The 57,671-nt window shown below is 46.5% G+C and carries 44 protein-coding genes, 1 other RNA gene and 1 other annotated feature (2 of these 46 only partly in view); of the genes, 29 read left to right on the forward strand and 16 right to left on the reverse strand.

Features of this window, described 5'->3' with window-relative positions; all coding sequences use genetic code 11:
- The 16 genes from rsmI to lpxC form a co-directional block, all read left to right on the forward strand.
- Positions 1-240, forward strand: the 3' portion of a protein-coding gene (gene rsmI / locus KHO06_RS02180) for a 16S rRNA (cytidine(1402)-2'-O)-methyltransferase (RefSeq protein ID WP_077201105.1). The gene continues 624 nt to the left of window position 1, outside the view; 240 of the gene's 864 nt are visible here — the last part of the coding sequence; the start codon falls outside the window, past its left edge; the stop codon is at positions 238-240.
- 521 nt (positions 241-761) lie between these two features.
- Positions 762-1,190, forward strand: an RNA gene (rnpB, locus tag KHO06_RS02185) — RNase P RNA component class A.
- Between the two features lie 176 nt (positions 1,191-1,366).
- A complete protein-coding gene (rsmH, locus tag KHO06_RS02190) occupies positions 1,367-2,317 on the forward strand; it encodes a 16S rRNA (cytosine(1402)-N(4))-methyltransferase RsmH (RefSeq protein ID WP_005528721.1) in 951 nt (316 codons plus the stop codon).
- A 5-nt stretch (positions 2,318-2,322) separates the two neighbouring features.
- Positions 2,323-2,640 carry a cell division protein FtsL gene (gene ftsL / locus KHO06_RS02195; RefSeq protein WP_005428577.1) on the forward strand — a complete coding sequence of 106 codons (318 nt, stop codon included), beginning with the start codon at positions 2,323-2,325 and terminating at the stop codon, positions 2,638-2,640.
- Positions 2,637-4,442 (forward strand): penicillin-binding transpeptidase domain-containing protein, encoded by a 1,806-nt coding sequence (locus tag KHO06_RS02200; RefSeq protein WP_141179837.1) that lies wholly within the window; start codon positions 2,637-2,639, stop codon positions 4,440-4,442. Before ftsL ends, KHO06_RS02200 begins: the two co-directional genes overlap by 4 nt.
- A gap of 60 nt (positions 4,443-4,502) precedes the next feature.
- Entirely contained in the window at positions 4,503-5,984 is a 1,482-nt protein-coding gene (gene murE / locus KHO06_RS02205; RefSeq protein WP_212582037.1) for a UDP-N-acetylmuramoyl-L-alanyl-D-glutamate--2,6-diaminopimelate ligase, read from the forward strand.
- Positions 5,981-7,345 (forward strand): UDP-N-acetylmuramoyl-tripeptide--D-alanyl-D-alanine ligase, encoded by a 1,365-nt coding sequence (gene murF / locus KHO06_RS02210; RefSeq protein ID WP_212582038.1) that lies wholly within the window; start codon positions 5,981-5,983, stop codon positions 7,343-7,345. Before murE ends, murF begins: the two co-directional genes overlap by 4 nt.
- A complete protein-coding gene (mraY, locus tag KHO06_RS02215; protein ID WP_005428568.1) occupies positions 7,345-8,427 on the forward strand; it encodes a phospho-N-acetylmuramoyl-pentapeptide-transferase in 1,083 nt (360 codons plus the stop codon). The genes murF and mraY overlap by 1 nt, the downstream gene beginning before the upstream one ends.
- A gap of 39 nt (positions 8,428-8,466) precedes the next feature.
- Positions 8,467-9,780, forward strand: coding sequence for a UDP-N-acetylmuramoyl-L-alanine--D-glutamate ligase (murD, locus tag KHO06_RS02220; protein WP_212582039.1), 1,314 nt, complete (start codon positions 8,467-8,469; stop codon positions 9,778-9,780).
- A gap of 18 nt (positions 9,781-9,798) precedes the next feature.
- Positions 9,799-10,995, forward strand: coding sequence for a cell division protein FtsW (gene ftsW / locus KHO06_RS02225; RefSeq protein WP_038888955.1), 1,197 nt, complete (start codon positions 9,799-9,801; stop codon positions 10,993-10,995).
- Positions 10,982-12,049 carry an undecaprenyldiphospho-muramoylpentapeptide beta-N-acetylglucosaminyltransferase gene (murG, locus tag KHO06_RS02230; RefSeq protein WP_047480586.1) on the forward strand — a complete coding sequence of 356 codons (1,068 nt, stop codon included), beginning with the start codon at positions 10,982-10,984 and terminating at the stop codon, positions 12,047-12,049. The genes ftsW and murG overlap by 14 nt, the downstream gene beginning before the upstream one ends.
- A gap of 23 nt (positions 12,050-12,072) precedes the next feature.
- Positions 12,073-13,530 (forward strand): UDP-N-acetylmuramate--L-alanine ligase, encoded by a 1,458-nt coding sequence (gene murC, locus KHO06_RS02235; protein ID WP_012126988.1) that lies wholly within the window; start codon positions 12,073-12,075, stop codon positions 13,528-13,530.
- A gap of 191 nt (positions 13,531-13,721) precedes the next feature.
- Positions 13,722-14,507 carry a cell division protein FtsQ/DivIB gene (locus KHO06_RS02240; protein WP_005528702.1) on the forward strand — a complete coding sequence of 262 codons (786 nt, stop codon included), beginning with the start codon at positions 13,722-13,724 and terminating at the stop codon, positions 14,505-14,507.
- On the forward strand, positions 14,500-15,762 hold the full coding sequence (ftsA, locus tag KHO06_RS02245) for a cell division protein FtsA (protein ID WP_005528700.1): 1,263 nt from the start codon (positions 14,500-14,502) through the stop codon (positions 15,760-15,762). Before KHO06_RS02240 ends, ftsA begins: the two co-directional genes overlap by 8 nt.
- Before the next feature lie 30 nt (positions 15,763-15,792).
- Positions 15,793-17,040, forward strand: coding sequence for a cell division protein FtsZ (gene ftsZ, locus KHO06_RS02250; RefSeq protein ID WP_005528698.1), 1,248 nt, complete (start codon positions 15,793-15,795; stop codon positions 17,038-17,040).
- Positions 17,041-17,141: 101 nt separating this feature from the next.
- The gene (gene lpxC / locus KHO06_RS02255; RefSeq protein ID WP_005436150.1) at positions 17,142-18,059 is read left to right on the forward strand and encodes a UDP-3-O-acyl-N-acetylglucosamine deacetylase; all 918 of its coding nucleotides are present in this window, start codon (positions 17,142-17,144) and stop codon (positions 18,057-18,059) included.
- Positions 18,060-18,128: 69 nt separating this feature from the next.
- Here the strand turns inward: lpxC and KHO06_RS02260 are convergent, their stop codons facing one another.
- Positions 18,129-18,587: a DciA family protein gene (locus KHO06_RS02260; RefSeq protein WP_212582040.1), complete on the reverse strand. Its 459-nt coding sequence runs from the start codon at positions 18,585-18,587 to the stop codon at positions 18,129-18,131.
- A gap of 420 nt (positions 18,588-19,007) precedes the next feature.
- Between KHO06_RS02260 and secA the strand changes: the two genes are divergently transcribed.
- The 5 genes from secA to carB all read left to right on the forward strand — a co-directional run bounded on the left by secA (position 19,008) and on the right by carB (position 28,002).
- Entirely contained in the window at positions 19,008-21,737 is a 2,730-nt protein-coding gene (gene secA, locus KHO06_RS02265) for a preprotein translocase subunit SecA (RefSeq protein ID WP_010646536.1), read from the forward strand.
- A 73-nt stretch (positions 21,738-21,810) separates the two neighbouring features.
- Entirely contained in the window at positions 21,811-22,209 is a 399-nt protein-coding gene (gene mutT / locus KHO06_RS02270; RefSeq protein WP_212582041.1) for an 8-oxo-dGTP diphosphatase MutT, read from the forward strand.
- Between the two features lie 113 nt (positions 22,210-22,322).
- Positions 22,323-23,132 (forward strand): 4-hydroxy-tetrahydrodipicolinate reductase, encoded by an 810-nt coding sequence (gene dapB / locus KHO06_RS02275; RefSeq protein ID WP_212582042.1) that lies wholly within the window; start codon positions 22,323-22,325, stop codon positions 23,130-23,132.
- Between the two features lie 480 nt (positions 23,133-23,612).
- Positions 23,613-24,752 (forward strand): glutamine-hydrolyzing carbamoyl-phosphate synthase small subunit, encoded by a 1,140-nt coding sequence (gene carA / locus KHO06_RS02280; protein ID WP_010445883.1) that lies wholly within the window; start codon positions 23,613-23,615, stop codon positions 24,750-24,752.
- Between the two features lie 16 nt (positions 24,753-24,768).
- Entirely contained in the window at positions 24,769-28,002 is a 3,234-nt protein-coding gene (gene carB / locus KHO06_RS02285; protein ID WP_005436162.1) for a carbamoyl-phosphate synthase large subunit, read from the forward strand.
- Between the two features lie 81 nt (positions 28,003-28,083).
- Here the strand turns inward: carB and KHO06_RS02290 are convergent, their stop codons facing one another.
- From KHO06_RS02290 to KHO06_RS02300, 3 genes are all read right to left on the reverse strand, one after another.
- Complete coding sequence (locus KHO06_RS02290) at positions 28,084-28,476, reverse strand: hypothetical protein (protein ID WP_212582043.1); 393 nt, start codon at positions 28,474-28,476, stop codon at positions 28,084-28,086.
- A 122-nt stretch (positions 28,477-28,598) separates the two neighbouring features.
- Entirely contained in the window at positions 28,599-29,027 is a 429-nt protein-coding gene (locus KHO06_RS02295; RefSeq protein WP_158652654.1) for a hypothetical protein, read from the reverse strand.
- The gene (locus KHO06_RS02300) at positions 29,024-29,902 is read right to left on the reverse strand and encodes a hypothetical protein (RefSeq protein ID WP_103410247.1); all 879 of its coding nucleotides are present in this window, start codon (positions 29,900-29,902) and stop codon (positions 29,024-29,026) included. The genes KHO06_RS02295 and KHO06_RS02300 overlap by 4 nt, the downstream gene beginning before the upstream one ends.
- 270 nt (positions 29,903-30,172) lie before the next feature.
- On the opposite strand from KHO06_RS02300, the gene KHO06_RS02305 reads away from it, so the two are divergent.
- Positions 30,173-30,952: a TSUP family transporter gene (locus KHO06_RS02305; RefSeq protein ID WP_009707726.1), complete on the forward strand. Its 780-nt coding sequence runs from the start codon at positions 30,173-30,175 to the stop codon at positions 30,950-30,952.
- Here KHO06_RS02305 and KHO06_RS02310 read toward each other — a convergent pair.
- The 10 genes from KHO06_RS02310 to gltB (KHO06_RS02355) form a co-directional block, all read right to left on the reverse strand.
- Positions 30,888-31,748, reverse strand: a complete 861-nt coding sequence (locus KHO06_RS02310; RefSeq protein ID WP_038888963.1) for a LysR family transcriptional regulator — start codon at positions 31,746-31,748, stop codon at positions 30,888-30,890. The two genes, KHO06_RS02305 and KHO06_RS02310, sit on opposite strands and share 65 nt — an antisense overlap.
- Before the next feature lie 130 nt (positions 31,749-31,878).
- Positions 31,879-32,499, reverse strand: coding sequence for a TRIC cation channel family protein (locus tag KHO06_RS02315; RefSeq protein WP_005425397.1), 621 nt, complete (start codon positions 32,497-32,499; stop codon positions 31,879-31,881).
- A gap of 77 nt (positions 32,500-32,576) precedes the next feature.
- Entirely contained in the window at positions 32,577-33,401 is an 825-nt protein-coding gene (gene btuF, locus KHO06_RS02320) for a vitamin B12 ABC transporter substrate-binding protein BtuF (protein ID WP_212582438.1), read from the reverse strand.
- Entirely contained in the window at positions 33,401-34,354 is a 954-nt protein-coding gene (locus tag KHO06_RS02325; protein WP_212582044.1) for a cobalamin biosynthesis family protein, read from the reverse strand. The genes btuF and KHO06_RS02325 overlap by 1 nt, the downstream gene beginning before the upstream one ends.
- Before the next feature lie 14 nt (positions 34,355-34,368).
- Positions 34,369-35,064, reverse strand: coding sequence for a 5'-methylthioadenosine/S-adenosylhomocysteine nucleosidase (gene mtnN, locus KHO06_RS02330; RefSeq protein WP_005436177.1), 696 nt, complete (start codon positions 35,062-35,064; stop codon positions 34,369-34,371).
- A 65-nt stretch (positions 35,065-35,129) separates the two neighbouring features.
- A complete protein-coding gene (locus tag KHO06_RS02335) occupies positions 35,130-35,558 on the reverse strand; it encodes a DUF1499 domain-containing protein (protein WP_038878196.1) in 429 nt (142 codons plus the stop codon).
- A 91-nt stretch (positions 35,559-35,649) separates the two neighbouring features.
- Positions 35,650-37,062 carry an FAD-dependent oxidoreductase gene (locus KHO06_RS02340; protein WP_182053318.1) on the reverse strand — a complete coding sequence of 471 codons (1,413 nt, stop codon included), beginning with the start codon at positions 37,060-37,062 and terminating at the stop codon, positions 35,650-35,652.
- A gap of 20 nt (positions 37,063-37,082) precedes the next feature.
- Positions 37,083-41,546, reverse strand: coding sequence for a glutamate synthase large subunit (gene gltB / locus KHO06_RS02345; RefSeq protein WP_212582045.1), 4,464 nt, complete (start codon positions 41,544-41,546; stop codon positions 37,083-37,085).
- Between the two features lie 452 nt (positions 41,547-41,998).
- Positions 41,999-43,468: a glutamate synthase subunit beta gene (locus tag KHO06_RS02350; protein ID WP_005425389.1), complete on the reverse strand. Its 1,470-nt coding sequence runs from the start codon at positions 43,466-43,468 to the stop codon at positions 41,999-42,001.
- A complete protein-coding gene (gene gltB, locus KHO06_RS02355; RefSeq protein ID WP_212582046.1) occupies positions 43,468-48,018 on the reverse strand; it encodes a glutamate synthase large subunit in 4,551 nt (1,516 codons plus the stop codon). The genes KHO06_RS02350 and gltB (KHO06_RS02355) overlap by 1 nt, the downstream gene beginning before the upstream one ends.
- A 554-nt stretch (positions 48,019-48,572) precedes the next feature.
- Between gltB (KHO06_RS02355) and KHO06_RS02360 the strand changes: the two genes are divergently transcribed.
- The 4 genes from KHO06_RS02360 to KHO06_RS02375 all read left to right on the forward strand — a co-directional run bounded on the left by KHO06_RS02360 (position 48,573) and on the right by KHO06_RS02375 (position 54,348).
- A complete protein-coding gene (locus KHO06_RS02360; RefSeq protein ID WP_212582047.1) occupies positions 48,573-49,517 on the forward strand; it encodes a TIGR01212 family radical SAM protein in 945 nt (314 codons plus the stop codon).
- 50 nt (positions 49,518-49,567) lie between these two features.
- The gene (locus tag KHO06_RS02365) at positions 49,568-51,313 is read left to right on the forward strand and encodes a diguanylate cyclase (RefSeq protein ID WP_212582048.1); all 1,746 of its coding nucleotides are present in this window, start codon (positions 49,568-49,570) and stop codon (positions 51,311-51,313) included.
- A gap of 223 nt (positions 51,314-51,536) precedes the next feature.
- Positions 51,537-53,897 carry an aerobic respiration two-component sensor histidine kinase ArcB gene (arcB, locus tag KHO06_RS02370; protein WP_012127010.1) on the forward strand — a complete coding sequence of 787 codons (2,361 nt, stop codon included), beginning with the start codon at positions 51,537-51,539 and terminating at the stop codon, positions 53,895-53,897.
- Position 53,898: 1 nt separating this feature from the next.
- A complete protein-coding gene (locus KHO06_RS02375; RefSeq protein WP_038888973.1) occupies positions 53,899-54,348 on the forward strand; it encodes a hypothetical protein in 450 nt (149 codons plus the stop codon).
- Positions 54,349-54,452: 104 nt separating this feature from the next.
- Here KHO06_RS02375 and arcA read toward each other — a convergent pair whose 3' ends face one another.
- Positions 54,453-55,169, reverse strand: a complete 717-nt coding sequence (gene arcA / locus KHO06_RS02380) for a two-component system response regulator ArcA (RefSeq protein WP_005436194.1) — start codon at positions 55,167-55,169, stop codon at positions 54,453-54,455.
- A 359-nt stretch (positions 55,170-55,528) separates the two neighbouring features.
- Between arcA and KHO06_RS02385 the strand changes: the two genes are divergently transcribed.
- Positions 55,529-55,936, forward strand: a complete 408-nt coding sequence (locus KHO06_RS02385; protein WP_010646558.1) for a DUF3293 domain-containing protein — start codon at positions 55,529-55,531, stop codon at positions 55,934-55,936.
- A 54-nt stretch (positions 55,937-55,990) separates the two neighbouring features.
- Positions 55,991-56,473, forward strand: coding sequence for a putative 4-hydroxy-4-methyl-2-oxoglutarate aldolase (locus KHO06_RS02390; RefSeq protein ID WP_005426466.1), 483 nt, complete (start codon positions 55,991-55,993; stop codon positions 56,471-56,473).
- Here KHO06_RS02390 and KHO06_RS02395 read toward each other — a convergent pair.
- Positions 56,470-56,940 (reverse strand): hypothetical protein, encoded by a 471-nt coding sequence (locus KHO06_RS02395; RefSeq protein WP_005426464.1) that lies wholly within the window; start codon positions 56,938-56,940, stop codon positions 56,470-56,472. The two genes, KHO06_RS02390 and KHO06_RS02395, sit on opposite strands and share 4 nt — an antisense overlap.
- A 442-nt stretch (positions 56,941-57,382) precedes the next feature.
- Positions 57,383-57,499 (forward strand) — a sequence feature (Thr leader region).
- A 53-nt stretch (positions 57,500-57,552) separates the two neighbouring features.
- Between KHO06_RS02395 and thrA the strand changes: the two genes are divergently transcribed.
- Positions 57,553-57,671 carry the 5' end (the start) of a bifunctional aspartate kinase/homoserine dehydrogenase I gene (thrA, locus tag KHO06_RS02400; RefSeq protein WP_038888975.1) on the forward strand. The gene runs 2,341 nt beyond the window's last position, so 119 of the gene's 2,460 nt are visible here — the first part of the coding sequence; its start codon is at positions 57,553-57,555; the stop codon falls past the right edge of the window.

Genomic DNA, 57,671 nt, shown 5'->3' on the forward strand with positions numbered 1-57,671 from the left:
CCACTAGGTGAACTGATTGAGTGGGTAAAAAGCGATGATAACCAACAGCGCGGTGAGATGGTTCTGCTTATCCACGGCCACCGTGACTCTACAGAAGACAGCCTGCCAGACGAAGCAACCCGTACGCTGGGTATTTTGACTAAAGAGCTTCCATTGAAGAAAGCCGCAGCACTTGCTGCAGAAATCTACAGCCTAAAGAAAAACGCACTGTATAAGTGGGGCTTGGAGAATCTGGGCTAAGCATAAAGAACGCTAACGCTTTGGGAACGCTTCGCTTCGAGATGCGAGAATCGAGAATCGAGAAGTGCGCTGTGGCCGTTTCGTGCAAGAGCCGTTAGTTTTCAGAGATATTTAGATAAGATTGAGAAGGGAGTCGTTAACGCGGCTCCCTTTTGTTTGATGAGCTCTCGCGCTTTTAGAATGCTTCGCTTCGAGAGGTGCGCGTTGGTAGTTTCCTGTGTGAGGGCAGTTAGCTTTTAGGTTTACATAGATAAGGCTAAGAAAGTGCGTTGCTAATACAGGCGTCCGTTCGTTTTTCAACTTTACTTGCAAAACTATCCCTCGGAGCATCATGTTCCCGATTCCCGATTCCCGATTCCCGATTCCCGATTCCCGATTCCCGATTCCCGATTCCCGATTCCCGATTCCTGAAGCGTAGCGTTCCTATCCATCGCTGCCTTTTTGACCACTTAACCAACCGTTTTCAGCATTTCTGTGATCTCACTAGACTCTGGGGGGATAACTCTATACAATCCGCCCTCGGAGCTGACTGGGTAGTCGCTGCTTTGTTGATGTCCTTCGGGAGACTGACGTCGAAGTCCCTTTGGGAGACTGACGTTGACGTCCTTCGGGAGACTGACAAAGGGGAGGAAAGTCCGGGCTTCATAGAGCAAGGTGCCAGGTAACGCCTGGGGGGCGCAAGCCTACGACAAGTGCAGCAGAGAGAAGACCGCCGATGGCCCTAGGGCACAGGTAAGGGTGAAAGGGTGCGGTAAGAGCGCACCGGACGACTAGTAATAGTTCGTAGCAGGGTAAACTCCACCTGAAGCAAGACCAAATAGGCCTCCACATTGCGTTGCTCGCGTAAGGAGGCGGGTAGGTTGCTCGAGCCAGTGAGTGATTGCTGGCCTAGACGAATGGCTACCGCCGCGCAAGCGGAACAGAACCCGGCTTATGTGTCGGCTCCACCTATTCGAGACCCATCTCTACTTCGGTAGTGATGGGTTTTTTGCATTTAATTGACGCAAACTATGTCATTACCAATAAACTTGGCGCTGAATCACGTCTAACTTTAGACTTGAGGTGGCGATGATGTGGGAAATCAGTACACTAAAGAATCGCTTCAAGATCATTCAACGAGACAGCTATGACCGAAACATTTCAACATATCTCCGTGTTATTAAATGAATCCATTGATGGCTTGGCTATCAAACCCGATGGTATCTATATCGATGGAACATTTGGCCGTGGCGGTCACAGCCGAACTATCTTGTCGAAACTGGGTGAAAATGGCCGACTGTATAGCATCGACCGAGACCCACAAGCCATCGCAGAAGCCGCGAAAATCGATGACCCGCGCTTCACTATCATTCATGGTCCGTTCTCAGGTATGGCGAAATACGCAGAAGAGTATGGCCTAGTTGGTAAAGTTGACGGTGTATTGCTAGACCTAGGTGTGTCGTCTCCGCAACTTGATGATGCTGAACGCGGCTTTAGTTTTATGAAAGACGGCCCATTAGACATGCGTATGGACCCAACATCAGGCATTCCTGTGTCTCAATGGCTGATGGAAGCCGACCTTGATGACATTACTTGGGTTATTCGTGAGTTTGGTGAAGACAAACACGCCCGTCGCATTGCCAAAGCGATCGTAGCTTACCGCGAAGATGAAGAAAACGAGCCAATGGTTCGTACTGGTCAGTTAGCAAAATTGATCTCCGATGCGGCACCAAAGAGCTTTAAAGAGAAAAAACACCCAGCGACTCGCGCTTTTCAGGCTTTTCGCATTTACATCAACAGTGAATTAGAAGAAATTGATACGGCACTAAAAGGTGCGGCAAGTATTTTGGCTCCTGAAGGCCGTTTGTCTGTGATCAGTTTCCACTCATTGGAAGATCGCATGGTGAAACGTTTTATCCGTAAAGAGAGCAAAGGCCCAGAAGTGCCACACGGTATTCCGATGACGGAAGAGCAAATCCGTGCGCTTGGCAGTGCGAACATGAAGCCGATTGGTAAAGCGAATAAGCCAACGAAACAAGAAATTGACATGAACCCGCGCTCTCGAAGCTCAGTGCTAAGAATTGCAGAAAAGCTTTAATTATTATGACGAAAACCACTCCTAACCTTGCTAAGTTGATTGCGACGGACTTAATTACCGTTGGTCGCTGGTCGTTGTTGCTGATGATTTTGATTTTCGCAACGGCAATGGGAGTGGTATTTGCCACCCATCATGCGCGTCAGGCGATCACTGAAAAAGATCATACATTGGTTGAGCGAGAGCGATTGGATAGCGAATGGCGCAACCTAATGTTGGAAGAAACAGCCCTCGCGGAACACAGTCGTGTTCAAGACTTGGCAAAGAAGGATCTTGAAATGAAACGACCAGATGGCGATAAAGAAGTGGTTATCACGCTAAAATGATTGGAAAGAAAGCCAAATCTAAACAAGGAAATACGCGCAAGTCTGCTGCGAAAGAAAAGAAAGTAGCTACTACAAAGCCGCAACCTACCAAAGAAACGAAACAAGCAGAAGTGGTTGAAGAGCCAGAATCGTTTTTGATTCGTTGGCGTTTTCAGTTACTGCTGTTTTTTGTCTTCTGTGCCTTCGCTCTTCTCGTTGGGCGAGTGGCCTATATTCAAGTTATAGAGCCTGACAACTTGATCAAACAAGGTGACCTTCGCTCTGTCCGTGTTAAAGCCATTCCTTCGGCGCGCGGTATCATCTCCGATCGCAATGGCGAACCGCTTGCGGTGAGTGTTCCTGTTGAAGCCGTGTGGGCTGATCCTAAAACTATCTTCAAAGAAGGCGCTCTGCAGCAAACGAAGAGTTGGTATGCACTTGCAGACGTACTTGGCTTAGATCGCCAAGGCCTGATCAACAAAATTAAGAAAAACGAAAAGCGCCGCTTTATCTATCTACAACGCCAAGTTAGCCCGGCAATGGCGAACTACATTCGTGAGCTCAAACTACCTGGTGTCGGTTTGAAGTCGGAATCTCGCCGCTACTACCCTGCTGGTGAGGTTAGTGCTCACTTAGTTGGTGTAACTGGCATTGATGGCCACGGCCTAGAAGGCGTGGAACGAAGCTATGACGAGTGGTTAACTGGTGCTGCTGGCAAGAAAACCATCCGTAAAGACCGTTATGGTCGCGTGGTAGAGAACATTGCCCTTGAAGAGAAGCAAGAAGGTAAACCGCTACAGCTGACGATCGACCAACGCATTCAAGCCGTCGCTTATCGAGCGATCAAGCAGGCCGTAGCGGATCACCGTGCAACATCTGGATCGGTTGTTATTCTGGACGTTAAAACGGGTGCGGTTCTGGCGATGGTCAACGCGCCTTCTTACAACCCAAACAACCGCAGTGATTGGCAAAGTTACAAAATGCGTAACCGCGTGATTACTGACTCACTAGAGCCAGGCTCAACCATTAAGCCATTCGTTGTTTTGGCCGCCTTAGAAAATGGGGTGGCAGACAAAGATACGATCGTTGATACGGGCAACGGTATTCTTCAACTCGGTGGTAGCCGCGTTCGTGATGCGCCAAAAGTCGGCAAAGCGAGCCTAACTACCATTCTTAAGAAATCGAGTAACATCGGTGTGACCAAACTGGCGATGCAAATGCCGGTTGAAGCTTTACTTGGCTTGTACAGTTCTGTTGGTCTTGGCGAGCTGTCAGGTTTGAACTTGGTTGGTGAAGTGGTGGGTATTTTCCCGAGCCGCTCACGTTGGTCTCCAATTGAGCGTGCGACTATCTCGTTTGGTTATGGTTTGTCAGTTACGCCAATCCAACTAGCGCATGCCTATGCGACGCTAGGTAACTTGGGCAAGTATGAGCCGATCCATATTATCGAAAGTAACGATAATGACATGGCACGCCAAGTTGTGAGCAAAGAGAACGCTCGTCTCGTCTTAGATATGCTTGAAACGGTAACGCAAAAAGGTGGTTCTGCTCGTCGTGCTGCGGTTCCTGGTTACCGAGTCGGTGCCAAAACAGGTACCGCACGAAAGGCAAGTGCAGGTGGCTATAGTGATGAGTACATCAACTATACGGCAGGTGTTGCGCCAGTAAGTGACCCACGTTTAGCGCTTGTGGTTGTGGTTAATGAACCACAAGGTGACGACTACTACGGTGGTTCGGTAGCCTCGCCAGTTTTCTCTGAAATCATGAAAGGCGCACTGCAAATTCTGAACGTTGCCCCTGACGAAAATAAATTCCAACAGTAGGCTTATTAGCGTACTGAGAAACAAAATGAAGAAAGCTGAGCTAATGCTCGGAGAATAAATATGACTAAAGCCATCAGTATGGACACGCTGCTTTCCACTTGGGTCGATTGCCCGAGTTTGTCGTCCATTCTTGTTTCTGAATTAGAGCTCGACAGTCGACGAGTTCAATCTGGAACAACCTTTGTAGCTATCATTGGCCATGTTGTGGATGGACGTAAATTTATCCCAACCGCGATTGAGCAAGGTGCGAATGCGGTGATTGCTCAAGCTTGTGAGCAAAAAGCGCATGGCACGATTGAGATTGTTGATGATGTTCCAGTGATTTACCTTGATGCGCTGGATAAGTGCCTATCTGAAATTGCAGGTCACTTGTATACCTACCCAACGATGGATTTGATTGGTGTCACTGGCACCAACGGCAAAACCACCATCACTCAACTGATTGCTCAATGGATTGATTTGGTTGGTTCAAAAGCAGCGGTCATGGGTACCACAGGGAATGGCTTTCTAGATAATCTACAAGAAGCTGCGAATACCACAGGCAACGCCGTTGAAATCCAAAAAACACTGTCTTCGCTCGCTGAGCAAAAAGCGCAATACACAGCGCTTGAAGTGTCTTCTCATGGTTTGATTCAAGGTCGCGTTAAAGCGCTGTCTTTTGCTGCTGGCGTGTTTACTAACCTGAGTCGTGATCATCTCGATTACCATGGTACGATGGAAGAATACGCCAACGCTAAGTTAACCCTGTTTACTGAACATCAATGTGGTCACGCTGTTATCAATGTCGATGATGTTGTGGGTGCTGCGTGGGCGAAGCAATTGAACAACGCGCTTGCCGTGTCACTCAAACCAACAACAGAATTTTCTCAAAGCGTGTATGCAAGCCACATCGCTTATGCTGAATCTGGCATCACGATTGAGTTTGATGGCAAGTTTGGTGAAGGCACGTTGCATGCACCACTTATCGGTGAGTTCAATGCCGCGAACCTGATGTTGGCATTCACAACGTTACTTAGTCTAGGTTTCAGCAAGCAAGATTTGCTGGCAACAGCAGGCCAATTACAGCCCGTTCTTGGTCGTATGGAACTGTTCCAAGCAAACGATAATGCCAAAGTAGTGGTGGATTATGCTCACACGCCTGACGCGCTAGAAAAAGCGCTGCAAGCATTGCGTGTACATTGCCACGGTGAGCTTTGGGCTATTTTCGGCTGTGGTGGTGATCGTGATGCTGGTAAGCGCCCAATGATGGCGGAAATCGCTGAACGTTTGGGTGACAAAGTGGTACTTACCGATGACAACCCTCGTAGCGAAGACCCAGCGTTGATCATGAAAGACATGTTGGCTGGTTTAACCAAACCAGCTGAGGCGATTGTGCAACATGACCGCTTCAAAGCGCTGTCTTACGCACTTGAGCATGCTTCTTCGCAAGACATTATACTTCTGGCCGGTAAAGGTCATGAGGACTACCAAATTCTAAATTCTGGAACCATCCATTACTCTGACCGCGAGTCAGCCATGGCACTATTGGGGCTTTCATCATGATCACAGTAACGCTTTCTCAAATTGCCGACATTACTGGCGGTGAACTGGTTGGTAACGATCTTTCTATTGAATCTGCTTCGACTGACACTCGATCTATCGAACAAGGCGCTCTATTTGTTGCTTTGGTTGGAGAGCGTTTTGATGCTCACGACTTCTGCCAACAAGCAGTAGAGTCGGGCGCAGGCGCACTATTGGTACAAAAACGCGTTAATGTGAATGTGCCTCAAGTCGTTGTCGGCGATAGTAAGGTAGCATTGGGGCAAGTGGCAGCTTGGGTTCACCAAACATGCCAAACGCCGACGGTCGCCATTACAGGTAGCTGTGGTAAAACCACGGTAAAAGAGATGGTTGCCAGTATTTTGCAGTTGAAAGGTAAAGTGCTGTTTACTGCGGGCAACTTCAACAACGACATTGGTGTGCCATTGACCTTGCTGCGTTCGCAACAAGACGATGACTACGCGGTGATCGAGTTGGGTGCGAACCACATTGGTGAAATTGAGTACACCACGCAATTAGTTAAGCCAGACATTGCTATGGTAAACAACGTGGCGGCAGCGCACCTTGAAGGTTTCGGGTCTATCGATGGCGTGAAACAAGCTAAAGGTGAAATCTATCAAGGGCTAGCAGCTGGCGGTATTGCGATCGTAAACCTAGATAGCAATGGCGGAGCGAAGTGGGATGAAGTATTAGCAGATAAGAATGTGATTACTTTTTCACAAAGTAACGCGGATGCTGACTTTTACGCTTCCAACATCGTGATGAGCGCCGCAGGTGAAGCAAGCTTTGACTTACATATCGCTGCAACTTCACAAGAAATTGAACTGTCTCTGGGTATTATTGGTCAACACAACGTGGCGAATGCAATTGCTGCTTCTATCATTGCCTTGAAAATGGGGGCGACATTAGAAGAGATTCGTTTAGGCCTTAAGCACTTAAACAAGGTAAAAGGTCGTGTTGAAGTGGAAGAGTTGAGCGATAAAATCAAGCTTATTGATGACAGCTACAACGCTAGCGTTCCTGCCATGAAGGCGGCGGTCGATTTACTGGCGGCATTCCAAGGCCAACGTTGGTTGATTTTAGGTAATATGGCGGAGTTGGGTGAGGAAAGTCTTGCACTTCACCGTCAAGTCGGGGAACATGCTGCCCCACAAAAATTTGAACATGTTCTCACGTATGGTGCGGATGCAAAGGTCATTAGCGAGCTTTGCGATGGCATCCATTTCGAGACACATCAAGAGATGATTGACTACATCAAGCAGCATCTAGACCAAGCGGTTCCTGAACACCACACGATATTGGTGAAAGGCGCGAACGGTGCACGTATGTTTGAAGTCGCTGCTGCTTTGAAGGAGTATTATTAATGATTATTTGGCTTGCCGAGCTGCTACAGCCATACCTATCTTTTTTCCGATTGTTTGAATACCTATCTTTTCGAGCAATCCTCAGCGTTCTAACCGCTCTAGGTCTGTCTCTTTGGATGGGACCGATTATGATCAAGCGTCTACAGATGCTACAAATTGGTCAGGTTGTTCGTAACGAAGGTCCAGAATCCCACTTTAGCAAGCGTGGTACCCCAACAATGGGCGGTATCATGATTTTGGCTGCTATCTCTATCACTATCCTGTTATGGACTGACTTGTCGAACCCGTACGTTTGGGCGGTACTGACCGTTCTTCTTGGTTATGGTGCGATCGGTTTTGTCGATGACTATCGTAAGGTCGTGCGCAAGAACACTGACGGTCTGATTGCTCGTTGGAAGTACTTCTGGCAATCATTAATTGCGTTTGTAGTGGCTTTTGCTCTGTACGCTTACGGCAAGGATACTGCAGCAACTCAGCTTGTGGTGCCATTTTTCAAAGACATCATGCCGCAACTTGGTTTGATGTACATTATCCTGACTTACTTTGTAATCGTGGGTACCAGTAACGCGGTAAACCTAACCGATGGTCTAGATGGTTTAGCTATCATGCCAACGGTTCTCGTTGCGGCTGGTTTTGCGGTGATTGCATGGGCGACGGGTAACGTTAACTTCTCTGAATACCTCCACATTCCTTACTTACCGCACGCTTCTGAATTGGTTGTGGTATGTACGGCAATTGTTGGTGCAGGTCTTGGTTTCTTGTGGTTTAACACTTACCCAGCACAAGTGTTCATGGGCGATGTGGGCTCACTAGCACTTGGTGGTGCGCTTGGCACAATCGCAGTATTGGTTCGTCAAGAGTTGGTACTGGTGATCATGGGTGGTGTGTTTGTAATGGAAACGCTATCGGTAATTCTTCAGGTAGGTTCTTACAAACTGCGCGGCCAGCGTATTTTCCGCATGGCACCGATTCACCACCACTACGAATTAAAAGGTTGGCCGGAGCCTCGCGTAATCGTGCGCTTCTGGATTATTTCTATGGTTCTTGTTCTTATTGGTCTAGCGACACTGAAAGTGCGTTAATCGCACCTTCCAAGAACAAGACAAATTGCGTGATCAAATATGGAACGTTGGCAAAACATACATAAGGTCGTCGTTGTAGGGCTCGGTATTACCGGGCTCTCTGTCGTTAAACACCTAACAAAAATACAGCCGCAACTGACGGTTAAAGTCATCGATACACGTGCGACTCCTCCGGGAGCTGAGCGCTTACCAGAGCAAGTTGAACTGCACAGTGGTGGTTGGAATACTGAGTGGCTTGCAGAGGCCGACTTAGTGGTGACTAACCCGGGTATTGCCTTAGCGACACCAGAGATACAAGCGGTTCTTGCGAAAGGAACGCCAGTTGTTGGTGATATCGAACTCTTCGCGTGGGCAGTCGATAAGCCAGTTATTGCGATTACCGGTTCTAATGGTAAAAGCACAGTTACTGACTTAGCGGGTGTAATGGCGAAGGCTGCAGGCTTAACAGTGGGTGTCGGTGGTAATATCGGTGTTCCTGCTCTCGATTTGCTAGAGCAAGATGCAGACTTGTATGTGCTTGAGTTGTCCAGTTTCCAGCTCGAAACCACTTCAAGTCTGAAGCTTAAAGCGGCGGCGTTTCTGAACCTTTCCGAAGATCACATGGATCGCTATGAGGGCATGTTGGACTACCGACAAGCTAAACTGCGCATTTTTGATAACGCGGAGCTGGCAGTAGTTAACCGTGATGATCAAGAAACCTTCCCTAATACTGAAACACCGTTGGTGACGTTCGGAAGTGATGAGCAAGCTTACGGCCTTGAAGCAGATGGTAACCGTACTTGGTTGCTTGATCATGGTCAGCGTGTGATTGCCAGTGATGAATTAAAGCTGGTTGGTAAGCACAATCTAGCTAACGCGCTTGTGGTACTTGCTCTGCTTAAAGCGGCGGGTGTGGACTACCACAAATCATTGAATGCACTGAAAACTTACACGGGTTTGACACATCGATGCCAAGTGGTTGCGGATAATCGTGGCGTAAAATGGGTGAATGACTCTAAAGCGACCAATATTGCGAGCACTATGGCTGCACTCTCTGGCTTAGAGTCGACAGGCAAGCTGTACCTGCTTGTTGGTGGTGTTGGCAAAGGCGCTGACTTCACTCCACTAAAACCGATCTTCGCAACACTGAACCTACAACTTTGCTGCTTTGGCGCGGATGGCGATGAATTTATGCCACTGCATGAATCAGCAACTCGTTTCGACACCATGGAAGATGTGATTCAACAGATATCTTCGCAGTTAAAAACGGGCGATATGGTGATGCTGTCTCCGGCATGTGCTAGCTTTGATCAATTCGACAACTTTATGGCAAGAGGTGACGCATTCGCAGCTCTTGCTGAGAAATACGCATAATTAAAGGTCACACACTTCGTGGGTTTAGGTAACGTTAAACGCAGTATTGGCACTTGGCTTAAGCATCCTGCACCAGAGGCGCTCTTTGATCGTCAACTTGTCTGGATTGCGCTGGGTTTGATGTTAACTGGCTTGGTGATGGTGACATCAGCATCATTTCCTATCAGCTCACGTTTGACGGATCAGCCATTTCACTTCATGTTCCGTCATGCCACATTCCTAGTTCTCGCGATTGGTGTTTCCTCCGTTATTCTTCAAGTGCCTTTGCAGGAGTGGTTCAAGAAGAGCCACTACCTACTGTGGCTTGCTTTTGGCTTGCTCATCATCGTATTAGTTGCTGGTAAGTCGGTGAACGGTGCCTCACGTTGGATCCCGCTGGGTCTGTTCAACTTGCAGCCTGCCGAAGTCGCCAAGCTCTCGCTATTTGTCTTCATGTCCGGTTATCTGGTGCGTAAGCAAGACGAAGTTCGCCAAACTTTCTTTGGCGGCTTCATGAAGCCGATTATGGTGTTTGCCTTCTTCGCGGTCTTGCTGCTTGGTCAGCCCGACTTAGGTACTGTGGTCGTAATGCTGGTGACCTTGTTTGGCATGTTGTTCATTGCAGGCGCTAAGCTCACGCAGTTCTTAGCTCTGATGATTGCTGGTATCGCTGCGGTCGTTGGTTTGATTTTGGTTGAGCCGTACCGTATTCGCCGTGTTACGTCATTCTTAGACCCTTGGGAAGATCCATTCGGTAGCGGTTATCAGCTCACACAATCACTCATGGCGTTTGGCCGTGGTGAGTGGTTTGGTCAAGGCCTCGGTAACTCAATCCAAAAACTCGAATACCTACCAGAAGCGCATACCGACTTCGTTTTTGCAGTATTGGCAGAAGAGCTCGGGTTTGTTGGTGTGGTATTAGTACTCATGCTGATTTTTAGCTTGGTATTAAAAGCGGTCTACATTGGTAAGCGCGCTTTTGATGAAGGCGAAATGTTTGGTGGTTACCTCGCATTTGGCATCGGTATTTGGTTTGCTTTTCAGACGTTGGTTAACGTTGGCGCAGCAGCAGGCATCGTTCCAACCAAAGGTCTTACTCTTCCACTGATCAGTTATGGTGGTTCGAGTCTTATTATCATGTCCGTGGCAGTATCTATCTTGCTGCGAATCGATCACGAATGCCGCTTGAAGCGCGGCCAGAAAGAATCAGAACAACAAGTCGATGAAGAAAAATAAACGTTTGATGGTGATGGCTGGTGGTACTGGCGGTCACGTGTTCCCGGGTCTTGCGGTAGCGAAGCAGCTACAAGAACAAGGTTGGGAGATTCGTTGGTTAGGCACCGCGGATAGAATGGAAGCCGATCTAGTGCCAAAACATGGCATTGAAATCGACTTTATCAAAGTAAAAGGTCTACGAGGTCAAGGCGTTAAGCGTCTTCTTGCTGCACCATTTCAAATTATCAATGCCATCATGCAAGCTCGAGCTCACATGAAACGCTGGCAGCCAGACGCAGTGCTTGGCATGGGCGGCTATGTTAGCGGTCCTGGTGGTATTGCCGCTTGGATGAGTGGTATTCCTGTAGTGCTGCACGAGCAGAATGCAGTCGCAGGCCTGACGAACCAATGGTTATCGAAAATCGCGAAGAAGGTATTTCAAGCTTTCCCAGGTGCGTTTCCAAATGCTGAAGTGGTTGGCAACCCCGTTCGTGAAGACGTGACTCAATTGGCCGCGCCAACTGAGCGCATGCAAGAACGTCAAGGTCCAATTCGTATTTTGGTGATGGGCGGCAGCCAAGGCGCACGCATTCTTAACCAAACTCTGCCAGAAGTGATGGCAAAATTGGGCGATGATTACTGTATTCGTCATCAAGCGGGCAAAGGCTCCGCTGAAGAGGTGAACGCAGCATACCAAGCGAATGGTGTTGCGAATGCAGACGTTACAGAGTTCATTGACGACGTTGCAGAAGCGTATGCATGGGCTGACCTTTTGGTTTGTCGTTCAGGAGCGTTAACCGTTTCGGAAGTCTCGGCGGCAGGCGTGGGGGCTATTTTTGTTCCGTTTATGCATAAAGACCGTCAGCAAGCACTGAATGCAGACCACTTAGTGGATTGCGGTGCGGCGAAAATGATTGAACAACCAGATTTAACCGTTGAGTCATTGACTCAGCAGATCCAACAATTGGATCGACAAGCTTTACTTACAATGGCTGAGCAAGCGCGTGGCGCTGCAAAATTGAATGCTGACCGAGTTGTCGCACAAGCCATTGTCGCTTTGACCGAAAAGCGTTAATCGAATTATTGAGAATAGAATTGATGACAATCCAACATACACAAGACTTAGCTCAGATTCGCGCAATGGTGCCAGAAATGCGCCGCGTGAAATCCATCCACTTCATCGGCATTGGTGGTGCGGGCATGAGCGGCATTGCAGAAGTGCTGTTGAACGAAGGCTACCAAATCACAGGTTCTGATCTATCAGAGAACCCAGTGACTGAGCGTTTAGTATCGAAAGGTGCAACCGTATTTATCGGCCACCAAGCGAGCAATGTAGAAAAAGCCAGTGTTGTTGTGGTTTCAACGGCGATTAACGAAGAAAACCCAGAAGTGATGGCTGCGCGTGAGTTGCGTATTCCTATCGTACGTCGCGCAGAGATGTTGGCTGAATTGATGCGATTCCGTCACGGTATTGCTGTTGCAGGTACGCACGGCAAAACAACAACCACGGCGCTTGTGACGCAAATCTATTCTGAAGCGGGCTTGGATCCTACCTTTGTTAACGGTGGTTTGGTTAAGAGCGCGGGTACGAACGCACGCTTGGGCTCTAGCCGAATCTTGATTGCTGAAGCAGACGAAAGTGACGCTTCATTCTTGCATTTGCAACCTATGGTGAGCATCGTAACGAACATCGAAGCTGACCACATGGATACATACGGTGGTGACTTCGAAACCTTGAAGCAAACCTTCATTGACTTCCTTCACAACCTACCGTTTTACGGCCAAGCAATTGTATGTATCGACGATCCTGTGATTCGTGAATTGATTCCTCGAATTAGCCGTCAAGTGATCACTTATGGTTTCTCTGAAGATGCGGATGTTCGTATCGAGGATTATCACCAAGAAGGTCAGCAAGGCAAATTCACCGTAGTACGCGAAGGTCGTGCGAATCTTGATATCACACTAAATATTCCTGGCCGTCATAATGCCTTGAACGCATCAGCAGCAATTGCGGTAGCCACAGAAGATGACATTAGCGATGAAGCGATTTTAAAAGCAATGGCAGGTACTCAAGGTACTGGTCGTCGTTTTGACCATTTGGGTGAGTTTGATACTGGCAACGGCCATGCCATGCTTGTCGATGATTACGGTCACCACCCAACAGAAGTGGACGTAACGATCCATGCCGCGCGAAGTGGTTGGCAAGATAAGCGCTTAGTGATGATTTTCCAACCGCACCGTTACAGCCGAACTCGTGATTTATACGATGATTTTGCAAACGTACTTGAACAAGTTGATGTGCTAATCATGTTGGATGTATACGCCGCAGGTGAAAAGCCAATAGCAGGTGCAGATGGTCGAGCATTGTGCCGTACCATTCGCAGTCGTGGGAAGGTAGATCCAATTTTTGTCCCAGAAATCGAGCAATTACCTTCAGTTTTGGCTAACGTTATACAAGACGGCGACCTGATTTTGACTCAAGGCGCGGGTGATGTTGGTAAAGTGGCGAAGCAATTAGCAGCACTTGAATTGAACATTAGCAAGATGCTCGGTTAGCGACCAAGGTTGACGCAAGGTACAGAGAAAGACCTAGATCTCGATTTTGCGTCAAGAACGTTGTGATTTATCGCTATCAGTGTTTGATAGTTTACAAGAGCTCAGTATAATCCCAAGGTTAAAGTCAATGCTTTTGCCAATGTGTGCTAACACGGTGAAAAGTACAGGACAAAAGTCAGGAAACGAAGACGTTGTTGAATATTGCACTTAATGAAGAGCGACTTAACACGGACAATAACCGTGGTCGTCAAGATAAAATCTTAGGTGCGCTATTTTTCGTTGTTGTGGTGACCTTAATTAGTTCTGTTTTGTACTCAGCGATCAGTTGGATGTGGGATGACCAAAGGTTACCTCTCTCCAAAATAGTACTTCAGGGAAAACTGGAGTATGTCACTGCAGACGATGTTCAAGCTGCGTTTAGCCAGATTGATCATATTGGCACCTTCATGTCACAAGACATTGATGTGTTGCAACATAGTGTTGAAGCCATTCCTTGGGTTGCGCATGCCGCGATCCGCAAACAATGGCCTGACACAGTAAAAGTATTTTTGACAGAACATCGCCCAGTCGCCATCTGGAATGGCAACGAGTTATTAGATAATAATGGCTTGGTATTTGGAGGCGATGTCGGCCTGCTAAAGGAAGAGAAAGTTAAGTTATATGGACCCAATGAAACCGGGCCGGAAGTCTTGCAAACCTATCGCGAACTCCGACCTAAGTTCCAAACACTGGGTCTTGCTATATCGTCTCTTGTATTAAACGAGCGACGAGCTTGGCAAATCATCCTTGATAACGGTATTCGACTAGAGCTCGGTAAAGAGTCTCTGGATGAGCGAATAGAGCGTTTCTTCTTGCTCTACAACAAGCTTGGCAGTGACACACAAAGAATCAGTTATATCGATCTTAGGTACGATACGGGAGCCGCGGTTGGTTGGTTTCCTGAACATGAGTTAGAACAAGAGAGTACGAATGACTAAGGCCGCTGATGACAACATTATTGTTGGTCTTGATATAGGCACTGCAACCGTATCAGCTCTAGTGGGTGAGATTCTACCGGATGGCCAAATAAATATTATTGGTTCGGGTAGTAGCCCTTCACGTGGCATGGATAAAGGCGGCGTGAATGATTTGGAGTCGGTTGTAAAATCAGTACAACGCGCAATTGATCAAGCTGAGTTAATGGCGGAATGCCAAATCAGCCGAGTATTTATTTCGTTGTCTGGTAAGCATATCGCAAGCCGAATTGAAAAAGGCATGGGCACTATATCGGACGAGGAAGTTTCTCAAGAAGATATGGATCGCGCTATCCATACCGCAAAATCGATTAAAATCGGTGATGAACAACGAATCCTTCACGTGATTCCGCAAGAGTTCACCATCGACTACCAAGAGGGTATCAAAAATCCGCTTGGTTTATCTGGAGTGAGAATGGAAGTGAGTGTCCATTTGATCTCATGCCATAATGATATGGCACGCAATATTATTAAGGCGGTAGAACGCTGCGGCCTTAAAGTAGAGCAACTTGTTTTTTCTGGGCTTGCTGCGAGTAACGCGGTAATTACCGAGGATGAAAGAGAGCTTGGGGTTTGTGTGGTCGATATTGGCGCTGGCACGATGGATGTTTCTATCTGGACTGGTGGTGCGTTACGTCACACAGAGGTGTTTTCTTACGCAGGAAATGCTGTAACTAGCGATATTGCCTTTGCTTTTGGTACGCCTGTGAGCGATGCTGAAGAAATAAAGGTCAAATATGGTTGCGCCTTGAGTGAACTGGTCAGTAAGGATGACACGGTTAACGTTCCAAGCGTAGGTGGTCGACCTTCACGTAGTCTGCAGCGTCAGACTTTGTCAGAAGTGATTGAACCACGCTACTCTGAGCTTATGGGACTGGTTAACCAAACTATCGACTCTGTACAAGCGAAATTGCGCGAAGAGGGCATTAAGCACCATCTCGCCGCGGGTGTAGTTCTTACCGGCGGTGCAGCGCAAATCGAGGGAGTGGTAGAATGTGCGGAACGCGTATTCCGCAACCAAGTAAGGGTCGGCAAACCGCTCGAAGTCAGCGGATTAACTGACTATGTAAAAGAGCCGTACCATTCTACGGCAGTTGGATTACTTCATTACGCAAGAGACATGCAGTCTAGCGACGATAGCGATTATAATGAACCTAAGCGCTCATCTGTTACTGGCTTTTTCGGTAAATTGCGTAATTGGATACAAAAAGAGTTTTAACCTGAGTTGCAGGATAAACGGAGACAACACATGTTTGAACCGATGATGGAAATGTCTGACGATGCAGTAATCAAGGTCGTTGGGGTTGGTGGCGGCGGTGGTAACGCTGTTGAACACATGGTGCGTGAATCCATCGAAGGTGTGGAATTCATCAGCGTCAACACTGATGCGCAAGCACTTCGTAAGACAAGCGTTGGCAATGTCATTCAGATTGGTGGTGATATCACTAAAGGTCTGGGGGCAGGTGCGAATCCACAGGTTGGCCGTGAGGCAGCTCTCGAAGACAGAGATAGACTTAAAGATTCCCTAACTGGTGCCGATATGGTGTTTATCGCAGCTGGTATGGGCGGTGGTACTGGTACTGGTGCAGCACCTGTTATCGCTGAAGTAGCAAAAGAGCTGGGTATTCTTACCGTTGCGGTAGTAACAAAACCGTTCAGCTTTGAAGGCAAAAAGCGTTTGGCATTTGCAGAGCAAGGTATCGATGAGCTTTCTAAGCACGTTGACTCTTTGATCACGATTCCAAACGAAAAGCTACTTAAAGTACTTGGTCGTGGTGTAACGCTGCTAGAAGCGTTTGCAAGCGCGAACGACGTTCTTAAGAACGCAGTTCAAGGTATTGCAGAGCTAATCACTCGTCCTGGCATGATCAACGTCGACTTTGCAGACGTACGCACTGTAATGTCTGAAATGGGTCACGCAATGATGGGTAGCGGCATCGCGAAAGGCGAAGATCGTGCAGAAGAAGCAGCAGAGATGGCTATCTCTAGCCCGCTTCTAGAAGACATCGATCTAGCGGGTGCTCGTGGTGTTCTTGTTAACATCACTGCTGGTCTGGACATGCGTCTCGATGAGTTTGAGACAGTAGGTAACACAGTGAAAGCATTTGCTTCGGACAATGCGACAGTGGTTATCGGTACTTCTCTAGACCCAGATATGACGGACGAAATCCGCGTAACAGTTGTTGCGACAGGTATCGGCAACGAGAAAAAACCAGACATTACGCTAGTTGCTGGTGGCAAAGCGAAAGTAGCTCCGACGGCTGCACCGCAAGCTCAACCACAACAGCAAGCTGTAGCGCCACAAGCTGAAGAGAAACCGGCACAAACTTTGCAAACTACTCCAGTGCAAGAGAAGCCACAGGTAACTCCTCAGCCGACAAACACAGTTTCTTCTTCTCCAGCTTCATCTGCGGGCCAAAGCTCAGCAGCACCAAAGCAAGAGAAAGAAAGCGGTTATTTAGATATTCCGGCATTTTTGCGTCGTCAGGCTGATTAATCTTTAACCCGTAAATTTGACATAGCTCAAAATTATGGTAGCATTCACGGTCGACGTTACAGACGGCCGTGTTTTGTAGCATATTTTAGAGAGGCAAGCAGATGATCAGACAACGTACTCTGAAAGAAATAGTGAAAACAACTGGTGTGGGTCTCCACTCTGGTCGTAAAGTCACACTTACTCTGCGCCCAGCTGCTGCTAATACAGGTATCATTTACCGTCGTACAGATGTAAACCCACCTGTAGATTTTCCAGCTGATCCAGCGTCTGTTCGTGACACTATGCTATGTACAGCACTAGTGAACGACGAAGGCGTGCGTATTTCAACTGTTGAACACTTGAACGCGGCACTTGCTGGTATGGGCATCGACAACATTATTGTTGAAGTTGACGCACCTGAAATTCCAATCATGGATGGTAGCGCTAGCCCGTTCGTATACTTGCTACAACAAGCAGGTATCGAAACGCAAAATGCGCCTAAGCGTTTTATCCGTATTAAGAAACCAGTTCGTTTTGAAGATGGCGATAAGTGGGCAGAGTTTGTTCCATTTAACGGCTTCCGTATGGACTTTGAAATTGAATTCAACCACCCTGCGATCGAATCAGACGAGCAACGTCTTCTGTTTGATTTCTCATCTCAAGGCTTCGTTCGCGAGATTTCTCGTGCACGTACATTTGGTTTCATGCGTGATATCGAATATCTACAATCTCAGAACCTAGTTCTTGGTGGTAGCTTTGATAACGCAATCGTACTGGATGATTACCGCATTCTTAACGAAGAAGGCCTACGCTTTGATAACGAGTTTGTTACTCACAAAGTATTGGATGCGATTGGTGACCTTTACATGTGTGGTCACGCAATTATCGGTGAATTCCGTGCGTTCAAATCAGGTCATGGTCTAAACAACCAACTTCTACGTGCTGTTCTTGCTGATCAAGAAGCATGGGAATGGACAACATTCGAAGAAGAAGAAGGTTCACCAGTTGCATTTGCACAACCAAATATGGTTCTAGCGTAAAATACGCCAACGCAAACAAATTAAAAAAGCCAGGCAATGCCTGGCTTTTTAGTATCTGAAGTTTCGTTGCTATTTTTCGCTTTTCTTCTCTGCCATATCGGCAAGGCGCTTCAAGCGTTCTTGGATCTTCGGTGGCGCCATATCAGCAATGATCAACAGCGAGTTTGCCGCGGATTCGGTTAATGGTGGACGCTTTGGTTTGTTCTCTTGTTCGAACCGATTACGGTAAAGGGAAGGGTTGATTCTTACCTCCACACTCATTAATTTTGCGTAGCCCTGGGTTCTCAGTTTATTGAGGATCATCAGGCGATCGTAATCGATCTTCATTTTGATCGCAGCACTTGATACATCAATTAATAAATGACCGCTGCGAACGTTCGCCACACGGCAATGATCGGCCGTTCCTTTTGGCAAGATCTCCTGCAATGCCTGATTCAGCTGCAAGATTTCCCCTGCATGCTCTTGAATCTGCTTAAACTGAGATTCAGCAATAAGGTCGTCTGTTAAGGTAGGGCGATGATCACGCATAGGTAAAATCTAATTTTGTTGAGATATGGGTATTCTAGAGCAGCTTTCTGCTTAGGTATAGTTTACATTATGGCCTTTATCTTCAACGTCACCAGACGATTTGGGTTTAGCAAGTAAAAGCGGATTTTTTTGAAAATGCTGACTTTACGCCGTGAGGCTTGTGTAATACTGGCTAATCCGCCATCAGTTTGTCTAAAAACTTACGAGTGCTTCAAACAAATACGTCTATTTATGGTTGTATCGATGAAAAATCCTTACACTAAGCCACATTGATTCAAAATTTAGCCTTGAAATATGGATGTTTGAACTCAATATCTTTGATAAATGATTTATCTCAGTATTCTTAGTTCCAAACTGGCAGAGACTGAAGGCATTACGAGTAGATCGGGAACGGTCTGATTAAAGAGAGATCCACGAAAAATGATAACTAAGCTACTGACAAAAGTAATTGGCAGTCGCAACGACCGAACACTGCGCCGCCTTAGAAAAATTGTAAAAGAGATTAATAACTACGAACCAACGTTCGAAGCACTTTCTGATGAAGAGCTAAAAGCGAAGACAGTTGAGTTCCGTGAGCGCCTAGAGCAAGGCGAAACTCTTGATAAGCTACTTCCAGAAGCTTTTGCTACGGTTCGTGAAGCATCTAAACGTGTTTACGGCATGCGTCACTTCGACGTTCAGCTTATCGGTGGTATGGTACTGAACGGCGGTCAAATTGCGGAAATGCGTACTGGTGAAGGTAAAACTTTAACTGCAACCCTTCCTGCTTACCTAAACGCACTTCCAGGTAAAGGTGTACACGTAGTCACAGTGAACGATTACCTAGCGACACGTGATGCTGAGACTAACCGTCCACTATTTGAATTCTTAGGTATGACTGTTGGCGTAAACGTGCCAAACATGCCTCCTCAAGCGAAGAAAGAAGCTTACCAAGCTGACATCCTATACGGTACAAACAACGAATTTGGTTTTGACTACCTACGTGACAACATGGCTTTCCGCAATGAAGACCGTGTTCAACGTGAGCGTTTCTTCGCTGTAGTCGATGAGGTGGACTCAATCCTTATCGATGAAGCTCGTACTCCTTTGATCATCTCTGGTCCAGCAGAAGACAGCTCTGATCTATACACTCGTATCAACCTGCTTATTCCACAGCTTCAAAAGCAAGATAAAGAAGATTCTGAAGAATACCGCGGTGACGGTCACTACACAGTAGATGAGAAATCTAAACAGGTTCACCTAACAGAAACGGGCCAAGAATTCGTTGAAGAATTGATGGTGAAAAACGGTCTGATGGAAGAGGGTGATACGCTTTACTCTCCAACGAACATCAGCCTACTGCACCACGTAAACGCAGCGCTTCGCGCACACGTGTTGTTCGAACGCAACGTAGATTACATCGTTAACGAAGACGGTGAAGTTGTAATCGTTGATGAGCACACGGGTCGTACAATGCCGGGTCGTCGTTGGTCTGAAGGTCTTCACCAAGCGGTTGAAGCAAAAGAAGGCGTTAAGATTCAAAACGAAAACCAAACGCTGGCTTCGATTACTTTCCAGAACTACTTCCGTCTATACGAAAAACTGTCAGGCATGACAGGTACAGCGGATACAGAAGCATTCGAATTCCAATCGATTTACGGTCTTGAAACGGTTGTTATCCCAACTAACAAGCCAATGATCCGTAACGATATGCCAGACGTGGTTTACCGTACTGAAGCAGAGAAGTTTGCTGCAATCATCGAAGACATCAAAGAGCGCGTAGAGAAAGGTCAACCATCTCTAGTAGGTACGGTTTCTATCGAGAAATCAGAACTGCTATCTAACGCACTTAAGAAAGCGAAGATTAAGCACAACGTACTGAACGCGAAATTCCACGAACGTGAAGCTGAGATTGTTGCAGAAGCTGGTACACCTGGTGCAGTAACCATCGCAACGAACATGGCAGGTCGTGGTACCGATATCGTGTTGGGTGGTAGTTGGCAAGCGAAAGTGGAAGCACTGCAAGATCCGACTAAAGAACAGATCGACGCGATTAAAGCAGAGTGGAAACAAGTTCACGATCAAGTACTAGAGTCTGGTGGTCTACACATCATCGGTACTGAGCGTCACGAATCTCGTCGTATCGATAACCAGCTACGTGGTCGTTCTGGTCGTCAAGGTGATGCGGGTTCATCTCGTTTCTACCTATCGATGGAAGATTCACTGCTGCGTATCTTCACTTCAGACCGTATGGCTAGCCTTATCCAAAGTGGTATGGAAGAAGGTGAAGCGATCGAGTCTAAGATGCTGTCTCGTTCAATTGAAAAAGCACAGCGTAAAGTGGAAGGCCGTAACTTCGATATCCGTAAACAGCTTCTTGAATACGATGACGTAGCGAACGATCAACGTAAAGTGGTTTACGAATTGCGTGATGAGCTAATGAGCGTTGACGACATTAGCGACATGATCGAGCAAAACCGTGAAGATGTAATCACTGCGATCATCGATGAATACATTCCACCACAATCTCTAGAAGACATGTGGGATGTGGAAGGTCTACAAGAGCGCTTGAAGGCAGACTTCGATCTAGACGCGCCAATCAAGCAATGGCTTGAAGAAGACGACAAGCTATACGAAGAAGCGCTACGTGAGAAGATCACTAACCTAGCGGTTGAAGTTTACAAAGCGAAAGAAGAAGTGGTTGGCGCACAAGTGCTACGTAACTTCGAAAAATCAGTAATGCTTCAAACGCTAGATACGCTATGGAAAGAGCACCTAGCGGCGATGGATCACCTACGTCAAGGTATTCACCTACGTGGTTACGCGCAGAAGAACCCGAAACAAGAGTACAAGCGTGAGTCGTTTGAACTGTTTGAAGGTCTACTAGAAGCGCTGAAAACAGACGTGATTACTGTTCTATCTCGTGTTCGTGTTCAACAGCAAGAAGAAGTTGAACGTATGGAAGAGCAACGTCGCGCGCAAGCTGAAGAAGCAGCTCGTCGTGCACAAGCTCAACACGCGGCAGCACAAAACCCATTGTCTGAAGGTGAAGAGTCTGAAGAAGGCGCTCACCAACCAATGGTTCGTGAAGAACGCAAAGTGGGCCGTAATGAGCCTTGTCCATGTGGCAGCGGCAAAAAGTACAAACAGTGCCACGGTAAAATCGACTAATACAGTCTGAAAACATAAATAAAGAGTCGCTTAGGCGGCTCTTTTTGTATTGATAGATCTAGGAACGAATCTAATGAAAAGAATTCACATTGTTGCGGCGATCATCTTTAACCAAGACAAATCGCAAATCTTCATCACCAAACGTCCAAGCGACAAACACAAGGGCGGTTTTTGGGAGTTCCCTGGTGGTAAAGTTGAACAAGGCGAAACGGTTGAACAAGCGATGGTTCGTGAGCTTGAGGAAGAGATTGGCATTACGGTGACTGAGCAAGCTTTGTTTGAACACTTGGAATACGATTATCCAGATAAGTCCCTGAAGTTTGATTTTATGACAGTATCTCAATTCGATAACCAACCTTATGGTCGCGAAGGCCAAGAAGGTTGTTGGGTGGATATTGCAGCATTGCCTGAGTACACCTTTCCTGAGGCGAATGTGCCGATTCTGGAACGTGTGGTTAAAGAGTTTTCTTAACCTGCATCTAACTGCCTTGTGGTTAACACGGGATATTGTTAGTTTAAAAAGATACAGCGAAACGAGAGAAGGCGAGGTAAGCCTCGTTTATCCAGAGAAGGAGAGAAAGCGCAATGGTTCGTATTGCAATCGCAGGAGCTGCCGGCCGTATGGGTCGCAATCTAGTTAAAGCATCACATATCAATCCAGAAGCATCCGTTACTGCTGGTTCTGAACGTCCAGAATCGTCTCTAGTTGGTGTTGATGTAGGTGAACTGTGTGGTGAAGGTAAGTTTGATGTCTTTCTGACGGATGATTTAGCCAAGGAAGTCGACAACTTTGACGTTGTAATCGATTTTACTGCTCCAGTGAGCACGTTAGCGAATCTAGATCTGTGTAAACAACATGGTAAAAGCATTGTCATCGGTACTACGGGCTTTAGTGAAGAAGAACGTGACCAGATTGATGAAGCAGCAAAGCAAATTCCTGTTGTTATGGCTCCGAACTACTCTGTAGGTGTGAACCTAGTCTTTAAGCTTCTTGAAAAAGCAGCCAAAGTGATGGGCGATTACTGTGATATAGAAATCGTAGAAGCGCATCACCGTCATAAAGTTGATGCTCCGTCTGGTACCGCGATTGGTATGGGGGAAGCCATTGCTGGCGCGATGGGTAACAAACTGAGTGACGTTGCGGTATATGCACGTGAAGGTATCACGGGCGAACGTACTAAAGATGAGATCGGTTTTGCGACTATCCGCGCTGGTGATATCGTCGGTGAGCATACTGCAATGTTTGCTGATATCGGTGAGCGTGTTGAGATCACGCACAAAGCGACCGATCGTATGACCTTTGCTAATGGTGCCGTTAAGGCCGCTGTTTGGTTACATTCTAAACCAGCGGGCTTTTATACCATGACCGATGTCCTCGGGTTGAATGAGCTTTAAGTACATAATTATTCGCCGGCGTAAGCCGGCTTTTTTGTATTTGAAGAAAATTATGTAAATGAAATGAGTACGTGCGATGCGCGTGTTATCGATAGTTTGGTTGGTTTTTTGGGTGGTTTGGCTGTTTATTTGTGTGTAAAGCTCAAAAGTGAGGGTTGTTTTTGCTGGATGAACGTTTGCGCAAAAAACTCGGAAAATTTTGTGATCTGTAATAAGTTCAAATTTGTAAAATTCACAAAAAAGTCATGGTAACTGATGTGTAGGTAAGTAAAACTTACTTTTTAGGGCTTTTTCTGTTGAAATGCCCTTACTCGCTAGAAAGTACTAATTTATTTTTCAATGTGTGTTGACAGTTTCCAAGTCCGTCTTTAGAATACCGCCAATTTGTCAAAAATACCTGTTTATGTAAATAATCAAGGTAAAGGAAGGCAAATTTGCAGCTTAATTTATTTTTTATGCATTTTTATTCTGGAGGTTGTCTTGGGTAAATTAGCACTGTTAGTCCTAGAAGATGGGACAGTGTTCCGCGGTGTTTCCATTGGAGCAGATGGTATTTCCGTTGGTGAAGTTGTTTTTAATACCTCGATGACGGGGTACCAAGAAATTCTCACTGATCCTTCCTATTCTCAACAAATCGTTACTCTTACTTATCCTCACATAGGCAATACCGGAACCAATTCCGAAGACGAAGAATCTTCTTCAATCCACGCACAAGGCCTTGTGATTCGCGATCTCCCTCTTATCGCTTCTAACTTCCGTAATGAACAATCCCTTTCTGATTACCTCAAGTCGCAAAACATCGTCGGCATTGCAGACATCGACACGCGTAAGCTAACTCGTATCCTGCGTGAAAAAGGTGCTCAAAACGGTTGTATCGTAGCTGGTAACAACCTAGACGAAGCTTTGGCACTAGCGAAAGCAAAAGAATTCCCTGGCTTGAAAGGAATGGATCTTGCGAAAGAGGTTACAACAAAAGAAGCGTATCAATGGAAACAAGGTTCGTGGACGCTTGAGGGTGGACTTCCAGAAGCGAAAGACGACAGCGAATTGCCATATCACGTTGTTGCCTACGACTTCGGCGCAAAACGCAACATCCTGCGCATGTTGGTTGACCGAGGCTGCCGCCTAACGGTTGTTCCTGCTGAAACTTCAGCAGAAGAAGTTCTGGCTCTAAACCCAGATGGCGTTTTCCTATCAAACGGCCCTGGTGACCCAGAACCATGTACTTACGCGATTGAAGCGACAAAAGTATTCCTAGAAAAAGGCCTGCCAATCTTTGGTATCTGTCTAGGCCACCAAATCCTTGCGCTAGCATCGGGTGCACAAACAGTGAAAATGAAGTTTGGTCACCACGGCGCAAACCATCCAGTAAAAGATTTGGAGCGTAATGTTGTGATGATTACGTCGCAGAACCACGGTTTTGCAGCAGACGAAGCAACACTACCTGAAAATCTACGTGCTACTCACGTATCGCTATTTGATGGCTCTCTACAAGGTATCCACCGCACAGACAAGCCAGCATTTAGCTTCCAAGGTCACCCTGAAGCGAGCCCAGGTCCACACGACGCGGCACCGCTATTTGACCACTTTATCGAACTAATCAAAAAACACAGCGCTTAATTCGGAGTAGTAGATAATGCCAAAACGTACTGACATTCAAAGTATTCTTATTCTTGGTGCTGGTCCGATTGTTATCGGTCAGGCATGTGAGTTTGACTACTCTGGCGCACAAGCGTGTAAAGCACTGCGTGAAGAGGGTTACCGAGTTATCCTAGTAAACTCTAACCCTGCAACCATCATGACTGACCCAGACATGGCGGATGCAACTTACATCGAGCCAATCCAATGGGAAGTGGTTCGCAACATCATCGCGAAAGAAAAGCCAGATGCAGTACTACCAACAATGGGTGGTCAAACTGCATTGAACTGTGCACTAGACCTAGAGAAGCACGGTGTTCTTGAAGAGTTCGGCGTTGAGATGATTGGTGCGACTGCTGACGCAATCGACAAAGCAGAAGACCGTTCTCGCTTCGATAAAGCGATGAAGTCTATCGGCCTTGAGTGTCCACGTGCAGATACTGCAAAAACGATGGAAGAGGCTTACGCTGTACTCGATATGGTTGGCTTCCCATGTATCATCCGTCCATCATTTACTATGGGTGGTACTGGTGGCGGTATCGCATACAACAAGGAAGAGTTCGAAGAAATCTGTCGTCGTGGTTTGGACCTATCTCCAACCAACGAACTTCTTATCGATGAGTCTCTTATTGGTTGGAAAGAGTACGAAATGGAAGTGGTTCGCGACAAAGCGGACAACTGTATCATCGTATGTGCGATTGAAAACTTTGACCCAATGGGCATCCACACGGGTGACTCAATCACGGTTGCACCAGCGCAAACACTAACAGACAAAGAATACCAGCTAATGCGTAACGCATCTCTAGCAGTACTGCGTGAGATTGGCGTTGAAACTGGTGGTTCTAATGTACAGTTTGGTATCAACCCGAAAGATGGCCGCATGGTTATCATCGAGATGAACCCACGTGTATCTCGCTCTTCTGCTCTAGCTTCAAAAGCAACAGGTTTCCCAATCGCTAAGATTGCAGCGAAACTAGCAGTTGGCTTTACGCTAGACGAGCTAATGAACGACATTACTGGTGGCGCTACACCAGCATCATTCGAACCAACCATCGACTACGTAGTAACTAAGATTCCTCGCTTTAACTTCGAGAAATTTGCTGGTGCTAACGACCGTCTAACGACGCAAATGAAGTCAGTTGGTGAGGTCATGGCAATTGGTCGTAACCAACAAGAGTCACTGCAAAAAGCACTTCGCGGTCTAGAAGTTGGCGCGACAGGCTTTGATGAGATGGTTGACCTAGATGCGCCAGACGCACTGACGAAAATCCGTCATGAGCTGAAAGAAGCAGGCGCAGAGCGTATTTGGTACATCGCGGATGCATTCCGTGCGGGTATGTCAGTAGATGGTGTATTCAACCTAACGCAAATCGACCGTTGGTTCCTAGTTCAAATCGAAGACATCGTGAAGCTTGAGCAAGAGCTAAAAGCAAAAGGCTTCGCTGGTCTAAACAAAGAAGAACTTAACAAGCTGAAGCGCAAAGGTTTTGCTGATGCACGTCTATCTAAGATTCTAGGTGTTGCGGAAAGCGAAATCCGTCGTCTACGTGACCAGTACGACATCCACCCAGTGTACAAGCGCGTTGATACGTGTGCGGCTGAGTTCTCTTCTGATACAGCTTACATGTACTCATCTTACGATGACGAGTGTGAAGCGAACCCAACAGACAAAGACAAGATCATGATTCTAGGCGGCGGTCCAAACCGTATCGGCCAAGGTATCGAATTTGACTACTGTTGTGTACACGCATCGCTAGCACTGCGTGAAGATGGCTACGAAACTATCATGGTTAACTGTAACCCTGAGACTGTTTCTACGGACTACGACACGTCTGACCGTCTGTACTTCGAACCAGTAACACTGGAAGACGTACTAGCAATCGCTCGTGTTGAGAAGCCAAAAGGCGTTATCGTTCAATACGGTGGTCAAACACCACTGAAACTGGCTCGCGCACTTGAAGCGGCTGGCGTACCAATCATCGGTACTAGCCCAGATGCAATCGACCGTGCAGAAGACCGTGAGCGTTTCCAAGTTGCTGTTGACCGCCTAGGTCTTCTACAGCCAGAAAACGCGACAGTAACGACGATGGAACAAGCGGTAGAGAAATCTCGTGAAATCGGTTACCCACTGGTTGTACGTCCTTCTTACGTACTTGGTGGTCGTGCAATGGAAATCGTATACGACGAGCAAGACCTACGTCGCTACTTCAACGAAGCGGTAAGCGTATCAAACGAATCTCCAGTTCTACTAGATAGCTTCCTAGACGACGCAGTTGAAGTCGATATCGATGCTATCTGTGACGGTGAGCGTGTGGTTATCGGCGGTATCATGGAGCACATCGAACAAGCGGGTGTTCACTCAGGTGACTCAGCATGTTCTCTTCCTGCATACACGCTAAGCCAAGAAATCCAAGACGTAATGCGCGAGCAAGTTGAAAAGCTAGCGTTTGAGTTGGGTGTTCGTGGTCTGATGAACACGCAGTTTGCGGTTAAGAACAACCAAGTATACCTAATCGAGGTGAACCCTCGTGCAGCGCGTACAGTACCGTTCGTATCTAAAGCAACGGGTGCACCAATCGCTAAGATTGCTGCGCGTGTAATGGCCGGTCAATCGCTTGAAGCTCAAGGCTTTACGAAAGAAATCATCCCACCTTACTACTCAGTGAAAGAAGTTGTACTTCCATTCAACAAGTTCCCTGGTGTTGACCCACTGTTAGGCCCAGAAATGCGCTCTACTGGTGAGGTTATGGGTGTTGGTGCTACGTTTGCAGAAGCTTACGCGAAAGCAGAATTGGGTTGTGGCAACATTTACCCAGAAGGTGGTCGTGCACTACTGTCTGTTCGTGCAGGTGACAAAGAGCGCGTTGTGGACCTAGCGTCTAAGTTGACAAAACTTGGTTACCAGCTAGATGCAACACACGGTACAGCAGTGATTCTAGGCGAAGCGGGCATCAACCCACGTCTAGTAAACAAAGTACACGAAGGTCGCCCTCACATTCTTGACCGTATCAAGAACAACGAGTACACCTACATCGTAAACACGGCTGCTGGTCGTCAAGCGATTGAAGACTCTAAAGTTCTGCGTCGTGGTGCACTGGCTGAGAAAGTGAACTACACGACAACGCTAAACGCTGCATTCGCAACTTGTATGGCACACACTGCAGACGCGAAGAGCACGGTAACTTCGGTTCAAGAGCTACACGCAAAAGTGAAAGCTAGCCTAGAAGCGTAATAGATAAAAATCAGTAAGCCCGAAAAATAGGGCTTATATGACAACCTCATTGCCCGCTCATTTGAGTGGGCTTTTTTGTCTTTAAGGTTTCTTAAAATGGAGAGAATTGAAATGCGCTAAGAAAGCTTGGTAGAGCGGACTTTTGTATAGCATCAAACTGATAACTGAAAGTAACGTCCCTAAAGATGAAGCAATAGTACTGCCATTTGTAATAACAAAATTAGCGCTGCAAGTAACCAGAATAAATGCAATGGTGAGCAAGTTTACTTTCGCTGCAATACTCAAGCCCTTACTTATAGTCAGAATGTTTGGCACACATATTACTGCTGCAGTTATGGCACCGAAGAGAATGAAATAAGTATCGAGTTCTATTTGTTGAGTGATAGAAAACCACTCATTCCAGATGATTAGGCTTATTGCTAGACCAATGGTCAAGCATAGATATAAAGCTACAGGGAGAACCATTTTAGTCATGTGACTCTCTTTAATTTTTAAACTGAAATTCGGTATGTGTCCGACACCACGAAGTAATTCATAATTAGATCAGTGCTCCACATGCTGAGCTCTATCAATGTGTAGTTATAAAAAAACTCTACTTACTTATTTATTTTGTATGCTCTTTTTTCCAGTAAAATATTGTAAGTCGATTCGTCTTTGCTAAATGTATAGTTATTAGACTTAGCAAATACATCAGCTAAGATAGTTGCAGGGTATAATGATAAAAAAGTAGTTATGGAGAGTGCTAAAAAAATCTTACTTGATTTTTTGAATTGGCTCTTAGTTACAAAGTTATTTGATATAATTGAGATAACAAGTATTCTCAAGCATTCAAAAAGAATGAAACTCGCTCCAAGCATATATACATATACTTGATCAAAAGTTGCTATTTCACTTTTAGTGGTTATATTGTCATAGAAGCCACTTATTCCTTTTAGTGAGTATATAAATAGAGAGGTTGATGATATGAGTAAGAATATCAAGTAGAACAATGCTTGTTTTCTATCGTAGTTACCATGCGTCATCATAGTAGTCCTTTGCTCATGTTTTGAGAAAATACCATTGAATGAGCTCTTCTGATAGTTTCGTTGTGTTCTTCTTCTATGTCACTTTTTATGCTTCTATTTATGCTCTCTATATGGTTGTCAATAGAACGAATTAGCTTTTGAGTTAAGCCTTTATCCTGATCTTCCTTATTTAGATAAAGGCCAACAGCGCTACTTATTACAATGGCTGCAAGAATAGGTCCAGCACTTAAAGTCACAGTTACACCAGCAACAGAAGCCGCAAAATTAACAAATATGGCAGCGGCAGCTGATGAAAGTCCAACCTTAATTATATCGCTCGCTATAGTTCCTAATAGCTTCGAAAGAGTCTGCTTATCACCTAAGAAGTAATCAACAACTCTGTATGAGCTCAAAAGGATTATCGTGATAACACCACCACTTTTTATCGAGTTAAGAGCAGCTTCAGGCCCAACTGCAAATTTTGCAACTGTTGGTGTAGGTAATAATTTAGCAACTCCTTTTATCTTGACTTTGATAGCTGGCGAGCCTGTCACTATAATATGCGGTGCTCCAGAGTAGTTCTTGACAACTATCGTACTATTATTCCCGTACAAGTAATTTGCTAGGGTAGATATGAATACTAGGTCTTGCCCTGTAGCAAAATATCCAGCTGAGTTTTCAAACGTTGATTTAATGTTTTCCCAACGAGTTAGCCTTATTTTGTCTTTGATATAATGTTTAACTATGACATCGAAACTATCTAAAGAAAAAATAACGACTTCTTTGTCACTTCTTTTTCTCTCACTTAGAGGATAAGCGCTATTGTATGAAGCTGTACTTCGACTGTTGCTGTGTTTTAGTGGGTAACTACTCATTAGTTGGTTTGCATCCTGCATTCGTTGTTTCTAAAGAATGATGATATAGAACAATGTTAAGCATCTAGTTTTATACCTTTGCTTCGGTTCGTCTTCTCAAGTTTGGGATTGTTTTTGCGACGGTACTCTAAACTTCATTTTTTCATTCGTGTTTTTGAGTTGCTTTTGCTAACCGTGCTCTAATTGATGAAAATATGGAATAGGTTAGTGTCTTGAGTTTCATTTTGTGCGTTTGCTTGGCAGTGCTATCGTTGCCTCATCTTAGTTACAAATATTTACAAGGACGCACAAGTGGAAGTTACGTTCGAAATCTTAATTGCCCTGTTTTTTGTCGCATCCGCTGCTGGATTTATTGATGCGATGGCAGGAGGTGGTGGCCTCTTGACGCTGCCTGCTTTGTTGGCAGCAGGCTTAAGTCCTACTCAGGCATTGGCGACCAACAAGCTCCAAAGCTCGTTTGGAAGCTTTTCTGCCAGTTGGTACTTTGTGCGTAATGGCATTGTTAGCCTGAAAGAGATGCGCTTAGCGATTCTATGTACCTTTATTGGTTCTGCTATTGGCGCAGAGGCTGTGCAGTTTATCGACGCCGGTGTGCTCACTAGTCTTATCCCTGTCTTGCTGATCGCGATCTCACTCTATTTTTTGCTCTCTTCAACTTCGAAAGCCGCGGAAGGGGAGCCAAAGCTCTCTGAAGCGATGTTCGCTTTGTGCGTCGGTGGCGGCGTGGGCTTTTACGATGGCTTTTTTGGTCCTGGTACTGGCTCTATCTTTGCGCTTTGCTTTGTCGCACTGGGTCACTTCTCTTTGGTTGATGCGACCGCTCGTACTAAGATTCTCAACTTCACCTCAAATATCGCGGCTCTACTGTTCTTTATTCTTGCTGGTTTGCCTGTGTGGGAAATCGGTCTGACCATGGCTGTGGGGGGCTTTATTGGTGCTCAGCTTGGTGCCAAAGTAGTGGTGACCAAAGGCCAAAAGTGGATTCGACCTTTGGTGATTACTATGTCTATGCTGATGGCCGCGAAACTTCTTTGGCAACAACATCACCAATGGTTTCTATCACTGTTTTAACTCTTGGTGACTGGTACACGTTTTGCCTAACGCAGATATGAATCGGTCGAATTAAAGATGTCAGTTGTTCGAACATAAAGCAGTGATGGTCAGGGATCTTTAACGCTCTAACGATCGATAACGGTATTAATGCTGGCGCTGCCCCTCCCAGTGCAAGTTGGGCTGCTGCAGTGTAGGCATCCATTTCCATCAATGGTTTGATGCCGATTTTCTCTAATGCAGGCAGTTGGTAGCTATTTGAGGGGTTGGTTAAATCATTTGTGATGACTTTTTTCGGTAGTTCATTCAGTGGTTGATCACTAACGAGGAAAAAAGGTTCATCACATAAGTGGAAAGCCATCAAGCCGTGATGTGGTGGAAGCAAGCCAGCACAAAGCCCAATGGTCGCTTTACCGGATTGAACTCGCTCAACGATTCTAGGGCTGTGGTTGGTGGTTATAGTTAAGTACTGATCTTGCTTGAGGTAATCACCAATGGTTTTTCCAAGATAACCTGCAATAAGAGACTTTGAGCTATCGAGGGTGATTAATGATGTGTCCTCTAGCTCTTGCTGTTCATAAATAAGGCCACGTAACTCGTTAAAAGACGGACCAATATTCTCGATCAAAGCCATGCCATCAGGTGTGAGTTTAATGGTTCTCCCCGAAGGTTCTACTAGCTTCTTTCCCAGTTTTTTCTCTAGGTTCGCGATACGTTTACTCACCGCAGATTGGCTGATATACAGCAAACTCCCAGTGCGACTCATCGTTTTTGCTTTACTTAAAACTAATAGTGTTTCGATACCTTCCAGTAACATGTCTATCCATGAATGTTGGGAATAATAGGCCTAATATAGCCAAGCTTGAGATGAGAAGCGACAGGTGATTTTACAAACAAAAAGAGCCGACGTTTCAGTCGGCTCTTGTGCGTAAATTGATTCGTATCGATCAACGATTGATAGCAAAGGTTGGCAGTGACAAGTGCCAGCGAATCGCACCAAGGCGAATAATCAAGGTTGAGATGACTCCTGCGAGTAGGGCGACTGAATGGTCGTGTCCCATACTCAATGCGGTTGTATGGAAAATACCACCGATGATACATGCGGTCGCATAGACTTCACTTCGCAGTACCATGGGTACCTCGCGAGCCAGCACATCACGGATAATGCCGCCACCGCAACCAGTGATAACGCCCATGATCACCGCTACCATGCCAGAAGCGTTGTAGGCGAGAGCTTTCTCGACACCGATACCGACGAATACCGCCAAACCAATGGCGTCACAGACAGGTAGAACCCACCAAGGCAAGCGCTTAGGGCGACGAATGAGAATCATGGTGAGCAAACAAGTGATGAAAATTACCCAAAGATAAGTGGTGTCAGTGATCCAGAAGACCGGGGTTGCCCCGAGCGCCATATCACGAATAGTGCCGCCGCCAATAGCTGTCACACTACCGAGTACGATCACACCGAAAGGATCCATCTTTAATCGGCCTGCGAGTAAAACGCCAGAAACCGCAAAGACAGCAGTACCGAATAAATCGATCATATAAAGCAGCATGGAGTCCATGTTACTTGGTACCTTTTAAACAAATTGTGGGGGAACAGAAATGGGACGGAAATTGTACGGGATTTCCAACGAAAACGTTAGCGTTTTTGCCGAACGGTTTCAAAGTGTTCACACACCTCTGCGATCGCGTTTAAGGTTCTTGGGGTTGGGCGGTTGATCCAATCGGAATTGAGTGACCAAACGTGGTTGTTCTTTAACGCAGGGATGTCGTTTTTCCATTCTGCCCACATGCCATCATTACTCATGGCATGGCGAGAGGTAAACAGGACTTCGGGTTGGCGAGTAATCACTTGCTCGATGCTGACTTGAGGGTAAGGGGCACTGCCTTTAGCAAAGATATTCTCGCCACCACAGAAGGTGAAGACTTCACTTGGCCAGTTCTTGCCCGCAACGGTGATGATCGGTTTCTCACTTAATTGATAGAAGTAACTGACTTTATCCTCGGTATTGTATTTTTCTTTTAATGCTTCTAACTGCGCGCGGAATTCTACGGCGGCTTTTTGCCCAACTTCTGGCTTCTCACTGTACTGGCTAAGTTGCTCAATGTTCGTAGCGATGTCTTCTAACGTTCCAGTGGTTGAGTAATAAATAGGAATGCCAAACTGCTTGAGCTTTTCAAGTTCTTTGGCTGGATTACCTGCAGGCCAAGCGATAACTAAATCGGGTTGAAGGGCAATGATGCGCTCTAACTTGATGCCTTGATAGTTTGATACTTTCTCTAAATCTTTAGCTTGCTCGGGGTAGTCACTCATCTCGCTGACGGCAATCAGTTTGTCACCAAGACCTGCAGCATAGGCGATTTCTGTTGAGTGTGGTGCCAAGCTGATGACGCGTTGAGCTGGTTCATTGGCAAAGGAAGCAGCAGAGAAGATAAGAGGAAGAGCAAAGCAAAGTTTGTTCATCATAGTCCTTGATAAATGAGTCCGAGAATCAGGCTTTGGATAACGATCCAAGCAAAAATACGCCACACAATGAGGGTTTGGATTTGTGCTAAATGAATAGCAGATGGTGCTATACGACCACCAATTTTCGCTCGTTCAGCTCTTTGACCTTGGTACAGCGCTGGACCGCCAAGTGACAATTGAAGCTTGTTACCAATTGAGCACAACAACCAAGCTGGCCCCGGAAGTGGCCAAGACTTCGCTTGTTGAAGCATAGCAGTCGAAACACTCGATAGGTTTTTACCCATGCTAATGAACACGGCAAATAAGCGCAAAGGAACAATCTCCAATGCAGCCGTTAGCTGAATAGCTGGCTTACCAAAAGGTGAATACTGGCGGCGACTTGGGGACCAAGCACGAGCTAGCTCTGCCGTTAGGCGATACATTAATGCGCCAATTCCACCAGTCAATCCATACCAGAACAACACGCACACAACGTTACGTCCGTAACCCATGATGATGGTCTCTGCACCAGCTTTACCAATGCCAAGCAGTGATAAGCTCTCTGTATCTCGGTTAAGGTAAGGTTTTAGTAGTGCTCGGCACTGCACTTTGTTCTCATTCGACATTGCTGTGACCAGTTGTTTCGCAAGTGATTCGTTGTTTCGCCAGTCGAGAGCAATAAGCAGTAATGCCAGCTCAAATAAGGGCGCTTGCCAAACTAAAGGTTTCATCGCGAGCAGTAATATCAAGCACGGTACAAGCATAAGAAGAAGTGCGAGTCCGCCAGAGAGAATGCTTTGTGAGTAGTTGTGGCTGTTATTAACTTTGTTCGCCAGTTGTTCTGCGAATTTATGCCACAAAGTCACAGGATGAGCAGCGTGAGGAATAGGGATTAATAAGTGGAATAGTAATGCGCCCCACATGACGAGGAGCGCACCATTGGCATAGAGCTGTTGAAATATTTCTTCCATGAAATTCTGGGGACTTACTTAGTCAGTTCCAACATTTTGCATACCATTTCTGAAGAGCTTTTCGCTGCTAGCGGTAGGAACTCTTCGAAGCTCATTGGCGATTCTTTGTCTGCTACGTCAGAGATAGCACGAACAACAACAAACGGTGTGTTGAATTGGTGACAAGTTTGAGCGATAGCAGATGCTTCCATCTCTACAGCGATAACTGAAGGGAAATGTTTACGGATAAACTCTTGGCGTTCTGCTGTGCAAACAAACGCATCACCAGTACAGATCAGGCCGCGAACGGCGTGAGTGTTTTCCATCTGAGCCAGTGCTTTTTCAGCAAGGTCCATTAACTTCTCATCCGCTTTGAATGCCGCTGGTTGGCCTGCCATTTGACCCATTTCGTAGCCAAACGCAGTTACGTCTGCATCGTGGTGACGAACTTCTGTTGAGATTACAACGTCGCCTAGGTTTAGGCTTGAATCGAAGCCACCTGCAGAGCCCGTGTTGATAACCACATCTGGTTGGTACTCGTCTAGCAGAATAGTTGTGCCTACTGCCGCCGCTACTTTACCGATGCCAGATTGAAGCAGTACCACATCAACGTCGTTAATCTGACCAGAGAAAAACGTACAACCTGCTTTGCTCACTGTTTGGCAGTTTGTCATTGCTTCTTTCAGGATGGTGACTTCTTGTTCCATCGCACCGATGATACCAACTTTCATAACACTCTCTTTCGATAAAAATTTAAGTTGGCGAGAGTATACCACTCTGCACCAATATGTGGTCGTTATTTGATTAACTCAGCATTCGCCAACAGTGAACGTAATTGTTCGGCACGCTTACGGTTCACGCCAAAGTCTGAATAGCCAACGCGAGATTCAGAACGAACAATAAGCTGGTCGCCTTCGATCTTAAGCTCTAAATCGTCCACAAAGCGCATGATTTTAGATGTGCATTCGATACGTAGATAATTGCCTTCTTTAACGGCTGTCTTCGCGCCTGGCAGTTCAAGCGCCACTTGCTCAATTGCATCGATGTTCGTGGATTCGGTTAGGGTGAATGGTGTTAGGTTGTATTCTTCACGCGTGTCTTGGGTGGAGACGCAGTTGGGTTTGTCACCACAAGGTGATTGAGAACGATCCGTCATGGTTGTGACTCCTTGGCTACAAGCGGTTAAGCCGAGCAAAGTAATGGAAAGGAGAGCGGCTTTTTTCATTGGTTCTATCCCTTATCTTAGGAATTTAATTATATGTAATAAAAGAAAAAAGGATCCAATAGTAGGATCCTTTTTGAGATGTTAGCTGTGATTAAACTTCAAGGTAATCGAGAATACCTTCTGCGGCTTTTCGACCTTCATCAATCGCGGTCACGACCAGATCTGAGCCTCGTACCGCATCGCCACCAGCGAAGATCTTTTTGTTGCTGGTCTGGAATTGGAACTCTTGTTTCGCAGGAGCTTTGATACGGCCCCATTGGTCCAACTCGACATCAAACGGAGCTAACCAATCCATTTTGTGTGGTTGGAAACCAAACGCCATGATAACGACGTCTGCTGGTAGAACGTGCTCACTGCCTTCGACGGGTTCTGGACGGCGACGACCCGCTTCATCAGGCTCACCAAGAGCGGTTTTCACCACTTTGACCCCCGAGACCTTACCTGACGAATCGACTTCAATTCCTAAAGGCTGGAGGTTGAACATAAACTTCACGCCTTCTTCTTTGGCGTTTTTCACCTCGCGGCGAGAGCCGGGCATATTGGCTTCATCACGACGGTAAGCACATACCACGTTTGACGCGCCTTGGCGGATAGAGGTACGAACACAGTCCATTGCGGTATCACCACCACCGAGTACCACTACGCGTTGTTTTGCCATGTCGATAAAAGGTTTGTCGTGCTCCAAGCCCATGACCTTGTAAGTATTTGAAATCAAGAATGGCAGAGCATCGTAAACGCCCGGCGCACCTTCATTTTCTAGTCCTGCACGCATGTACTTGTAAGTACCAACACCCAAAAAGACGGCATCGTACTCATCAAGTAGCTCTTGCATCTGTACATCTTTACCTACTTCGATGTTCATCTTGAACTCTACGCCCATCTCGGTGAAGACGCGGCGGCGGTTTTCCATCACGCCTTTTTCAAGCTTGAACGAAGGGATACCGAAGGTCAGTAGGCCGCCAATTTCAGGATAGCGGTCAAATACGACAGGTTTCACGCCATTGCGGACTAGGATATCAGCGGCAGCCAAGCCTGCTGGTCCTGCACCAATGATGGCAACCTTTTTATCGGTCCACTCCACCTTGGACATGTCAGGTTTCCAGCCCATTTCGAAGGCTTTGTCGGTAATGTATTTTTCAACGTTACCTATGGTGACAGCGCCAAAGTCCTCGTTGAGAGTACAAGAGCCTTCACACAGACGATCTTGTGGACATACTCGGCCACAAACTTCAGGCAAGCTGTTAGTTTGGTGCGATAGCTCAACGGCCTCAAGGATACGACCTTCATTGGCTAACTTTAGCCATTGCGGGATGTAGTTGTGGACTGGGCACTTCCATTCACAATATGGGTTACCACAATCCAAGCAGCGATCCGCCTGTGCAGTAGCTTGTTGTTTGGTAAACGGTTCATAGATTTCAACGAACTCGATCTTACGAACTTTGATAGGCTTCTTCGCAGGATCTACGCGTTGAACATCGATAAATTGATAAACGTTCTGACTCATGATTCAAACATCCTCCATGATTACTGGGCTTGAACGCGCAGTTCTGCGGCACTGCGACTCTGGTGGCCAAGTAGCGTGCGCAAGTCCGCCGCTTGTGGTTTCACCAAGTAGAACTTTGGAATCCATTCATCAAAGTTCGCCAAGATATCTTCTGCGTGGCTAGAGCCGGTTTCTTCAAGATGTTCGGCAATAAGACCACGTAAGTGCTCTTGATGGATGTAGAGATCTGACAGAGAAATCGCTTCAACAGACTCGTTGTTCACGCGACCTTGGAAGTCTTGGTTCTCATCCAATACGTAAGCAAAACCGCCAGTCATGCCTGCGCCAAAGTTCACGCCCGTTGCGCCAAGAATGGCAACAATACCGCCAGTCATGTACTCACAAGCGTTATCGCCAGCGCCTTCGATGACGGCAATCGTACCTGAGTTACGTACGCCAAAACGCTCACCTGCTTTACCTGCCGCAAACAGCTTACCGCCGGTCGCGCCGTACAAACAGGTGTTACCAATGATGGTCGCTTCATTACACTTAAATGCAGTGCCAAGGTGAGGTTTGATAACCACCTTACCGCCAGCCATGCCTTTACCTACGTAGTCGTTTGCATCGCCAGTGAGGTAAAGCTCTACACCACCCGCATTCCAAACGCCAAATGACTGACCAGCAGTGCCATCCAAGTGCAGTTTGATTGGCGTTGCCGCCATGCCTTGGTTGCCATAACGCTGAGCGATTTCACCTGATAGGCGAGCACCCACAGAGCGATCAGTGTTGATCACGTTGTAGAAGAAGCTAGCAGATTGACGTTTTTCAACCGCTTGTAGTGCATCTTCGATGATCTTGTTGTTTAGCTCTGCTTTATCAAATGGTGTATTTGGTTGTGTCCAGTAAAGAGGGTGTCCTTCTGGAGAGACTGGTGCTTCAAGGATATTCGACAAATCCAGCTTGGTTTGTTTTGCTGTCAGACCTTCAACGGTTTCCAACAAATCGGTACGACCAATCAAGTCAGTCAGTTTTTCAACACCAAGTTCAGAGAGTAATCCGCGTACTTCGTCCGCCAGACCAATGAAGTAGTTCATCACCATTTCCGGAAGACCTTTGAAGTACTCTTTACGCAGCGTCTCGTCTTGAGTTGCAACGCCAGTAGCACAGTTGTTGAGGTGACAAATACGTAGGAACTTACAACCCATTGCCACCATTGGCGCAGTACCAAAACCGAAGCTTTCGGCACCGAGAATTGCCGCTTTCACCACGTCTAGACCAGTTTTTAGACCACCATCTACTTGCAGACGGATCTTATGGCGTAGGCCATTAGCAACCAGTGCTTGTTGTGTCTCTGCTAGTCCCAACTCCCAAGGGCTACCTGCGTATTTCACTGAGGTTAGTGGGCTTGCTGCGGTACCGCCGTCGTAACCCGAGATGGTAATGAGATCAGCGTAGGCCTTCGCGACACCTGTTGCGATGGTGCCGACGCCTGGTTCAGAAACTAACTTCACCGAAACCAGCGCATTTGGATTGACTTGTTTTAGGTCAAAGATCAGCTGGGCTAAGTCTTCAATCGAATAAATATCGTGGTGCGGAGGAGGGGAGATCAGAGTCACCCCCTGTACCGAATAACGCAGTTTTGCAATTTCTGCGGTGACTTTGTGTCCTGGTAACTGACCACCTTCGCCCGGCTTCGCACCCTGTGCGACCTTGATCTGCAGTACGTCTGCATTGGTTAGGTAGTGAGGGGTAACACCAAATCGACCTGAAGCAATCTGCTTGATACGCGAGTTACGCTCTGTACCGAAGCGACGTGGATCTTCACCGCCTTCACCGGAGTTGGAGTAACCACCAAGACGGTTCATCGCTGTTGCAAGTGCTTCGTGCGCTTCTGGGCTAAGTGCGCCAATAGACATCGCCGCAGAATCAAAGCGCTTGAAGAGCTCAGTGCTAGGCTCAATTTGCTCTAAAGGTAGCGGTGAGTCTGATTTTTTCAGCGACATTAAGTCTCGTAGCATGGCTACAGGGCGTTGGTTCACCTGCTTAGCAAAGCTCTGATAATCATTACTTTCGCCTGATTTCACCGCAGTTTGCAGTGTGCCAACCACGTCTGGGTTGTAGGCGTGATATTCACCACCGTGGACATATTTCAATAATCCACCATGCTCGATGGCTTTACGTTTCGCCCAAGCTTTACGAGAAAGGTTGTACAAATCTTGTTGGAAGTCGTCGAAGTTTGCACCTTCAATACGAGTTGTTACCCCTTTAAAGCACAAATCGACCACTTCTTGGCTCAGGCCAACTGCTTCAAACAATTGCGAGCAACGGTAAGAGGCGATGGTAGAAATACCCATTTTCGACATGATCTTGTACAGACCTTTATTGATGCCGTATTGGTAATTTTGCATCACATCGCGATAGTCTTTTTCTAGCGCTTTATCATCAATCAGCTTACCTAGTGCTTCATAAGCAAGATATGGATAAACCGCAGTAGCACCAAAGCCAAGCAAGACAGCAAATTGGTGTGGGTCACGAGCTGTTGCAGTCTCAACAACAATGTTGGCATCACAACGTAAGTTGGCATCGATCAAGCGAGTTTGAACCGCACCGACTGCCATTGCTGCAGGAATTGGTAGTTTGCCTTTGACCAAAGCGCGATCTGAAAGCACGACTAGAACCGTGCCTTCACGTACGACCTGTTCCGCTTGTTCACAGAGATCATCAATGGCTTGTTTGAGATCTTTCTGTTGTGGATCGTAGTTGATGTCGAGAATGGTATTACGGTAGTGATCGTCACCAAGCTCAAGCAATTGTTGCATGTCTGAGTAAAGTAATACTGGCGAATCGAAGGTCACTCGGTAGGCGTGGCCATCGGTTTCACAGAAGACGTTCATCTCCTGACCGATACTGGTCGCCAGTGACATTACGTGTTTCTCACGCAATGGATCGATTGGCGGGTTGGTTACCTGAGCGAACTTCTGACGGAAGTAATCAGTCACCAAGCGCTCTTTCGACGAGAGAACGGCCATTGGGGTGTCATCACCCATGGAGCCGACCGCTTCTTGGCCCATATCACCAAGAACACGCAGTACTTGATCGACCTCTTCATTGCTCATAGCAAATTGCTTTTGATAAGTCTTGAGTAAGTCTTCATCAAAGCTGCGCTCACCCACTTGATCTTCAGGTAGCTGAGCAAAAGGAGTGAGTTTGCGAACGTTGTTTTCCATCCATTCGCGGTAAGGGTGGCGGGATTTCAGATCGTTATCGATCTCACTTGATTGCCATAGTTTGCCTTTGCGAGTATCGACAACCAGCAGTTCGCCAGGACCAACACGCCCTTTTTCGGCAACCTCATCCGGAGCGTAATCCCAAATACCGATCTCTGATGCTAGAGTGATCAGCCTGTCTTTAGTTATCACATAACGTGCAGGACGCAGACCATTACGATCTAAGTTACATGCGGCGTATCGACCATCGGACAGAACAATACCTGCCGGACCATCCCATGGCTCCATATGTTTGGAGTTGAAGTCATAAAACGCTCGCAGATCTGGGTCCATATCTGGGTGGTTTTGCCATGCTGGTGGCACAAGCATGCGCATGGCACGGAAGATATCCATACCGCCTGCTAAAAAGAGATCCAACATATTATCTAAGCTGGAAGAGTCTGAGCCAGTCTCGTTCACAAATGGTGCCGCAGTTTGTAGGTCGGGCAGCAGTGGTGATGAGAACTTGTAAGCACGAGCGCGAGCCCATTGGCGGTTACCTTCAATGGTATTGATCTCACCATTATGAGCGAGGTAACGGAACGGTTGAGCCAGAGGCCAACGAGGTTGAGTATTGGTTGAAAAACGCTGGTGGAACAGGCAGATAGCAGACTCCATGCGTAGATCAGCAAGATCAAGATAGAAGCGCGGTAAGTCCGCAGGCATGCACAAGCCTTTGTACACCAGAACTTGTGTCGACAAGCTACAGATGTAGAAGTCAGGATCTTCTGTAATTTGTTTCTCGATGCGACGGCGTGCGATATAGAGGCGACGTTCAATGTCACGCTCGCGCCAGCCTGCCGGAGCAGAGATAAAGACTTGTTGAATGTCTGGAAGTGAATCGGCGGCGATTGGGCCGAGTACTTCTGAATTGGTTGGTACTTCACGCCACCCTGCTACCGTCAAAGTCTCTTGTGCGAGCTCTTTGTTGATGATGTCTTTGGCGAGTTGAGCTTTCACCGGGTCTTGGTTGAAGAAAATCATCCCTACGGCGTATTGCTTGCCAAGGTTGAAGCCATTTTCTTCAGCGATAAGGCGTAAATAGGAATCGGGCTTTTGTAGAAGAAGACCACAACCATCACCGGTTTTACCATCGGCGGCGATACCACCACGGTGGGTCATTCGATCAAGTGCAGAAATTGCTGTACGTACCAGCTTGTGACTTTGCTCGCCTTCCATGTGCGCGATTAAGCCAAATCCACAGTTGTCTTTCTCAAGACTTGGATCATAAAGAGCCATTGCAATTCTCCCTTTGCTTATCTGTCATCCCGACAGATATATCAACACTGCTCAAGTTGATAATGATGACTAACTATGCGTCACTTTCTAAGTTTTATGTATATCTATTCAATAAAATTCGTCAAATATCTTAACAAAAATTGTGTGTTTTATTTTCACCAACTTCACAAGCTATAGCTTATTGTAAAAAAGGTCAAGTTATTAGTGAATCATCGCGTGAAAATGCGATTTACCATTTAATTGGCTGAAATAGTTCAATAAAAACAGTGAGATAGAAAAGTGATTGTTACAAAAAAGTAACATTTGATTCTGGCGGGAATAAAAAAGACCAGCACAAAATGCTGGTCAAAATAAAAAGATTGGAAGGAACTGTTTTCTTTCCTGACGACCAGCCATCGATAGTACTGATGGCTGGGTTTATGCCTCGAAAAGAGGAAGTGAGCGCACTCCCTTTAAGCTGAAAGCATCAGTGAATCTGCTTTTGCTTCTAGGTTCGTGCCACCCATTAGGTAATCATCGATAGCACGGGCACATTCGCGGCCTTCATTGATACAACGAACCACCAAAGATTGGCCTGTTCGCATATCACCAGCTGCAAATACGCCTTCTTGGTTAGTAGCAAAACCTTGAGTTGCTACGTTACCGCGATCATCTAATGCGATATCCAATTGAGCAAGTACACCTGTTGGTTCTGGATGCAGGAAGCCCATCGCTAGGAATGCCATATCACATGGAATCACACGCTCGCTACCTTCTACTTCTTTGAAGCTTGGGCGCTCGCCAGGTTTTGCATCTTGCCAAACGATATCAGCTAAACGAAGGCCTGTAACTTCACCTTTGTCATTGCCGATGAACTCTTTGGTTAGGATATTCCAGTGACGATCAACGCCTTCTTCATGAGACGTCGAAGTACGTAGGATCATCGGGTACTGTGGCCATGGCATATTGGCAGGGCGTTTCTCTGGTGGAATCGGCATGATTTCAACCTGAGTGATGCTTGCTGCACCGTGGCGGTTTGATGTACCTACACAGTCAGAACCCGTATCACCACCACCGATAACGACAACATGTTTACCCGCGGCGTGAAGTTCTTCACCCTTAAGATCCATATTGTTGGCACGGCGGTTGTTTTGACCTAGGAATTCCATTGCGAAGTGAACGCCTTTTAGTTCACGACCCGGAACTGGCAAATCACGAGGAACAGTTGAACCACCAGTCAGCAGAACCACATCGAATTCTTGACGCAGCTGCTGAGCATTCACATCAACACCAACGTGTTGGTTAACTTTGAATTCAATACCCGCTTCTGCCATCAGGTTGATCTTACGATCAATCACGTCCATACCCAGTTTGAAATCTGGGATACCAAAACGCAGCAGACCGCCCACTTTCTCGTCTCGCTCGAATACCGTCACAGTATGACCAGCGCTGTTTAGCTGCTCAGCAGCCGCAAGGCCAGCAGGGCCCGAACCGATGATCGCAACGGTTTTGCCTGTGCGAGAACGTGGTGTTTTTGGCTTAGCGTAACCTTCACGATACGCCGTTTCTACGATGGTTTTCTCGATGTTACAGATAGTGATTGGATCTTGGTTGATGCCAAGTACACAAGCACTTTCACATGGAGCAGGGCAAACACGACCAGTAAACTCTGGGAAGTTATTGGTTGAGCTTAGAATGTTCCAAGCTTCTTCCCAGCTATCACGATAAACCGCATCGTTAAACTCTGGGATGATGTTACCGATAGGGCAGCCGTTATGACAAAATGGCACACCACAATCCATACAACGAGAAGCCTGAGTATTGATCTTGTCACCAAACTCCTCGTTCAGAACGAACTCTTTGTTGTTCTTGATGCGTTCAGCTGGGTCGATCTTCTGTGGTAGTTCACGACCATGCTCTAAAAATCCAGTAGGCTTACCCATTATACGGCCTCCACTTGAGTTTCGTTTCCTTGAGACTGTGCTTCAGCTTTACGCTTTTGAAGAACCGCTTTGTAGTCACGCGGCATTACCTTAACCATAGAGGCTAGGCTTGCTTCAAAGTTGTCTAGGAAAGACTGAGCGACTTCACTTCCTGTGAATTGAACATGCTTAGTTAGCATGTCGAGTAATAAATCTCTGTCTTCTTGCTCGATTGGATCTAGGTCTACTAATTCTGGGTTCAGTTTTGACTCAAAGTCACCTGATTTATCCCATACGTAAGCCACGCCGCCACTCATACCTGCGGCAAAGTTACGACCTGTTGAACCAAGGATGATGGCTGCACCGCCCGTCATGTATTCACAACCGTGGTCACCGACGCCTTCTACTACGACTTTCGCGCCTGAGTTACGAACACAGAAACGTTCACCAGCCATACCGCGAATGAAAGACTCACCCGAAGTTGCACCGTAGAAACACACGTTACCAACCACGATGTTGTCTTCCGCGACAATGCTTGATTTCGCATCTGGGTACAGCACCAAGGTACCGCCAGATAAGCCTTTACCCCAGTAGTCGTTCGCGTCGCCCTCCACTTCGAACTTCACGCCCTTAGCTAGGAATGCGCCGAATGACTGACCCGCAGAGCCTTTGAACTTCACGTTCATTGGCTGAGGCAGACCGGCATCTTTGTACACTTTCGAGATTTCGTTCGACAACATGGTACCTGCAGAGCGGTCCGTGTTAACGATAGGGAACTCGGCATTCACCGCTTCGCCTTTCTCGAGTGCAGGAATCGCTGCTTGAATCAGCTTACGGTCTAGTACTTCTTCTAAGTTGTGGTTCTGCTCTGCTTGGTTGAATACGCCGTCCGCTTCGCGTGGTTGTTCAACGTGGAGAACAGGGGACAGATCTAGGTTCTTGTATTTCCAGTGAGAAACGTCTTGGCGAATCTTCAGTTTCTGGCCTTGACCGACCATCTCATCGATAGTGCGGAAGCCAAGTTCAGCCATGATTTCACGTAGACCTTGTGCCATGTATTGGAAGAAGGTTACGACGTCTTCTACGCGACCATCAAAGCGCTCACGAAGCGTCTTGTTTTGAGTTGCGATACCAACAGGACAGGTGTTCTTATGACACTTACGCATCATAATACAACCTTCAACCACTAGGGCTGCGGTTGCCACGCCCCATTCTTCTGCACCAAGTAGTGTTGCCACTGCTAGGTCGCGAGGTGTCTTCATCTGACCATCCGCTTGAACCACGATACGGTTACGCAGACCGTTCTTCAGTAGCGTTTGGTGCGTTTCTGCCAAGCCAAGTTCCCAAGGAAGACCGGTATGACGGATTGAAGACATTGGGGATGCACCTGTACCACCGTCGAAACCTGCGATAAGTACAACGTCCGCTTTCGCTTTCGCTACACCAGAAGCGATCGTACCTACGCCAGCTTCCGATACTAGTTTCACGTTTACACGACCTGCGCGGTTCGCGTTCTTCAAGTCGTAGATCAGCTGAGCCAAATCTTCGATTGAATAGATATCGTGGTGTGGTGGTGGCGAGATAAGGCCAACGCCCGGAGTCGAGTGACGTGTTGCACCGATCCAGTCATCTACTTTATCGCCTGGTAGCTGACCACCTTCACCTGGCTTCGCACCTTGAGCCATTTTGATTTGCAGCTCTTCAGCGTTAGTTAGGTAGTAAGAGGTTACGCCGAAACGACCAGAAGCCACCTGCTTGATTGCAGAGCGTTCCCAATCGCCGTTCTCTTTGCGCTCGAAACGCATTGGGTCTTCACCACCTTCACCAGAGTTCGATTTCGCGCCAAGACGGTTCATCGCAACAGCTAGTGTGGAGTGTGCTTCGTAAGAAATAGAACCGAATGACATTGCACCTGTCGCGAAGCGTTTCACGATGCTCTCAATTGGCTCGACTTCGTCGATAGAGATAGAACCGGCAGGGTTCTTAATGAACTCAAGTTGGCTACGCAGAGTTACCGCGTTGTCACCTTGCTTATCTACTGCAGTCGCGTATTGCTTGAACTGATCGTAGTTCTTGTTGCGCGTAGACTCTTGCAGTAGAGAAATGGTTTCTGGGTTGAATAGGTGCTTCTCACCACGCTGTTTCCACTGGTAGACACCGCCAACATCCAGCATTTGAATTGGGATTTCGCGTTGTGGGTAACCGATGCGGTGACGGATCAGCACTTCTTTGGCGATATCATCAAGGGTGAGACCTTGGATACGAGAAACTGTACCTGTGAAGTATTTGTCGACCACTGACTTGTGGATGCCCAATGCTTCGAAGATTTGCGCGCCGTGGTATGACTGTAGCGTAGAGATACCCATCTTCGAGAAGATCTTCAGAAGACCGCCATTGATCGCTTTCCGGTAGTTGTTGAACAGATCGCGAGGGTTCGCTTCTGGATCCAACTTCTTAGTACGTTGAAGTTCAATGATGGTTTCAATTACTAGGTATGGGTTAACCGCATTCGCACCGTAACCAAGTAGCGTTGCAAAGTGGTGCGTTTCACGCGCGTCACCAGTTTCAACCACGATGTCACACTTCGCACGTAGACCTTTACGGATCAAGTGGTGGTGCACTGCGCCAACTGCCAGCATTGCTGGAATCGCTGCGTGGTTTGAGTTCACTGCACGGTCAGTTAGTAGGATGATTGAGTAACCATCGATAACCGCGTCTTCTGCGTATTGGCAGATACGTTTTAGTGCACGTTCAAGCTTGCCTTGATCTTCATTGGCTTGGAACACTATATCCAGCGTCTTCGCTTGTAGGTGCTCGTTATCGATCGCACGCAGCTTTTCAAGCTCAGAGTTCGCCAGAACAGGCGATTCCAATTCTACTTTCTGACAGTGAAGTGGTGTTTCAGTCAGAAGGTTTTGGTCTTTACCCAAGTAAGTGTTCAGCGACATAACCATACGCTCACGGATCGGGTCGATCGGTGGGTTAGTTACCTGTGCAAACAGCTGCTTGAAGTAGTTTGAAAGATGCTGAGATTGATGAGATAGAACCGCAAGAGGCCAGTCGGCACCCATTGCTGATAATGGCTCTTTCGCATCATTCGCCATTGGAACGATGATTTCGTTCACTTCTTCAGTGCTCACACCGAAAGCTTGTTGACGGTGTAGCAAGCGCTCAGGAGAAGGTTGGCTGAACTGGTTGCTCGCATCTGGCAACTTCTTCAAGCTCAGTAGGTTTTCTTCTACCCACTTCTCGTAAGGCTGCGCCGTTGCAATGGTGTCTTTCACTTCTTCATCAGAGATGATGCGACCTTGCTCTAGGTCTGCAACGAAGATACGACCTGGTTGTAGACGACCACGGAACTCAACGTTCTCTGGCTCAATATCCACAACACCAGATTCAGATGCCATTACTAGGAAGTTGTCTTTGGTCACTGTGTAGCGAGAAGGGCGCAAACCGTTACGGTCTAGTGTCGCACCAACTTGAACACCATCAGTAAAACATACTGAAGCAGGACCATCCCATGGTTCCATGATGTTCGCGTGGTACTGATAGAACGCGCGACGTTTAGGATCCATGTTTTTGTTTTCTTGCCATGCTTCCGGGATCATCATCATCAATGCGTGTGGCAGGCTGCGACCAGAAAGAACTAGGAGCTCAAGTGCCATGTCGAAGTTAGATGAATCCGAGCTGCCTTCCTGACAGATTGGAAGAAGCATGTCGATTTCAGCCTGAGTAAACAGGTCTGATTCTAGAATTGCTTCACGGGCTTTCATCCAGTTCAAGTTACCGCGAACTGTATTGATTTCACCGTTGTGGGCAATGTAACGGAAAGGCTGTGCAAGACGCCATTTCGGGAAGGTGTTGGTAGAGAAACGAGAGTGTACAAGTGCTAGTGCAGTCACCATGGTCGGGTTTTGTAGATCAAGGAAGTACTGAGGTACTTGCTCGGTCGTTAACTGACCTTTGTACACCAATGTCTTGTAAGACATGGAGTTAATGTAGAAGTCGTCACCAATGTTCGAAACGCTTTCTAGGCAAACTCGTACAGTGTAGTTACGAAGTACGTACAGTTTGCGCTCTAGCTCTTCAGGTGTGATGCCAGGACCACCAGAGATAAACACATGCTCAAACTGAGGCTCAGTGCTTAGTGGGTCTGCACCGATCATTGAGTTATCGGTCGGCAATACACGGTAGCCGATAACTTCAAGATCTAGACGCTGTGCGTTACGTTCTAGAATGTCACGGCACTGCTCGCGTTTGTATTCGTCTTTCGGGAAAAGAACGACACCAACACCATACTTTTCAAACGAAGGCAATTTGATGCCTAACTTAACGGCTTCTTCTAATAGGAATTCATGAGGTTTTTGTAGCAAGATACCCGCACCGTCACCGCTGCATGGGTCACAACCTTGACCACCACGGTGTTCCATGCGAGCAAGCATATCCAATGCTTGAGTCACTACTTCATGAGATTTACGGTTTTTAAGGTGAGCAACAAAACCGATACCACAAGCGTCATGCTCCAGCTCCGGAGTGTACAGACCCTGTGGATTTTGCTCTCTATCTACCATAGATACATCCTTCCAGTTCAATGTCGACGCAAGAATCCCGGACAGATCTCGACTGCCTTAGGTGCGCTCTTTGCGTCTTGTCCTTTATATTTATGATTCGCCACTGGCCGAGGTTGACCAGTCTTGATTCCTTTCCGTATCTCGCAGGAAAAATTTTGCGAGAAAAACAATCCTTGGTGATATCCCTTTATTTATTGCCACAATTTAGTGACTTATATAGGTGGGAGCGGGGTATCGCCGACAATTCCCGCAGTTATTGTTGTAATAAAAGTCACAAAAACAACGGGGTTGTGTAAGTATCCTACAATTTTGTGACTTGAGAATGCAACGAAAAGTCGCTTTTGTGACCCAATTTTTTCGTTTAAATATTCACTTTTTGTTTAACATTTGCGCAACATTGCGGTTTTTGAGTTGGTTTTATGCAGTTTTATTGATTTCACACCGCTACCTGTTTGTTTGAATTGACTAGAATTATTTGTTTTTTCTTGCAGGGATGTAATTTATTTACATGAATCGTAGTGAGATTTATTACGGTTTACTATTGGTGAGAATCTATGCAGTTACATGAGTTGGTCAACACATTAGGCCAAGATCTTCAGCGTCGTTACGGCGAAAAAGTCCATAAGCTGACTTTACATGGTGGCTTTAGCTGCCCAAACCGCGACGGCACGATTGGCCGAGGTGGTTGTACATTCTGTAATGTGGCTTCGTTTGCTGACGAAGAAGTGCAGATCAAAAGCATTCACGATCAATTGAAAGATCGCGCTGGAGAGATCCATCGAGCGAAGAAGTATCTGGCTTATTTTCAGGCGTACACCAGTACCTATGCAGAAGTACAAGTTCTTAAAAACATGTACGAAGAAGCCCTCAAGGCGGCTGATATCGTCGGCCTTTGTGTGGGCACTCGTCCTGATTGCGTTCCTGATGCGGTATTAGATCTGCTTTCGGATTACGTGAATCAAGGCTATGAGATTTGGCTAGAGCTAGGTCTTCAAACGGCCAACAATGACACCCTCAAGCGTATCAACCGCGGTCATGATTTTGAGTGCTACGCAGAAATCACCAAGCGTGCTCGTGCACTTGGTATTAAAGTGTGCACTCACCTGATTGTTGGTTTGCCGAAAGAGACACGCGACGACAATGTTGAAACACTGCGTAAAGTGCTCGAAGTCGGTACTGACGGCATCAAGCTTCACGGTCTACATATTGTCGAAGGCAGTACTATGGCAAAAGCGTGGCGTGCTGGAAAGCTAGAAGCGCCTGAGCTTGAAGGGTATGTGGCTATCGCCAGTGAAATGATCCGCATGACGCCAAAAGAGGTGATTTATCATCGTGTTTCTTCTGCGGCGCGTCGTCCAACCTTGCTATCACCACTGTGGTGTGAGAACCGTTGGCTCGCGATGACCGAAATTGGTCGCGCATTGGACCGAGAGGGCGCACAAGGTAGCTTAACTGGTGATGCTTTCATCTATAGCAAACCAGAATTAAAGGCAGAATGATCGATTAAGAACTGTTATATTTCTCCCGATTTGCTTTTAAGGTCGGAAAAATGGATCAGTTACTCAATTGGCTCTGGGATGGGCAGGGCGACTACGGATTTGTGGTCCTGCTCTCTGTGGTATGTGTAATCACTGTTACGCTGATCTATCTGCGATTCCAATCCGCTTTAAAACACCTCGTTACTGACTCTCCTTACCCCGTACTTGTACTCGACGCAAGTCATGGTCAATTACTGCTTTCTAACGATCCTGCGATGCAATTACTTGGCATCCGTGCATTAGGTTCTGGCTTTCTTTATCCTGCCTCTTTTCACTCTGAAGAGCTGGTGGCACTACTCGATAGCTTTTCCAGCCGCCATTTCCGCCATCAATTATTTGATTGGCGGTTATCCGAAACAGAAAACGTCAAAGTTGAACTGTCTGGTAAAAAGAGTGTGCTGCGTGGTCATCGTGTCTGGATTATCTACGCTCAACCTTATCAAGCGACACTTCAAGAGCAGCAGAAAGAACTAGAAAAATTAGGCATTGCTCGCTCTGCGATCGATTCTCTATCTGAGTTGATTTGCTTACAAGATCAGCAGGGCAAAGTGTTAACAACTAACCGAGCGTTTGATCTTTTCTGGGAGGGGCGGAGAGAAGAAGCCTGTTCTGCAAACATTAGCCCGATCGCGACGAGAAAAAGTGAGCGTCGTTGGACGACAGACCCTCAAGGACGAAGTTGTTTGCTTGAAGTTAATCAGAGTTCGTTAGTCTCTCAGAGTGGGGAGATGATCGGCACCTTGTCTATCAGCCATGATGTCACTGAATGGCACAAGATGCAGCAGAACCTGCGTGATGAGATGGAGCGCCGTAAAGATACCGAAGTCGCTTTGGCACAGCGCGATACCATTTTACAAACCATTCTGGATGCCAGCCCGGACTCGATCGGTATCTTCAATGAGAACATGGTTTACCAAGCTTGTAATAAACCCTTTGTTAACGCTCTCGGCATTTCCGATGTGGGAGATTTGATTGGTAAGCGCCTGCAAGATGTCATTCCTGAGGATATCTATATCCGCTTAGAAGCGAGTGACCTACAGGCTTTACAACAAACTCAGCCAATTCGATACATCGATAAAGTGAGCAGCACCGATGGTTACTACACATGGTTTGATGTGGTGAAATCGCCGTTCAAAGATAAAGCCTCTGGCACCAATGGCGTGTTGATCATGGCACGTGATATTTCAGAGCGTTATCTTGCTGAACAGAAACTTGAAGAAGCGAATTTAGAACTAGAGAAGCTCAGCTTCTCAGACAGCTTAACTCAAGTGGCCAACCGTCGTCGTTTCGATGAGCAACTGCATACCCTTTGGTACCACCATATTCGTGAGAAGTTACCACTGACCATCATGCTATGTGATATCGACTTCTTCAAAGACTACAACGATTGCTACGGCCATCAGCAAGGTGATGAAGCCTTAGTGAAGGTGGCTGCGGTATTCCAACAAGTCGCGAGCCGATCTTCTGACTGCGTGGCGCGTTACGGTGGTGAAGAGTTCGCTTTCATTCTGCCTAATACGACGACGGAGGGAGCGCTGAAAGTCGCGCAGCGCATCCATGAGCAAATTCACGAACTGGCGGTCGAACATCGCAGTTCAAACACATCGGACCGACTGACAGTCAGTATCGGTTTTGTCGCTTATGTTCCTCATCATGGTGATGAGCCAGAAATGGGCGTTGCAATGGCAGACAGTGCGCTTTACCAAGCCAAGGCTGATGGCCGCGATTGCACCAGTGTTCATCCAAGTTCTTACTAACGCTTTGTGACCGCTTGCTCTAAGTTGAGAGTAGGCAGTTTAAATCACCGTATTAAACACGTTAAACTGCAAGCACATAGGATGAGGCGTTGATGAGCCCTGAAACACCGCTACTCCATCCGTGTGTCTTTCAAATAGGTAAATCGTTGTTGCTTCTTCGCTCAGCGGTTTCGCTTTTCATTTTGTCAGGGTTCGATATCTAGCTTGTTCCGTGGAGTAGTGAATGAAGCCCATGAAAAATCTCGCCCAGTACTATGTTGACCTATTGGTCAAACTGGGGATTGTCCGTTTCTCGATATTGCTGGCGCTGGCGTTGGTGGCATTGGCTGTTGTGGTGCAAGTGGGGATTACCTTAGCGCTGAAAGGCAATGTCGACGATATTGATATTGTCCGTTCAGTGTTCTTTGGTTTGTTGATCACCCCTTGGGCGGTGTACTTCCTATCTGTGGTAGTCGATCAACTAGAAGAGTCACGTCAAAGACTAACCAAGTTGGTGTCTAAGCTTAAAGACATGCGTTCGCGTGACCAAGAGCTGAACTTCCAGCTACAGCAGAACATTGAGAAGCTCAACCAAGAGATTGAAGAGCGCATTAAAGCCGAAGAAGCTCGCGAAGAAGCGATGCAAGATCTTGAGAACGAAGTTTTCCAACGTGAACGTACTCAGCTTGAGCTTGCCGAGCGTACGGCACTGTTGCGTTCTTTTATCGATGCATCTCCAGACTTGATTTACTACCGTAACGCTGACGGTGTTTTCTCGGGCTGTAACCGCGCGATGGAAGAGCTAACTGGTAAGAAAGAGCACCAATTAGTCGGCTTGAGCCCGTGGGATGTCTACAGCAAAGAAGTAGCGGAGCATATCGTCGATACCGACCAAAAAGTCTTTGCCGACAATCAAGCTATTACTTACGAACAATGGTTGGAATACCCTGACGGACGTAAACATTACTTTGAGCTGCGCAAGGTGCCGTTCTACAGCAAAGATGGCCGCCATCTTGGTCTGGTTGGTTTCGGCCGTGATATCACTGAGCGTAAACGCCACGAAGAATCACTAGAAAAAGCCAGCCGTGACAAAACCACGTTTATCTCTACGATCAGTCATGAGCTGCGTACGCCATTAAATGGCATCGTTGGCTTGAGCCGTATGTTGCTTGATAGTCAGTTGACTGAAGAGCAGCGTAAGCACATGCAAACCATTAATGTCAGTGCTATTACTTTGGGCAACATCTTCAACGACATCATCGATATGGACAAGTTCGACCGTCGTAAGTTGGAGCTGTTACCAGCCCCATTGAACTTTGAAGACTTCGTCGCTGAAATCGAAAGTATCTCGGCTCTGATGGCTGAGCAGAAAGGGTTGCGCTTCGATCTAGAGCGTCTGAGCTCGTTGCCAAAAGCGATTGAAGTAGATGCGACCCGCCTGCGTCAGGTGATTTGGAACCTCGTTAGCAACGCCATGAAATTCACTAAAGAAGGTGGCGTAGTGATGACGGTGAGCGCAGATGTAGAAGACGATTACGCGACCATCATCATGGAAGTGGAAGATACTGGCATCGGTATTCCAGATGAAGAGTTGGATAAGATCTTCGCTATGTACTATCAAGTGAAATCTGGCAAAGATAACCTGCATGCCGTAGGCACTGGTATTGGTTTGGCAGTTTCTAAGCAGCTGATCAACATGATGGACGGTGATATTACCGTAGCGAGTGAAGAAGGCTTTGGTAGTACCTTCACCGTGTCCATTCACGTCCCAATTGTTGAGCTCGCAGAGCCCGTTGTCGATGCAAAACGCGATAACGTGCGCCTGAATATCTTTATGGTGGAAGATATTGAGTTGAACGTCACCGTTGCTAAGTCACTGCTTGAGAGTTTAGGGCATACCGTGACCGTTGCAATGACAGGCCAAGAGGCGCTAGTGAACTTTGTGCCAGATGAATATGATTTAGCGCTGCTTGATATTCAATTGCCTGACATGACGGGTTTTGATGTAGCCAAGTACTATCGCGAGCACTACGACAATCTGCCTCCGCTGGTGGCCTTGACGGCTAACGTCATGAAAGATCGTCGCGAGTATCTCGATAATGGTATGGACGATGCCATCAGCAAACCGCTTGCGGTTCAGGCAATGCAGGCAGTGATTGATAAGTTCTTCGTTAATCGTATTGAAAGCCAAGAAGAAGTCGTTATCGAGCCTGAAGTGGTTGAGGATGTTACACCGACCCCATCACCAGTGATCAATACCCATTTGCTTGATTTGGATATGCTAGAGTCATACGTGGATATCGTGGGCGTGAAGCCTGTGTACGATAGCATCAAGATGTTCGAAGACATGATGCCGGATTATATTGAAGTGCTCGACTCAAATATGACGGCGAAAGACCAAGATGGCATTGTCTCCGAAGCTCACAAGATCAAAGGTGCAGCGGGCTCCATTGGTCTTAAACACATTCAAAGTGTTGCTCAAAAAGCGCAGTCTCCAGATATGCCAGCATGGTGGGAGAACATCTCTGATTGGGTCGAAGAAATTAAAAACGAGTATCAAAACGATATTCAAGTCTTGAAAAGTTGGTTGGAACAGAGGAAATAACATGAAGAAATTTGCATCGGCAGCACTGGCAATGGCGCTTCTGGCGGGTTGTAGTTCTGCTCCTCAGGTTGGTTGGCAAGAGGACAGTCAAATCACCATGAATAAGGTGAATGTCGAACTGAAAAGCAATCTGTGGGTAAATCTAATGCCAACCATTGGCGAAGTTCAAGAACAGAACGTGCATGGCGCACTTTACTTGAAGGCCGATAAAGAACTTCCCGCAAACTTGACCGTTGATTCGTTGATCATCAAGCAGGGTGACTCTGAGTGGGAAATCGATGGTGATCTGCTCGAACTGCGTACTCATAGCGAAAATCAGTGGGAAGTGGCGTTTGTATGGCAAATTGAGGCGGATATGGAGAAGTCGGTCGATTTAGCACTCTTGTTGGATGACGCAGGTAAGAAAGGCTGGTTAGTCGAAAAAGGCATCCGAATCGACAAGGTGTACTAATCACTAGGTTTGTACTAATTACGTTTTTTGTATTATTTGCTCATTTACAGATAGAAAAAGGGCTTGCTCATAGAGCAAGCCCTTATTGTTTTTACTGGGGCAGATTAGTCTTCTAGATCGCCACAGAAGCGGTAGCCTTCACCGTGAATTGTCGCGATGATTTCTGGTGTACCTGATACTGATTCAAAGTGCTTACGAATACGACGGATAGTTACGTCTACAGTACGGTCGTGTGGCTTAAGCTCACGGCCAGTCATCTTCTTAAGAAGATCAGCACGAGTTTGAATCTTACCTGGGTTCTCACAGAAGTGCAGTAGAGCACGGAACTCAGAACGAGGCAGTTTGTAGCTATCACCAGCTGGGCTCACTAGCGAGCGGCTGTTGATGTCTAGCACCCAACCGTTGAACTCGTATTTTTCTACCGAGCGTTTCTCTTCCTGTACAGCGTTAGTGCTCATAGAGCGGCTTAGCAGGTTGCGCGCACGGATAGTCAGTTCACGTGGGTTAAATGGTTTAGTGATGTAGTCATCAGCACCAATTTCAAGACCTAGGATCTTGTCTACTTCATTGTCACGACCAGTTAGGAACATCAGAGCGATGTTCGCTTGCTCGCGAAGTTCACGTGCTAGAAGGAGACCATTCTTGCCTGGAAGATTAATGTCCATAATAACCAAGTTGATTGAATTTTCAGACAACACTTGGTGCATCTCTTCACCGTCACTGGCTTCAAAAACAGCGTATCCCTCTGCTTCAAAAATACTCTTAAGAGTGTTACGAGTTACTTGCTCATCTTCAACGATAAGAATCTGCGGGGTTTGCATTGGCGGTACCTAAATTTGTGACAAAATTGTGCTAATAGAATAAATTCTAGGCAAAAATATAACATACAGGTAATGTGATTTTGATAATAAATCAAGTTGATCAAAAAACACTTCTTTCAGTTATCCGCCCTCCTTGGAATTTTGCCAACTCACCAGTATCCAATGGCGACGTTTATTCTATAGGGCTTGTTTACCTTTCAATTCCAGTATTTATGGGGCCTGAAACGTAAACACCCTAAGATATGGAGCGGATTTTATATTGTTAACAGCATGCTAACAATGCTCAAATGTTAATTCCATTCAGTTTGTTGATTTACATCAATTGATGAAATGTAACTGTTATTAATCGTTTAAGAGTTATGATAGAAAAAAGTAATACGAACATAGACGCATCGTTATGGAATGCTTATTCAAAGTCTTTCTTCCGTTTTCATGCTGAATGGCAGGTTACCAGCTACGCAGTGATAACTGCTTGGAACCCTTACAGTAATTTGCGGTCAAAAGAAGAGAATTGCATAAGTAATCATAAGCTCGAGAAACAATTAAACCACGTAAAGTACGTGCCTGTCACGGTAGGCGATCAGGCATTTGAGTGGTTGGAAGAAAGTTACGCTGCGGAGTTAACCCCACAAGCGGCGGTAGAGTTGGCCAATAAGTTCCAGCAGAACGCGATTTACTACGTTATTGATGACGAACTTTATTTGATTGCTTGTTCCGCTCCTGAGGTGATGCACAAGCTAGGGTCGATAACACCGCGACTCGTATAGAAGGATACTACTCACCTGAGCGTTGGTTCGGATGAGACAATTCACGGAGGAACTATGAGAGACATAACACCAGACATTTGTGACCAATTTGAGGACCAAGTTACCCTGCTGAGCTTACCATTGCAGAACTTTGGTCAACGCAGTGCCTTTCACGGCGAAATTGTCACTGTGCGCTGCTACCACGATAATTCCAAAGTACGTGAAGTACTGAGTGAAGACGGCACAGGAAAAGTGCTGATCGTGGATGGACACGGCTCTTGTCAAAAAGCTTTACTTGGCGATCAATTGGCGATTCTTGGTATCGAAAATGGATGGGAAGGGATCATCGTTTACGGTGCGGTTCGTGATGTGGCGCAGATGTCACAGATGGACATCGGTATTCAAGCATTGGGTACATGCCCGTTTAAAACTGAGAAGCGTGGCATGGGAGAAGTCAACGTGACACTGACCATGCAAAACCAGATCGTACAACCTAAGCACTATGTTTATGCGGATTGGAATGGGGTATTAACTTCGAAAGAGGCGTTGGATTTTTAGAAGCGGAAGCCTAGGCCTACTTCAAAGCCTTGTTGCCAGTCTTGATAATCCAGAGTGGCGTGAAGATCCAAGTTCTCGGTGATTTTCACGCGGCTCGATACTTCTGCGGCAAGGCTACTGTCTTCTTCACGTATGCCTTCTGTCGTTTCGCCTTTGTAAGAACGCACCGTACTTTTCACCGTCACGCGATCGTTCAAGTGATAGCTGATACCACTTAAAAAGCCGCTCTGATTCTGAGTTGGAGAGTTATTGACGCGAGCACCCACGTAAAGATCGACAGAGTCAAACAGCTCATACGCGTACCCACCATCGATATTCCAGACGTCAAAGCTGTCGGTTTGGTAGTTTTCACTAGAAATGAAAAGTTTGTGTGGAGACGAGGAAGTTTTGCCCGGTAAAGGCGGAAGATCACTGGCGACAGAAATGCCAGGCACAACGAACAGTAACAGAAAAATCCATTTTTTCATGTTGACCACTCCTTGTGTCTAACTTTGTTATTAGTATGTGCTAAAAGCTTCTCACTATTAAAGCATAGAATATGAAATCCAGCTCATTTATTTTCTGTTTAATTCGATCCTATGAACATTGATCACGGTTAAGTGTTTGTTAAGTAATGTCACTAAAGGATGGCATTTTGATCTTGTGCTCAGCGTTTAAGATCGGCTCAAGGATCATTCGATGATTTGGTTTTTAGTGAGGCTCGAACTGTGCACAAAAAAGTAACCCAAACCGCTGTAACGGTAAATCCTTGTAATTACTTTGAAATATCAATGACATTGCGTAGCAGAAATCTCTGCAAGGCCGGAAAATAAACAATTTTTTGTTGACTCTGTTTACGAAACTCGGTAAACGTAGAGTTAAGCAAACACATAATTATCGTTGAATATTTATTTATGACATCTCACAGCCAAGTAGTAATGACCACAACCATTATTATTACCAACACGACCAATGTTGGGGCAGGCTGCTGAGCGAAAGAAATTCACAAAGAAGGCCTGTATCCAACAAGATACAGGCCTTTTTTTATGCTTTTTTATACAGAATTTAGACAGATTTAAGAAGATACATCGGAGGAAGGGATGCGAGTATTAAAGTTTGGCGGCTCATCATTAGCAGATGCAGATCGCTTTTTGAGAGCGGCGGATATCATCGCCAACAACGCACAACAAGAAGAAGTCGCAGTGGTACTTTCTGCACC

The sequence above is a fragment of the Vibrio sp. B1FIG11 genome (assembly GCF_905175335.1).
In the GTDB taxonomy this organism is placed as follows: Bacteria; Pseudomonadota; Gammaproteobacteria; order Enterobacterales; family Vibrionaceae; genus Vibrio; species Vibrio campbellii.

Bases quoted from the DNA above. Each gene is read 5' to 3' on its own strand.
- murG (WP_047480586.1), top strand. From the start codon at position 10,982: ATGAAGAAAAATAAACGTTTGATGGTGATGGCTGGTGGTACTGGCGGT.
- btuF (WP_212582438.1), bottom strand. From the start codon at position 33,401: ATGAACAAACTTTGCTTTGCTCTTCCTCTTATCTTCTCTGCTGCTTCC.
- KHO06_RS02350 (WP_005425389.1), bottom strand. From the start codon at position 43,468: ATGGGTAAGCCTACTGGATTTTTAGAGCATGGTCGTGAACTACCACAG.
- lpxC (WP_005436150.1), top strand. From the start codon at position 17,142: ATGATCAGACAACGTACTCTGAAAGAAATAGTGAAAACAACTGGTGTG.
- ftsL (WP_005428577.1), top strand. From the start codon at position 2,323: ATGACGAAAACCACTCCTAACCTTGCTAAGTTGATTGCGACGGACTTA.
- murE (WP_212582037.1), top strand. From the start codon at position 4,503: ATGACTAAAGCCATCAGTATGGACACGCTGCTTTCCACTTGGGTCGAT.
- mtnN (WP_005436177.1), bottom strand. From the start codon at position 35,064: ATGAAAGTTGGTATCATCGGTGCGATGGAACAAGAAGTCACCATCCTG.
- dapB (WP_212582042.1), top strand. From the start codon at position 22,323: ATGGTTCGTATTGCAATCGCAGGAGCTGCCGGCCGTATGGGTCGCAAT.
- KHO06_RS02325 (WP_212582044.1), bottom strand. From the start codon at position 34,354: ATGGAAGAAATATTTCAACAGCTCTATGCCAATGGTGCGCTCCTCGTC.
- KHO06_RS02290 (WP_212582043.1), bottom strand. From the start codon at position 28,476: ATGACTAAAATGGTTCTCCCTGTAGCTTTATATCTATGCTTGACCATT.
- carB (WP_005436162.1), top strand. From the start codon at position 24,769: ATGCCAAAACGTACTGACATTCAAAGTATTCTTATTCTTGGTGCTGGT.
- KHO06_RS02295 (WP_158652654.1), bottom strand. From the start codon at position 29,027: ATGATGACGCATGGTAACTACGATAGAAAACAAGCATTGTTCTACTTG.
- mutT (WP_212582041.1), top strand. From the start codon at position 21,811: ATGAAAAGAATTCACATTGTTGCGGCGATCATCTTTAACCAAGACAAA.
- KHO06_RS02390 (WP_005426466.1), top strand. From the start codon at position 55,991: ATGAGAGACATAACACCAGACATTTGTGACCAATTTGAGGACCAAGTT.
- KHO06_RS02335 (WP_038878196.1), bottom strand. From the start codon at position 35,558: ATGAAAAAAGCCGCTCTCCTTTCCATTACTTTGCTCGGCTTAACCGCT.
- KHO06_RS02365 (WP_212582048.1), top strand. From the start codon at position 49,568: ATGGATCAGTTACTCAATTGGCTCTGGGATGGGCAGGGCGACTACGGA.
- secA (WP_010646536.1), top strand. From the start codon at position 19,008: ATGATAACTAAGCTACTGACAAAAGTAATTGGCAGTCGCAACGACCGA.
- ftsZ (WP_005528698.1), top strand. From the start codon at position 15,793: ATGTTTGAACCGATGATGGAAATGTCTGACGATGCAGTAATCAAGGTC.
- rsmH (WP_005528721.1), top strand. From the start codon at position 1,367: ATGACCGAAACATTTCAACATATCTCCGTGTTATTAAATGAATCCATT.
- KHO06_RS02340 (WP_182053318.1), bottom strand. From the start codon at position 37,062: ATGAGTCAGAACGTTTATCAATTTATCGATGTTCAACGCGTAGATCCT.
- KHO06_RS02375 (WP_038888973.1), top strand. From the start codon at position 53,899: ATGAAGAAATTTGCATCGGCAGCACTGGCAATGGCGCTTCTGGCGGGT.
- KHO06_RS02395 (WP_005426464.1), bottom strand. From the start codon at position 56,940: ATGAAAAAATGGATTTTTCTGTTACTGTTCGTTGTGCCTGGCATTTCT.
- arcB (WP_012127010.1), top strand. From the start codon at position 51,537: ATGAAGCCCATGAAAAATCTCGCCCAGTACTATGTTGACCTATTGGTC.
- KHO06_RS02360 (WP_212582047.1), top strand. From the start codon at position 48,573: ATGCAGTTACATGAGTTGGTCAACACATTAGGCCAAGATCTTCAGCGT.
- KHO06_RS02385 (WP_010646558.1), top strand. From the start codon at position 55,529: ATGATAGAAAAAAGTAATACGAACATAGACGCATCGTTATGGAATGCT.
- KHO06_RS02200 (WP_141179837.1), top strand. From the start codon at position 2,637: ATGATTGGAAAGAAAGCCAAATCTAAACAAGGAAATACGCGCAAGTCT.
- ftsA (WP_005528700.1), top strand. From the start codon at position 14,500: ATGACTAAGGCCGCTGATGACAACATTATTGTTGGTCTTGATATAGGC.
- murC (WP_012126988.1), top strand. From the start codon at position 12,073: ATGACAATCCAACATACACAAGACTTAGCTCAGATTCGCGCAATGGTG.
- gltB (WP_212582045.1), bottom strand. From the start codon at position 41,546: ATGGCTCTTTATGATCCAAGTCTTGAGAAAGACAACTGTGGATTTGGC.
- KHO06_RS02315 (WP_005425397.1), bottom strand. From the start codon at position 32,499: ATGGACTCCATGCTGCTTTATATGATCGATTTATTCGGTACTGCTGTC.
- KHO06_RS02300 (WP_103410247.1), bottom strand. From the start codon at position 29,902: ATGCAGGATGCAAACCAACTAATGAGTAGTTACCCACTAAAACACAGC.
- murD (WP_212582039.1), top strand. From the start codon at position 8,467: ATGGAACGTTGGCAAAACATACATAAGGTCGTCGTTGTAGGGCTCGGT.
- gltB (WP_212582046.1), bottom strand. From the start codon at position 48,018: ATGGTAGATAGAGAGCAAAATCCACAGGGTCTGTACACTCCGGAGCTG.
- mraY (WP_005428568.1), top strand. From the start codon at position 7,345: ATGATTATTTGGCTTGCCGAGCTGCTACAGCCATACCTATCTTTTTTC.
- arcA (WP_005436194.1), bottom strand. From the start codon at position 55,169: ATGCAAACCCCGCAGATTCTTATCGTTGAAGATGAGCAAGTAACTCGT.
- KHO06_RS02310 (WP_038888963.1), bottom strand. From the start codon at position 31,748: ATGTTACTGGAAGGTATCGAAACACTATTAGTTTTAAGTAAAGCAAAA.
- KHO06_RS02260 (WP_212582040.1), bottom strand. From the start codon at position 18,587: ATGCGTGATCATCGCCCTACCTTAACAGACGACCTTATTGCTGAATCT.
- murF (WP_212582038.1), top strand. From the start codon at position 5,981: ATGATCACAGTAACGCTTTCTCAAATTGCCGACATTACTGGCGGTGAA.